We start from the raw sequence: 55,492 nt of genomic DNA on the forward strand, positions 1-55,492 counted from the left end.
GGCGCTCGCCACATCCAGATTGCCATCGATGATGGCGGCCACCGCTTCGGTAACCGGCATGTCGACAGCGTGACTTTCTCCGAGTCGGGCGGCGACGGCAGCCGCAAAAGCGCCCTCCACCAGCCCGCCGGACATGTCCTTGCCCTCCCCGCGGCCGAGCGCGATGCCGAACCGCAGGTTTCGCGACTGATGGCTTGTGGCGGTCAGCACCAGATCGCCGAGGCCCGAGAGGCCGCGCACCGTATCCGCCTTGCCGCCCATGGCGACGATGAGACGCGACATTTCAGCAAGCCCGCGCGAGATCAGCGCCGCCCGGGCGGAATCGCCAAGGCCCGCGCCTTCGACGATGCCGGCGGCAATGGCGAGAACATTCTTCAGCGCCCCCCCGAGCTGCACGCCGATGCGGTCGGTGGAGGCATAAAGCCGGAAGGTCCTGCCGGAAATCGTGGTTGCCAGCCGTTCGGCAATGGCAGCATCTTCCGCCGCAATCGCCATGGCCGTCGGCAAGCCACGGGCAATATCGGCCGCGAAGCCCGGACCGGACAGAACCGCAATCGGGTGATGTGGCAGTTCCGCTTCCAGAAGTTCCGTCAGCAGACGGCCGGAACTGCGGTCGATGCCCTTGGCGCAGGTGACAATGATAGAGTCATTAGCCAGATAAGGACCATAGTGACGGGCCGCATCGGCATGGGCCTGAGACGGCATGGCGAAGAGCACAATGCTGGCACCGGCAAGCACATCAGGCTCGGCAGAAAATTCAAGCGCATCCGGAAGGTCGACACCCGGCAGGGCCGCCTCGTGCACGCGATCGCTCCTGAGGTCAGCCATCAGAGACGGATCGCGGCCGAGCAGGGTCACATCATGCCGGTTTTCCAGCGCAATGACGACGGCTAGCGCGGTTCCGAAGGCGCCGGCGCCGATGACGACGATTTTTTCCCGCTGCATCAGGCCTTGGCTCCCCTCTTACCGAAACCGATCAATGTTTCCGCGCTGCCATCCAGCGGCCAGCGCGAGCGCGGCGGAATTTCAAGCGGATCGGCTTCCTTGCCATCGGCCATCCGCTCCAGTCCGGCCCAGGCGATCATCGCAGCATTGTCAGTGCAGAGCCGGTGCGGCGGCGCGACAAAGCGAAAGCCATTGATATCGCAAAGCGACTGCAGGGTCTGGCGGATTTCCTTGTTGGCGGCGACACCGCCAGCCACGACCAGCGCAGGCTGGGTCTCCAGCTGCGGAAACTCCTGGCGGAAACGCGCAAGGCCACGGCCGATGCGATCCTTGAGAGTGCGCGACACCGCATTCTGGAAGGAGGCGCAGATATCGGCAATATCTTGCTCCGAAAGCGGCGCGATGGCGGTCGCCGCCTGCCGCACCGCTGTCTTCAGGCCGGAAAAGGAAAAATCGAGCCGTGCTTCGCCGACCATCGGACGCGGCAGCGGAAAGCGGTTGGGATCCCCCTTCGCCGCCGCCTTCTCGACCGCAGGACCGCCGGGATAGGGCAGGCCCAGAAGTTTCGCGGTCTTGTCGAAGGCTTCACCCAGCGCGTCATCGATGGTGGTGCCCCAGCGCTCATAGTCGCCTACACCGCGCACCAACACCAGCTGGGTGTGGCCGCCGGAAACCAGCAGCATCAGATAGGGAAAAGACAAACCGTCTGTCAGCCGCGCCGTCAGCGCGTGGCCCTCCAGATGGTTGATCGCGTAGAGCGGCTTGCCCGCCGCCTTGGCGATGGCCTTGCCCGTCATCAGCCCCACCAGCAGACCGCCGATGAGGCCGGGACCGGAGGTGGCGGCGATGGCGTCGACATCGGCAAGGGTCACGCCTGCCTGCTCCAGCGCTTCTTCCACCAGCGTGTCCAGCGCCTCGACATGGGCGCGCGCGGCAATTTCCGGCACGACGCCGCCATAGGCGCTGTGTTCCTCCAGCTGCGACAAAACGACGTCGGAGACGATCTCGCCGCGCCCGTCCGCATGCCGAACCACAATGGATGCAGCGGTTTCGTCACAGCTTGTCTCTATGCCGAGGATACGAAGAAAGGGGGTCATCAAATCTGTTCGTTCATTGCGATCATGCGCTGAGTTGGTCTAAGACAACTCCGGTAACAATGGATAGACGCGGATGCAAACAAAACCTTTCCGAATCGGCACACGCGGCAGCCCGCTGGCGCTCGCGCAGGCTTACGAGACGCGCAACCGGCTGATGGCGGCGCATGGTCTGCCGGAAGACATGTTCGAAATCGTCGTGCTATCCACCAAGGGCGATCGGATAACCGACCGCGCCTTGTCGGAAATCGGCGGCAAGGGCCTCTTCACGGAGGAGCTGGAAAGCCAGCTTCTTTCCGGCGAACTCGATATGGCCGTGCATTCCTCCAAGGACATGCCGACCGTTTTACCCGAAGGCCTTTATCTGTCCGCCTTCCTGCCGCGGGAAGATGTGCGCGACGCCTTCATCGGCCGCACCGCGCCGAAGCTGCTGGAGCTGCCGCAGGGCGCCGTGGTCGGCTCCGCATCCCTGCGCCGCCAAGCGCTGATCCGCCGCCTGCGGCCGGATCTGAGCGTCATCATCTTTCGCGGTCAGGTCGATACGCGGCTGCGCAAGCTCGAAGAAGGCCAGGCGGATGCGACGCTGCTTGCCTTTGCCGGCCTGAAGCGGCTCGGCAAGGACAATGTTCCGACGGAAATTCTCGACCCGAAGGAATTCCCCCCTGCTCCGGCGCAGGGCGCAATCGGTGTGGAGAGCCGCATCGGTGACACCCGCATGGACGAGCTGCTTGCCCCCATAAACGACAGGCCCACTTATGATGCGGTGACCTGCGAGCGCGCCTTCCTGGCCGCACTCGACGGTTCCTGTCGCACGCCGATTGCCGGTTACGCCACCTGCGAGGGCGAGGAACTCTATTTTTCCGGCTTGATCCTCACCCCTGATGGCCAGACGAGCCACAACATCGAAATCTCCGGCAACCGCAAAGATGCGGCAAAGCTCGGCCGACAGGCCGGCGAAGAGGTGCGTGCCAAGGCGGGCAGCAATTTCTTCGAAGGCTGGAACTGAGCCTATGCGGATCGTCGTCACCCGGCCGCAACGTTCGGGCGAAAGGACGGCCGCAAAACTTGAAGCACTCGGCCACGAGCCGGTGCTTTTGCCGCTGTTTCATCCAGCCCATCATGGCGAGCGCGCCATCTCGGCGCTATCCGGCCCGCTGGCGGCGATTGCGGTGACCAGTGCCGAGGCATTGCGGGCACTGGAAACATCACGGGACCGGCTGGCCCCGCATCTGTCAAAACCGCTCTTCGCCGTCGGCGCAACAACGGCGGAAGCGGCGAAAAAAGCCGGCTTCACGCAAATATTCATCGCCTCCGGAGACGCCCTGGGTCTGATTGCTCTCGTAACGCAGCGCCGCGCACTTCTTTCCGAAGGACAGCCCCTGCTCTATCTCGCCGGCAGGCCCCGTGGCTCCGTCTTCGAGGAGGGCCTTGCCGCTGCGGGCATTCCCTTTAGAGTGATCGACTGTTACGAGATGCTGCCCTCGGATATCTCCGAGAGCATGCTCCAGACGGCGCTTGTCGAAAACGCTGCCGATGTGGTCCTGCTCTATTCCTCGGAAGCGGCGCGGGCCTTTTTCAACCATGTATCAACGGACAGATACGCGGCAGCACTGGCTGGGACACAATTCATCTGTATCAGCCACAACGTGCTTTCTCTGGTTCCGGAAATCTTTCGCGCAAACGCCATCGCCGCCAGAGAACCGAGCGAGGCAGCGATGTTCGAACTTCTGCACCATAACTCTGGAACCTAATTCGAGCTCGCCTCTTTCCTTTGCCGCCGTCACTGACTAGGTTTACATTACTGCAGGCAGAAATGAGGTTGTCATGGTATCGGGAAAGCCGCCACGCCACTCCAAGTCCAAAGCCGAACCGGTCACCATCGACCTGGACGCCAAAGACGTGAAAGCAATTTCCGCCGACGTGGACGCTGCCAAGACGGACGAAAAACCCGGTGACAAAACCCCTGCGGCCGCCGCAGCGCCGGGTGTTTCGGAAACAAAGCCTGAAGCAGCCGCAACGCGCAACCCCGCCCCCGTCTGGGACCAGCCTAAGAAAACCCCCATAGAGCCAGAACCCAATGTCGGCAAAACGGAATCCGTAGCTACGGCTCCGAAGGCTGAGAGCCCAGAAGACAAGCAGAAAGGCCCAGTCTCGCCTTCCCCTGTTCCGCCCAAGGCCGATGAAAAACCGATGATGGGCGCCTCCGGAACGAGCGCCACCGCGGCTGCCGCAGCTGCGGCAAAGCCGGCCTTTGGCTCCTCGACGTCCTCCAGCGCATCTGGCGGGGCCACCGCTGCAAAACCATCGGCCACGACCGCATCTTCAGGACCATCCAGGCCATCCGCACCACAGCAGGCGGAACGCAAACAGGCGGCGACCTCCGGCCTGATCGCGGCGGGTATCGTCGGCGGCCTTGTGGCGCTCGCCGCCGCCGGTAGCATGCAATATGCCGGTATCCTGCCCTCCGTTAATGCAGGCAGGGCCGGAGGCGAGGAGATCGCCGCACTAAAAACCGATCTGGGCAATCTTCGGCAGCAGCTTGCCAATGTTCCAGCGGCGGACACCTCGGCACTGGAACAGCGCATCGCAACCCTCGAAGGCGCAAAGGGTGAAGCCCCGCAGGTGGATGGGCTTTCTGAAAAAATCACCGCACTGGAATCTGCCGTGCAGGCGGAGCGATCCGCACAGGCCACGGCGACCGCCGAACTGACACGCCGTCTTGCGGATGCGGAAGCCAAGATCAACGAGCCACGCGACGATATCGAAGTCGCCCGCGCCATTGCCTCGGCCGCGCTGAAGGCCGCGATCGATCGCGGCGGGCCGTTCCTCACGGAACTCGATACGCTCTCCAGGGTCACATCAGATGATCCGGCGATTGCATCGTTGCAATCCTTCGCCGCCACCGGCGTACCGTCGCGTTCGGAGCTGATGCAGAAATTCCCCGATGTCGCCAATGCGATGCTGTCAGCCATCAACCAGCCTGACCCCAATCAGGGCATCATGGAGCGCTTGACCGAAAGCGCCTTTTCGCTGGTGAAGGTGCGCCCGGTCGGCAACATCGAGGGCGAGACCCCCGAGGCCATGATCGCGCGTATGGAAAACAAGCTGCGCAACGGCGACCTGCAGGGCGCAGCACTTGAGTGGAATGGTCTTCCCGATGCCGCCAGGACGGTATCCGCCGATTATAAAAAATCTCTGGATGCGCGCATCGAGGTCGAGAATCTGGTGGGCGGCACGTTGAACCGCGCCATCACCAGCACTGGCAGGCAGGGGTGAGCGCATGACCAGAATTCTGACTTTCGCCATTATCGTTCTGGCTCTCGGTTTCGGTTTCTCCTGGCTGGCCGACAGGCCGGGCGTGCTCTCCATCGTCTGGCAGGGCCAGTTGATCGAAATGAGCCTGATGGTCGCCGCCTCCATCATCGCCGCGCTGGTTGCCGCCATCATGCTGGTCTGGTGGGTCGTCAACGCCATCTGGACCTCGCCCAATGCCGCACGCCGGTATTTCCGCGCCCGGAAGCGCGACCGCGGCTATCAGGCTCTGTCCACCGGCCTCATTGCCGCCGGCGCTGGTAATGCCATCCTCGCCCGCAAGATGACGGCCCGCACGCAGGGGCTGCTCAGCGCCGATCAGGAACCGCTGATCCATCTGCTCGATGCGCAGGCCGACCTCATCGAAGGCAAATATGACGAGGCGCGCCGCAAGTTCGAGGCGATGGCCCGTGACCCTGAAACGCGCGAACTCGGCCTTCGCGGCCTTTATATCGAGGCGCGTCGGCAGGGCGCCTATGAAGCCGCCCAGCAATATGCCGAGGATGCAGCGGAAAAAGCCCCCTACCTGCCATGGGCGGCACAGGCGACGCTGGAAAACCGCTGCCGCAACGGACAATGGGACGATGCCATCCGCCTGCTCGACCAGCAGAAAGCGGCAAGCGTCATCGAACGCGGCGAGGCGGAGCGGCTGAAAGCCGTGCTTCTCACCGCCAAGGCCGGTGAAAAGCTGGAAAGCGACCCGGTGGGCGCGCGCGAGGATGCCAAGCACGCTCTCAAGCTCGCAAAAGGCCTCGTTCCGGCGGCACTGATTGCAGCGAAGTCCTATCTGCGCGAAGACAATCTGCGCAAGGCCGCCACGGTTCTGGAACCCGTCTGGAAGAACGATCCGCATCCGCAGATCGCCGAGCTTTATGTCCGCGCCCGCAGCGGCGATACCGCCATCGACCGGCTGAAACGGGCGGAGCGGCTTGAGAGCCTGAAGCCCAACAACATCGAATCCCTGTTTGCCGTGGCGCAGGCAGCGCTCGACGCCAAGGAATTCGCCAAGGCACGGGCCAAGGCCGAAGCCGCCGCCCGCATTGAGCCACGCGAAAGCATCTTCCTGCTGATGGCCGATATCGAAGAAGCGGAAACCGGCGATCAGGGCCGTGTGCGCTACTGGATGGCACAGGCGCTGCGCGCGCCGCGTGACCCGGCATGGGTGGCGGATGGTATCGTCTCGGAAAAATGGCTTCCGGTCTCCCCCATCACCGGCCGTCTCGACGCCTTCGAATGGAAAGCGCCCTTCGGTCAGCTCGAAGGCCCTGTTGAAGATCTGGCGATCGAAAATGCGATTGCCGCGGCACCCGCAAGAGCCGAACCGGTTGCGAAGACGATCGTTGTCGAAGCCGCGCCCGAGACCCTTGCGGAGCCAAAACCCGCCCCGGCCGCGCCGATCGAGGTAAAGCCGACTGTTTCAATCCCGAAGGAGAAAAAGCCGGTCACAATCGAAGCGCCGGTGGAAACCGAAGTGGCGGATGACAAGGCGGCGGAAGCCGTGCCCTTTTTTGGCGGCGCACCGGATGATCCGGGCGTCAAGAAGCCAGGCGCGGAAGCCGAACCCAAGACCCGGCTCAAACTCTTCTGACCAGCAGGCTATCGATGTTCCAGCAAATACAGTCGTTTATTCAGAACCTCGTTGGCCCGCAGGCGGGTGATTTCAGCCCTGATGATCTGAGGGTGGCGGTAGCCGCCCTCTGTTTCCAGGTGATGGAAGCGGATGGCACCGTCTCGAAAAGCGAGCGTGATCGCCTGCGCCAGATTCTTCACGAATATTACCATCTCGACGGTGGCAAGCTTGATGCCCTTCTTGCCGCCGGCCAGGAGGCCGGCAAGGAAGCCGTCGATTATTACCGCTTCACCACCGATATCCGCCGCCACCTCGATGAGGATCAGCGCGTGGAGCTTATTGGCATATTATGGGATATTGTTTACGCTGACGGCGAACGAAGCGAAATGGAAGACCATGTGATCTGGCGAGTCGCCGATCTCCTCGGTGTTTCCGTGCGCGACAGGGTTCTGCAACGTCAGCAGGCCGCCACGAGGTCCGGGCCCGCTGAAGAAAGCGAAAACGAAGACGATGCTGTTTGACCCTTCCAGGCAACAGGAACAACAACCTTCGCTGCTCATCGTCCTGCATCAGGAACGTTCCACGCCCGGCCGCGTCGGCCAGATCCTGGTGGAAAAGGGTTATCGCCTCGATATAAGGCGGCCCGCGCTCGGCGACGACCTGCCGCAAACGCTGGAAAAACATGCGGGCGCCATCATCTTCGGCGGCCCGATGAGCGCCAATGATCCACATGATTATGTCAAAGCCGAAATCGACTGGCTGAAGGTGCCGCTGAAGGAAAACAAGCCCTTTCTCGGCATCTGTCTCGGCGCGCAGATGCTATCCAAACATCTGGGCGGCAAGGTCGAGGCAGACAGGGACGGCAAGGTGGAAATCGGCTGGTATCCGCTACACGCCACCGAACACGGTCGGCTTCTGATGCCGCATTGGCCGAAGATGGTCTATCATTTCCACCGCGAAGGCTTCGAACTGCCGCGGGGAGCCGAGCTTCTGGCGGCAGGCGAGACCTATCCCAATCAGGCCTATCGTTATGGAAAAAATGCCTGGGGCCTGCAGTTTCACGCCGAACTGACCCGCGCCATGATGCATAGCTGGGTGGTGCGCGGCGCGCAGCGTTTCGGCATGCCGAATGCGCAGGTCGGCAGTCAGCATCTGGAAGGCCGCATGTTGTTCGACACGCCGCTCAGGGCATGGCTCAGCAATTTTCTCGATCTGGTTTTTGAGGGCAAGGCACAGCGCTGAGGCCCATCGCGGTTAGTGCGGCGCGTCGAGACTATCGATCTTGCGCAGCTTGGAAAAACCAAGCGCCCAGATGACCGCGACAGCAAGCGTGCCCGCCCCGCCGATGACAACGGCTGGCACGGCACCCACAACATGGGCCATGGTGCCGGCGCGGAATTCACCCAATTCGTTGGAGGCTCCAACGAAAACCATATTCACCGCATTCACACGCCCGCGCACCTCATCTGGTGTCCAGAGCGCGATCAGGGTCTCGCGCACATAAACCGACACCATGTCCGATGCTCCCATGACCACCAGCGCGGCAATGGACAGCCACGCGGTTTGCGAAAGCCCGAAGACCACGGTGGAAACGCCGAAGAGGCCGACGCCGACGAACATCAGCAGGCCGGCATGGTGGCGAATGGGCTTGAATGCCAGAATGACCGCAACGGTGATGGCCCCGATGCCGGGTGCGGCGCGCAGAAGCCCGAGACCCCATGGGCCAAGCGTCAGCACTTCCTTGGCAAAAATCGGCATCAACGCGACGGCACCGCCCAGCAGCACCGCGAAAAGATCGAGCGAAATGGCGCCAAGAACGATCTTCTCCTGCGAGATGAATTTGAAGCCGGCCAGCATTGTTTCGAGGGTGACGGCTTTTGCCGGACCACGCTGTTCCGGCTTGCGGATCGTCACCGCCAGCGTTGCTGAGAGGATGAAAAGCACAAGCGCCACGCTATAGGCGATGGAAGCACCGAGGCCATAGAGTAGGCCGCCGGCAACGGGGCCAAGAATGGACGCCATCTGCCAGGAAGAGGAATTCCAGGCGATGGCGTTCGGCAAATCCTCGACGGGCACGAGATTGGGCGCCAGCGACTGGACAGCCGGTCCCATGAAGGCCCGCTCTATGCCGAAGACAACGAGAATGGCGAAGACCGGCCAGGGAGAAAAGCTGTGTGTCAGCGTAAGACCCAGAAGAGCCACAGCACACAGCGCCGCGACCAGAAGACATATGGCCATGATACGCCGGCGATTGTGCCGGTCGGCGACCGTTCCGGTAACAAGGATCAAAAGCAGAGACGGCAGAAACTGGAAGAGACCGATCAGGCCGAGATAAAAGGCGTTGCCGGTAACCTCATACATCTGCCAGCCGACAGAGACGCTGACGATCTGAATGGCAAAGGCCGAGAAAAACCGAGCGCTGAAAAAACGGCGATAGGAACTATGCCGGAATGCACCGAAGCGGTTTTCGGCAGAAGGCAGGGACATCGGCTGGGTGCTCGCGAGACAATATGAGATGTCTGCAATAGAGCGATATGACAGGAATCGCCAGCCCTCCTCTTCAGCGGGACGACGAAAAGTGTGAGCGGTTTTCGTCTGAAATCCCGCTGCAAAGCCATGAACCAGCTCGCGATGACCGCAGACCGGTCAGACCAAAGATCATTACGATCCGGCGCAACACTTGCCGGTTCACGCGTCAATGTCTAAATGTCTTGCAACCAAGATACGGAGATATTGATGCTTGCCCTGTTTCAGACCATCGATCTGGCCTTGAACCTCTATACGTGGGTGCTGATCGCCAGCGCCATTTTTTCCTGGCTTTACGCCTTCAACGTCATCAATTCCCGCAACCAGTTCGTGAACGCCATCGGGAGTTTCCTGGTCAATGTCACGGAACCGGCCCTGCGCCCCATCCGCCGCATTCTGCCCAATCTCGGCGGGATCGACATTTCGCCGATCATCCTGCTGCTGATCATCTTCTTCATCCGCTCCTTCATGTGGAACACGCTTTATCCGATGACCGTTTGAGCAGTCTCTGGAAAAAGCACGATGATCATATCCGCCTGTCCGTTCGCCTCACACCGAATGGCGGGCGGGATGCGATTGACGGCGTGGAGCAGGATGCGGACGGAAACGCGCATCTGAAGGCCCGCGTCAGCGCCGTGCCGGAAGGCGGCAGGGCGAACAAGGCCCTGATTGTTTTGCTGGCGAAAAAACTCGGCCTGCCCAAATCCTCCATCACCTTCATTTCAGGCGAAACAGCGCGCAAAAAAATCCTCCGGATCGATACCGACCCGGAGGATTTCGAAAAGCTCTTTAAAAAGCTGGCGGGTTAGGCCTATCAGCCCTGCGCCTTGTAGCGCTCAATGGCTTCGACGATCAGCTTCTTGGCGACGTCTACGTCCTGCCAGCCGCCCATCTTCACCCACTTGCCGGGCTCCAGATCCTTGTAGTGCTCGAAGAAGTGCTCGATCTGCTTCAGCGTGATTTCCGGCAGGTCCGTGTAGTTGTGGACCTTGTCGTAACGGCGCGTCAGCTTCGGAACCGGCACGGCGAGGATCTTCTCGTCCTTGCCGCCATCATCTTCCATGATCATCACGCCGATGGGGCGAACGTTGATCACGCAGCCGGGAACCAGCGGGCGGGTGTTGCAGATGAGAACGTCGATCGGGTCGCCATCGTCGGACAGCGTGTGCGGCACGAAGCCATAGTTACCCGGATAGGTCATTGGCGTGTAGAGGAAGCGATCGACGATCAGCGCACCGGCGTCCTTGTCCATCTCGTACTTGATCGGCTGGCCGCCAACCGGCACTTCAACGATAACATTTACGTCTTCCGGCGGATTCTTGCCTATGGAAATTGCATCAATACGCATTCGCTTCCCTCATTCGGCGGGTTGGATTTGGTTTTCGATACTGGGAAAGTCGCCGCATTGCAACATGGCTTTGGCCGGATAAGGCAGAATGGGCGATTTGATGTCATCGCGACGAAGCATCGCCCTCTACAAAATGAAAACGGCGCGAACTCCCTCTATCAGTTCCAGACGAAACCGACCTTGCGAAGCGACTTGCCATCGAAATCTTCCATGCCTTCGGCAATATCCCGGCCGCCATGCGAGCGGAAAAAGCGATTGGCGACGTCGCTATCCTCGAGGCACCAGACAACGATGCCGTTGCAGCCAAGTGAAGTCAGCAATCTGCGCGCTTCCGTGAAAAGCAGCGAGCCGAGGCCAATACCCTGATATTCAGGCCGGAGATAAAGTTCGTAAATCTCGCCGTCCTGCGGCAGCCCACGCGCCCGGCTTAAGCCCAGCGTCGCATATCCGGCAACCACACCGGCCACTTCCACCACCAGCATGGTTGCGGAGCCCTTGGTCGCCTTTTTCCACCAGACTTCGCCACGGCGCTCCAGCATCTGCGTCAACGGCTTGTGCGGGATAAGCCCCGCATAGGCCTGTTGCCACGACAAACGGTGCGCCTCTGAGATGGCGCGCGCATCATGCGGTTCAGCACGGCGAACATCGATGGATAACGTTTTCATAACGCGATTCTGGCCCCGGCCACGGAAACTTACCAGTCATAAAGGTTAACGCCGGCAAGCTTACCCACAGCCTATTCATGTGGACGACCAGAAAAAATTAACGCATCCTTAACCTTTGGCAAAGCGCCTTTCGACTCATGCACACATAAAAAAGAATGCATAAAAAAACCCGGCGCGAGGCCGGGTTCTTTGAAATTCGTGGCGTAGAGCCAATCAGACAGCGAGCTTTGCCTTTTCGAAACGCTTGCGGTCGTTGGCGTCCAGGAACATCTTGCGCAGGCGGATGGACTTCGGCGTCACTTCCATCAGCTCGTCGTCCTGGATCCAGGAAAGCGCGCGGTCGAGCGTCATGCGGATCGGCGGCGTCAGCTTTACGGCTTCGTCCTTGCCGGCAGCGCGGATGTTGGTCAGCTGCTTGCCCTTCAGCACGTTCACTTCGAGATCGTTATCGCGCGAGTGAATGCCGATAATCATGCCGGCATAAACCTTCTCACCCGGCTCGATGATCATCGGGCCACGATCTTCCAGGTTGAACATGGCGTAGGCGACAGCTTCGCCCGAACCGTTCGACAAAAGAACGCCGTTAACGCGACCAGCAATCGCACCCTTGTACGGCTGATAGTCGTGGAACAGACGGTTCATGATCGCCGTGCCGCGCGTGTCGGTCAAAAGTTCCGACTGGTAGCCGATCAGGCCGCGGGTCGGAGCGTAGAACTTCAGACGAACGCGATTACCGCCGGAGGGACGGAGCTCAGCCATTTCAGCCTTGCGCTCGGACATCTTCTGAACGACGACGCCGGAATGCTCTTCATCGACGTCGATCACGACTTCTTCGATCGGCTCCATCATGGCGCCGTTCTCATCCTTGTGCATGACAACGCGCGGACGCGAAACTGCAAGCTCGAAGCCTTCACGACGCATCGTTTCGATGAGAACTGCCAGCTGCAATTCGCCACGCCCGGAAACGAAGAACGAATCCTTGCCTTCAGCCTCTTCAATCTTCAGCGCGACGTTGCCTTCGGCTTCCTTGAACAGACGGTCGCGGATGACGCGGCTCGTGACCTTGTCGCCTTCGGTGCCGGCAAGCGGGCTGTCGTTGACGATGAAGGACATGGTAACGGTCGGCGGATCGATCGGCTGTGCGGTCATCGCCTCGGTGACGGAAGGGTCACAGAAGGTATCGGCAACAGTGCCCTTGGAAAGACCAGCGATGGCGACGATGTCACCCGCATGGGCTTCATCGATGGATGTGCGCTCAATGCCGCGGAATGCGAGGATCTTGGAAATACGACCGGTTTCGATCGTCTTGCCGTCCTGGCCAAGTACCTTCACGGCCTGGTTCGGCTTGATCGAACCGGAAGCGATACGGCCGGTGATGATACGGCCGAGGAAGGGGTTGGCTTCGAGGATCGTACCGATCAGACGGAACGGACCTTCTTCAACCGTAGGCTCCGGAACATGCTCGAGAACCAGATCGAGCAACGGTGCAAGACCCTGATCCTTCGGACCTTCTGGGTTGACGTTCATCCAGCCGTCACGGCCGGAACCGTAAAGGATCGGGAAGTCGAGCTGCTCGTCGGTAGCATCGAGGTTTGCGAAAAGGTCGAAAACTTCGTTGATGACTTCTTCATGGCGGCCATCCGGACGGTCGATCTTGTTGATCGCCACGATCGGACGAAGACCAACCTTCAGTGCCTTGCTGACGACGAATTTCGTCTGCGGCATCGGGCCTTCGGAACTATCGACCAGAACGATCGCGCCATCCACCATCGACAGGATACGCTCAACTTCGCCGCCGAAATCGGCGTGGCCGGGGGTGTCGACGATGTTGATGCGAACACCCTTCCACTCCACCGAAGTCGCCTTGGCAAGAATGGTGATGCCGCGTTCCTTTTCGAGATCGTTGCTATCCATCACGCGTTCCGCAACGCGCTGGTTGTCGCGGAACGAGCCGGACTGCTTCAGAAGCTCGTCAACGAGCGTCGTTTTTCCATGGTCAACGTGCGCGATAATCGCGATGTTGCGAATTGCCATTGTTCAAAATCTCTGAGGTTGGGCGCCACTATCGTGAGATGCGCCAATTTAGTTTGGCGCGCTCATAACCTTTTTTTGCAAATGCGAAAGGGGGGGCCTTGTCATAAGCCCCCTGCGCTCCGGTTCTAGCTCAGAAATATGACAGTCTTTTATAACGTGCTCTTACACCAGGCCGCGCTTCAACAGCATGGCGTCCGGGCTCGGCATCTTGCCGCGAAACGCGAGATAGGCCTCCTCCGGATCGATGGAACCGCCGACAGAATAGATATTGTCCTTCAGCCTGCGCGCCATCTCGCCATCGAAGGGATTGCCGGTTTCCTCGAAGGCCGAAAACGCATCGGCATCCAGCACTTCCGACCACATGTAGGAATAATAGCCGGCGGAATAGCCATCGCCCGAGAAGACGTGCTGGAAATGCGGCGTCGCATGCCGCATGACGATGGACTTCGGCATGTTGAGGGCGGAGAGCACCTCGCCTTGGACGACCATGGGATCGCTCACGCTGCCCCGGGTGTGGAACGCCATGTCGACGATAGCCGAAGACGTGAACTCCACCGTGCTGAAACCGGCATTGAAAGTTTGAGCGGCCAGAACCTTGTCCAGCAGCGCTTTCGGCATCGGCGCGCCGGTCTCGTAGTGGAGCGCGTATTTTTCCAGAATTTCCGGCACCGTCAGCCAGTGTTCGTAAAGCTGCGACGGCAATTCGACGAAATCGCGCGAGACCCCCGTCCCGGAAACGGAAGGATAGGTCACATCAGATAACATGCCATGCAGCGCGTGGCCAAATTCATGAAACAGCGTGCGCGCATCATCAAGCGAAAGCAGCGCGGGCTTACCCTCAGCCGGTTTCGCGAAATTGCAGACATTGTAGATGATCGGAATTTCACCGACCGTTCCGCTCTTCAGCGGCAGCTTGTGCTGCGATTGGAACGAACTCATCCATGCGCCGGATCGCTTGGAGGGGCGAGCGAAATAATCACCGAGGAACATGGCCTTCAGATCGCCCCTGTCGTCGCGAATCTCGAAAACCCGCACATCCGGATGATAGGCGGCAACGCCCTTCACCTCGACGGCACGAATTCCAAACAGCCGCGCGGCGACATCGAAGCAGGCCTCAATGATCTTTTCGAGCTGCAGATAGGGCTTCAATTCCGTCTCGGAGAAGCTGAATTTCCGCGCGCGCAACTTTTCGGCATAGTGCCGCCAGTCCCAGGGCAGCACCTCGTGATTCCGGCCCTCCTCGGCGATGATGGCGGCAAGTTCGGTCTCTTCCTCGCCCGCGCGGCGCACGGCCTTTTCCCAGACCTGACCCAGAAGGCCGTTCACGGCATCCGGCGTCTTCGCCATCGTGTCATCAAGCTTGTAAGCGGCAAAATTCGCGTAACCGAGAAGCTTGGCTTTTTCCTCACGCAGTTCGAGCGTGCGGTGAACGGTCTCGCGATTGTCGGTCTCGCCACCGTTTTCGCCGCGCGCCACCCATGCCTTGAAGGCCTGCTCGCGCAGATCACGACGTTCGGAAAAGGTGAGGAAAGGCTCGATGATGGAACGGGAAAGGGTAACGGCAAATTTGCCGTCCTCGCCATGCTCACGGGCCGCACCCGCCATGGCGTCGCGCAGAAAGCCGGGAATGCCGGCAAGTTCCTCTTCGGTGGAAAGCAGGAGCTTCCAGTTCTTTTCATCCGCCAGCACATTCTGCCCGAACTTTGCACCGAGACCGGCAAGCTCCTCATTGATCGCCGCCAGCCGTTCCTGCCGGTCTTTCGGCAACTTCGCGCCGGAGCGTACGAAACCCTTCCAGTGCCGCTCGAGAACACGGCTTTCCTCGCCCGTCAGCCCCAGCGTCTCGCGCTTTTCCCACAATGTATCGATGCGCTTGAACAGCGCTTCGTTCATTCCGATCTTCGAATAGTGCCGCGACATTTTCGGCGCAATCTCCCGCTCCAGCGCCTGGATCACGCCATTGGTATTGGCGCCTGCCCTGTTCCAGAACAGCGCCGAAATGCGCGAAAGCTCATCGCCGGCGATTTCAAGCGCGGTCACGGTGTTTTCGAAACTCGGCGCCTGCGCATTGCCCGCAATCCCATCGATTTCCTGCTCATGGGAGAGAAGCGCTGCCTCGAAAGCCGGAGCGAAATCCTCATCCTTGACCGCATCAAATTTGGGCAAACCGTTGTGACCATCCCAGGTCACGAGGGCGGGATAAAGCGTCGTCTTGGATGGCATTTCGTCTTCCTTGTACAATTCCGGTTTAGGCCTATATGGGCACGCCTCCACCGCCAATTCAATATGCCCGGCGGAGATGACAGGCCGTGTGAAAAAAACGGGGAAGTCCGATCTTTTTTGCTTCAGCGTAACAATCGGCGACTATATTGCGGGCCGTCCGACAACCGAACTGACGCATACTTTACTCGATTTTCGACAATATGATTTGTGTACCATTGATTATCGCCCGGAATTTAGTAAGGCTGACTTACGAAAAGGCGAGACATGGGCACGAAACGCGAAAAAGATTCATTGGCATTCTTGCTGAACAGCAGCGCACGCCTGCTGAACAGTGCGTTTGAGCGCCGAATTTCTGAAGCTGGACTGGGTCTTACCCCCGGCGAAGCCCGCGCATTGCTCACGGTTGCCGTCGTTGATGGTAGCAAGCAGTCGGATATCGCCGCCCGGCTAGGCATCGAGCCGATGACGATCTGCGCCTATCTCGACAAGCTGCAGTCCCTCGATCTCATTGAGCGCCAGCAGGACCCGCAGGACAGGCGTTCCAAGCGCATCGTGCTGACAAAGAACTCCACCGAGATGCTGGAAGCCGTGCGTCAGGAAATCGATGAACTCGTCCGACATGCCACGCAGGGCCTGAACGAGGAGGAGGTCGCGCTTTTCCGCAGCTTCCTGCAGACGCTTCGCAACAATCTCCAACCGGAACAGCCCGGCCAGAGCTGCTGACCTCAATGTCACCAGAAACGATCATGTCCAGAAAGCGCACGGCCATGCTCGGTGCGCTGCTGACGGCGCTGGCGCCAATTTCCATGGCCATCTATACACCGGCCATGCCGGAGCTGACGCGGGTTTTCGCCACGACAGAGTCCGCCATAAAACTCAGCCTCTCACTTTATTTTGCGGGTTTCGCGATCGCGCAACTGCTCGCCGGCCCAGCCTCCGACGCCTTCGGGCGGCGCAAGGCAAGCCTCGTTTTCCTGTCCATCTTTCTGGGCGGCGGATTGCTTGCCATTTTTGCACCGACGATCGAAGTGCTCCTCCTTGCCCGGCTTATCCAGGGCATCGGGGCCTCCGTCGGTATGACGGTGGCGCGCGCCGTGGTGCGCGACCAGTTCACCGGCGCCGATGCTTCCAGCATCATGAACCTCATCGGTATCATGCTGGCCGTTGGCCCCGCCATGGGCCCGACAATCGGCGGGCTTTCACTTGCGGCTTTCGGCTGGCAATCGGTATTTTTCCTCATGGCCGGCCTCGGAGCTCTGGCCATATTCTCCGTCGTGGTTTTTCTGCGCGAGACGACGATCCCGGACAAGAGCCTGATCCGCCCGCACCGCCTCCTGTCGGCCTATGGGACCTTGCTGAGCACGCCGCGTTTTCTTCTGGCCGCACTGGTGCTCGGCGGGTCCATCGGCGCGCTTTATGCGCAGGCCACGATGCTGACCTTCATCCTCATCAACGAGGTCGGCATGACACCCATCGCTTTCGGTGTCGGCATGCTGATGCAGACCGGCGCTTATTTCTTCGGCTCCATTGCCCTGCGTTATATCGCACCGCGGCTGGGTGACCGTCGTTCGGTCGTCCTCGGTCTCTGTTTTTCGGCGGCAGGCGGTCTTCTCATTCTGCTGTCAGTGTTCCTGATACCCCCATCCTTTCTCTCGATCATGGGACCCGTGGCCGTCGCGACGATCGGCATTGCCTTGCTGACGCCTTCGATGGTAACGGCAGCCCTTGCCCCTTTTCCGCATATTGCCGGCTCGGCCTCGGCAATGATGGGCTTCATCCAGATGGGCTCTGGTTTTGCGGGCGGCGCTGCCGCCTCGGTCATCGGCTCGCCACTCACCGGCTTCGGCATCATCATTCCGGTGATGGAATTCACGGCCGTTGCCAGCTATATCGGCTTCCGCATCGTTTCCAGAAGAGAGACATAAAAAACCCGCCGGCGTCACCGCCCGCGGGTTTCATTATTTCCATTCCAGCAGAATTATTTGCTGAGGTTACGCTTGGCCAGTGTGCGCAGGCGCAGCGCATTGAGCTTGATGAAGCCCGCTGCATCCTTCTGATCGTAAGCCCCGTGGTCGTCCTCGAAGGTCACCAGCGCGTCGGAATAAAGCGACTTGGCGCTCTCGCGGCCGGTTACCATGACATTGCCCTTGTAGAGCTTCAGCGTCACTTCACCTTCGACATGTTCCTGGCTCTTGTCGATCAGTGCCTGCAGCATTTCACGCTCGGGCGAGAACCAGAAGCCGTAATAGATGAGCTCGGCATAACGCGGCATCAGCTCGTCCTTGAGGTGGGCCGCGCCCCGGTCGAGCGTGATCGATTCGATGGCGCGATGTGCGGCAAGCAGGATGGTGCCGCCGGGTGTCTCGTAAACGCCGCGCGACTTCATGCCGACGAAGCGGTTCTCGACCAGATCGAGACGACCGATGCCGTTTTCACGGCCATAATTGTTGAGCGTGGCGAGAAGCGTCGCGGGCGACATTTCAACACCGTTGATGGAGCAGGCATCGCCCTTGCGGAAACCGATCTTGATGACGGTTGCCTTGTCAGGAGCGGCTTCCGGAGAAATGGTGCGCATATGCACGTACTCAGGCGCTTCCTGTGCCGGGTCTTCCAGAACCTTGCCTTCGGAAGAGGAATGCAGGAGGTTGGCATCGACGGAGAAAGGCGCTTCGCCCTTCTTGTCCTTGGCGACCGGAATCTGGTGCTGTTCGGCGAAGTTCAGGAGGTCGGTACGGCTCTTGAACGTCCAGTCACGCCAGGGCGCAATGATCTTGATGTCAGGGTTCAGCGCATAGGCCGAAAGCTCGAAACGAACCTGGTCGTTGCCCTTGCCGGTGGCGCCATGGGCAATGGCGTCCGCGCCGGTCTTCTTGGCGATTTCAATCAGATGCTTGGAAATCAGCGGACGGGCAATCGAAGTGCCGAGCAGATAGACGCCTTCGTAGACGGCGTTGGCGCGGAACATCGGGAACACGAAATCACGCACGAACTCTTCGCGGACGTCCTCAACGAATATTTCCTTGATGCCCAGCATCTCGGCCTTCTTGCGCGCCGGCTCAAGCTCCTCGCCCTGACCGAGATCGGCAGTGAAGGTCACGACTTCAGCGCCGAGTTCCGTCTGAAGCCATTTCAGGATGATCGAGGTGTCGAGACCGCCGGAATAGGCGAGAACGACTTTCTTAACGTCTTTCGGGAGTGCCATAGTGATGTCCATCTGCATGATGACGGCATCAGGACACCGCCATTTCCTCGGGATTTCGGCACTTTTACAGTGCAACCCGAAATGTGTGAAGCGCTTTTCCGTGAGATAAGCGACAAAACAATTGATGGGCGCGTATGACGATGGGCGATGACCGGCCGCGCCGACGGGAACGAAGCAATTGTCACATGCATTTAGAAAATTCGCGCTTTATCATAAAGCGGCGCGATCGACTTGAAGACCGTGAATGAAGCCACTCAGGTTCAGGCAACGTTGCAAACCGCTGGAAACAGCAGAAACGACGCGAAGGAGAAACCTATGACGACCATCCACCCCGCATTCAAGGAAGATAATGTCGCTGTCATAACAGGTGCGGCATCCGGCATCGGACTTGCCGCCGCCCGCAAATTCGCCACCTTTGGCATGAGCGTCGTGCTCGTCGATCTTGATGGCGAAAAGCTCGCCGCAGCCCATGCGGATATTCTGACCGTCGCCAAGGACGGTGAAGCGCAGATCGTCGCCATCCCGACCGACGTATCGAAACTCGATGAGCTGGAGGCGCTCGAACGCGCGGTTATCCAGCGTTTCGGGCGTGTCCACGTCCTCATGAACAATGCCGGCATCCAGCCGGGCAGCGCCATCTTCGGACCGCAGTCCAACTGGGAAAAAATTATCGGCGTCAATCTGATGGGCGTCGTGAACGGTAGCCGCGTTTTTGGCCAGGGCATGATCGCCCACGGCGAGCCGGCGCTCATCATCAATACCGGCTCGAAACAGGGCATCACCACGCCTCCCGGTGATCCCGCCTATAATGTCTCGAAGTCCGGCGTCAAAACCTTCACGGAGGCGCTTCAGCACGAATTGCGCAATGTTCCGAACGGCGCGGTTTCCGCCCATCTCCTGATTCCCGGTTTCGTTTTCACCGGCCTCACCGCCCATGGCAGGACGGAAAAGCCTGAAGGCGCATGGACCGGCGAACAGACCGTCGATTTCATGCTTGAGAGCATCGGCCGCGGCGATTTCTACATTCTCTGCCCGGATGGCGAGGTAGACCGCCCGACGGATGAAAAGCGCATTCTCTGGGCAGCTTATGACATCGTCCAGAACCGCCCGCCGCTGTCGCGCTGGCACACGGAATATTCCGCCGCCTTCACCAGCTTTTTGAAAAACTGAACTTTCAGCCGCCGTGCCTGAAAGGTGCGGCGGCTATTCTCTCCCGCAGGCGCGTCGCCGTTCAAAAACATTGGCAGAAGCACGAAACCGCGTTAAGCAACGGCAATCTCCAGAATTTACGGGTGCCGCGATGGATTTCGTTCCAAGCCTGCCAACACTGATCGCCTTCACCATCGCCATTCTGCTTCTGGCGGTGACGCCGGGTCCTGATATGACGCTCTGGATCAGCCGCTCCCTGCGCGAAGGCCGGGCGGCGGGCTTCATGACGCTGGTGGGAACAAACATCGGCATCACCGTGCATACGATGCTGGTCGCTTTTGGCGTCGCCGCCCTCATCGTCGCCTCACCGACCGCCTTCATGATCCTGAAAACAGGCGGCGCCGCCTATCTGGTGTGGCTCGCCATCCAGGCGATCCGCAAGGGCTCGGATTTCGTGATGGTGAAAAGCACCGGCGAAAGGGCGCAGGCCTCCTTGAAATCGGCCTTGCTGAACGGCATCTGGGTCAATCTGCTCAACCCCAAGGTCATCATCTTTTTCATGACCTTCCTGCCGCAATTCGTCAGCGCCTCCGATCCGCATGTGACCGGCAAGCTGATCTTCCTCGGCATCTGGTCGATCATCGTCGCACTGCCGATCGGCATCGGCATCGTTGTCGCCGCCGATGTTCTCTCCGCGTGGCTGCAACGCAACCGGAAGGTTCTGCGTGGATTGGATTACACGATCGCCGGCGTCTTCTCGATTTTCGCGGTCAAGATTTTCTTCACGCAAACGCGCTGAGGGCAAACAAAAAAGGCGCCGGAAAGCGCCTTTTTGCGATCAACCGATGAGCAACTCGTCATCATCAAGCTTCTGGCCGCGTATCTTGCGGAACATGTCGATCAGGTCTTCGACCTCGAGATCCTTGCGGCTGTCACCGGAGACGTCGAGCACGATTTCACCGGCATGCAGCATGATCGTGCGGGTGCCGTAATCCAGCGCCTGACGCATGGAATGGGTGACCATCAGCGTCGTCAGCTTGCGCTCCGACACCACCTTGCGGGTCAGCTCCATCACGAATTCCGCCATGCCGGGATCAAGTGCGGCCGTGTGTTCATCGAGCAGCAACACGTCCGAGCCGGATAGCGTCGCCATGACAAGCGAGACGGCCTGCCTCTGGCCGCCCGACAGAAGATCCATGCGGTCCTTCAGGCGGTTTTCCAGACCGAGGTTGAGCGAGGCGATACGCTCCTTGAAGAAATCCCGCCGCCCGCGCCCAAGCGCCGGCAGAAGGCCGCGGCGTTCACCACGCGATGCCGCGAGCGCCAGATTTTCCTCGATGGTGAGCGCACCGCAGCTGCCCGCCAGCGGGTCCTGAAATACACGCGCCACCCGCCCCGCCCGGCTGGCGGTCGACTTGCGGGTAACATCGGCGCCGCCGATCATCACCTTGCCCGCCGTCGGCAGGACATCGCCCGCCAATACGCCGAGCAGCGTTGATTTACCTGCACCGTTGGAGCCGATGACGGTGACGAAGGAACCATCCTCGATGGTAAGGTCAATCTTGGACAGCGCCTGCTTTTGCAGCGGCGTGCCACGCCCGAAAACGACCTGAATATCGGAAAGGGAAATCACGATGTTGCTCCCCCGCGGCGCAGTCGGGGCAGGATCAATGCGATGGCCACCAATACCGCCGTTACGAAATTGAGATCGGATGCCTTGAGACCCAGCACATCGCTCGACAAAGCGAGCTGGATGGCGAGACGATAGGCGATGGAGCCGAAGACACAGCCGATAAGGGCAATCAGAATGCCGCGCGCACCGAACAACGTCTCACCGATGATGACGGCGGCAAGCCCGACGACGATGGTGCCGACACCGGAGGTCACATCGGCAAAACCATTGGTCTGCGCAAACAGCGCGCCGCCGAGGGCGACCAGAGCGTTTGAAAGCGCCATGCCGAGATAGATCTGGTTACCGGTCTTCACGCCCTGGGCACGCGCCATCCGCGCATTGGCACCGGTGGCCCGCATGGCAAGGCCGGCATCGCTTTCAAGAAAACGCCAGACGAGAATGACCGCGATCAGCACCAGCGCGCCGACAAAGAGCGGCCGCACCAGATATTCCGACAGGCCGAGGCCGTAAAACGGTGAGATCATCGTGTCCTGATTGAGCAGCGCCACATTCGGCTTCCCCATCACCCGCAGATTGACGGAAAAAAGCGCGATCATCGTCAGGATCGAGGCAAGCAGGTTGAGAATCTTGAAACGGACGTTGAGCGTTGCGGTCACGATCCCGGCGGCAGCACCGGCAACCATTGCAATCGCCGTCGCGACCCAGGCATTCAGACCGGCGATGATCAGCACGGCAGCCACAGCGGCGCCAAGCGGAAAAGAACCGTCCACGGTCAGGTCAGGAAAATCAAGCACGCGGAAAGCGAGGTAGACGCCGATCGCCACGAAAGCGAAGACCAGTCCCAGCTCCACGGCACCCCAGAAGGCGATTTGGCTCACGGTAATGTCCTTGTTATTGCCGCCATCAGGCGGATACGGGCACCGTCTCGTGCCACGTAAAACGGGCGGCGAAATGCCGCCGCCCGCAATTCAGTCTGGTTTCGGTTAGTCGATGACCTTGGTGGCGCGCTTCGTGACGCTTTCGGGGAAGGTAACGCCAGCCTTTTCAGCGGCCTTCTTGTTGATCACCAGATCAGTACCGACAGCAACGGTTGCCGGAATGTCGCCCGGCTTTTCACCCTTGAGGATGCGGACGACGACCGCGCCGGTCTGTTTGCCAACGTCGAAATAGTTGAAGCCGAGGGCCGCAACCGCACCGCGGGCAACGGAATCCGTATCGGCGGCGTAGAGCGGGATCTTGGCTTCGGAAGCAACGCCAGCTGCCGCTTCGAAAGCGGAAACGATGGTGTTGTCGGTCGGAACGTAGATCACGTCAGCCTTGCCGACCAGCGCGCGGGTTGCTCCCTGCACTTCGGCGGACTTGGTGGCGACGGATTCGACGATCTTGAGGCCAGCCTTTTCAGCTTCAGCCTTCAGCAAAGCGAGCGTCGAGGCGGAGTTGGCTTCGGCCGAGTTGTAGATGAAGCCGATGGACTTGGCGTTCGGCGAGATTTCCTTGATGAGCGCCAGATGTTCACCAACCGGCAGCATGTCGGAAAGGCCGGTCACGTTGCCGCCGGGCTTTTCCATGCTCTTGACGAGCTGCGCGCCGACCGGATCGGAAACTGCCGTGAAGACGATCGGAATGTCGCGCGTGGCGGCAACGACGGCCTGGGCGGACGGCGTGGAGATCGGCACGATGACATCAGGAGCATCGCCCACGAACTGGCGCGCGATCTGTGCTGCGGTGCCGGGGTTGCCCTGCGCGGACTCGTACAGGAACTTGAGGTTCTCGCCTTCCTTGTAACCGGCTTCGGCAAGGGCGGCCTTCACACCATCGCGAGCGGCATCGAGCGCCGGATGTTCAACAATGGCGGTGACGGCGACGGTGACGTTTTCGGCCTTGGCCGGCAGAACGAGGGCGCTCGCGGCAGCGAGAGCCAGAATGAATGCGCGCATGGATATCCTCCTGTTGGTTCCCTGTTTTCGTCTTCTTAGGAACAAGACAGTCTGAAATCAATCAGAGAACCGCAGCAAATCAAGCTTTATGGCGCAATTGCGGCTGATTCAGTCATCCGCACCGTGGTTTGCGATCATCATCGCCTCAAAAGCCAGCCTTTCGGTCTTGCGCATGCGCTCGGATTCCGACTTCAGCTGACCGCAGGCGGCGAGGATATCGCGGCCGCGCGGCGTGCGGATCGGCGAGGCATAACCCGCCTGATTGATGAAATCGGCGAACTTCTCGATCTGCGCCCATTCGGAGCACTGGTAGTTCGTGCCCGGCCATGGATTGAACGGAATGAGGTTGATCTTGGCCGGAACGCCCTTCAGAAGCTGCACCAGCATCTTGGCATCTTCCAAGCTGTCGTTGACATCCTTCAGCATCACATATTCGAAGGTAATGCGGCGAGCGTTGGAGAGACCCGGATAATTGCGGCAGGCCTCGATCAGCTCCTTCAGCGGATATTTCTTGTTGATCGGCACCAGCATGTCACGCAGGTCGTCGCGCACCGCATGCAGCGAAATCGCCAGCATGACGCCGATCTCATCGCCGGTGCGGAAGATTTCCGGCACGACGCCGGAGGTGGAGAGCGTGACGCGACGCTTGGAGAGCGACAGGCCATCGCCATCGGTCGCAATCAGGAGCGCGGTCTTCACATGCTCGAAATTATAGAGCGGCTCGCCCATGCCCATCATCACGATGTTGGAGACCTTGCGGCCCTCGCTCGGCACATAGGCGCCTACCGGGGTCGAACCATCGGGAAAATCGCCGAGCCGGTCACGAGCCAGCAGCAGCTGGGCGAGAATTTCCTCAGCCGTCAGGTTGCGCACCAGACGCTGGGTACCGGTGTGACAGAAGGAACAGGTCAGCGAACAGCCGACCTGGCTCGATATGCACAGCGTGCCGCGACCTTCTTCGGGAATATAGACCGTCTCGATCTCGACGGGGCGTCCCGCACCGCGCGGCGGAAAGCGCATCAGCCATTTGCGGGTGCCGTCATTGGAGATCTGCTCCTCGACGATTTCCGGGCGGGCAATAGTGAAGGCCGCCTTCAGCTTCTCGCGAAGCTCCTTGGCGACATTGGTCATATTGTCGAAATCGGAGACGCCGCGCACATAAAGCCAGTTCCACAACTGGCTGACGCGCATCTTCACCTGCTTCTGCGGCACGCCGATCTCGGCCAGCGCCTCGCCCATTTCCTCACGCGTCAGGCCAATCAGTGACGGCTTGCCGGACATCAGATCGCTATTGGCGATCAGCGGGGTTTTGACTGCCAGGCCGGCAGGGGCTTGCATTACGGACATCACGCTATCCCATCATTCCATGCATCGCACGACCGGCCTGTCGGATAGGCGGAAAATCGTCTGCATGTCGAGAAAATCAAAGGCGGAGCACTTTTCGCGCATCCGCCTGTCAATGTTGCCGCGCCTTTAGCATCAAACTGGCAAAAACGCAAATGGCCGGTCAATGACCGGCCATTATCAAATGCGATGAAGCGTCAGGGTTACTTGCAGCTCTCAATCTGCTTGAGAGCTGCCGAAATACCCGACAGCGAATAGGAATAGGAGGTCGCGGTGCCGCGGCCTGAGACTGCCTTGACGGTCATGGACTTGCCGCCCTTCATGGCAGCCACGAGAGCCGGTTCTTCAGCGGCGTTTTCAACCCAAGCGGCCTTGTCCTTGGTGAACATGACAAAGTTCTTGTTGTCGATCGTCACATTGACCTTGGAACCCTGCTTGAGCGAATAACCCACCATGGCCTGCGGCTCATAGGAGATATTCTGGCCCGGGCGCTGCGACACGATGAAGAAAATATCGCCGTGGTCGACGCTCGCCGGTTCCTTGGCGGTCGGAATGGAAAGAACGTAGCAGACGGTGCTGTTGCCCGATTTGTACGAATAGGCACCCCATGCATTGAACTGCTGGATGCGCGTGGGCGACTGTGCAGATGCTACGCCGACGCTGGTCAGCAAAATGGCCGCTGCGGTTGCTACACTTCTTACAAACATAGAATTTCCTGCCGGGTTATTGTCTTCCATTGGCCCGAAGCAGCGGCGAGCCCAGTTTCTGGATCGGCCACGTTCAGGTGCGGATCGTCTTTTCTCATTGTGGTCGGAAAGCGGTTACCAAACCGTCAACAACACGCATAAAATGCCGGAAACGTCTTGCGGTGTTACAGATTGGCGACTTCCCGACGCCCTGAGGAGAACGGCGTGGCACGCCCTTCCCTCGTGTGTAAGACACATAAATTCAGGCAAGAATTTGTCACCCGCCGGGCTCTGCCGGACGGACACATCACAGAGACGTTACCCGGCTTCCTGCTGTCGCTTCAGCATGGCGTCAGCGGCCTCGTAGTGCTCCATCTTGATATGAGCGCGGATCATGGCAAGCGCTGCCGTGATGACGGCAATATCATCGGTAAAACCGATGACGGCCAGCACGTCAGGCACGGCATCCATCGGCATGATGAAATAGGCAAGCGCCGCCAGGATGATACCCTTTGCGCGCAGCGGCGTGTCACGGTCGATCGCGCAATAATAGGCCGCCGCCGCATCGCGCGCGAAGGGCACTTTTGACATCACACGCTTCAGCTTGGGCCAGAATTTCGCCCGCACCGCATTTTCACGCTCCTGCTGCCTGTCGGTTTCACCCGGCAGAAGAATTTCACCGATTTTCACATCATCCATGATCGACGGTCCTCCGGTCACGGCTATTATATGGGATTTAAGGTCCGCCGTTCAATTGCTTCGGCCCGCAGCCGCCTTCTGCATGGCTTCGGCCAGAAGAAAATCCCGCTCCGTCACTCCCTGTGAATCATGCGTGGTGAGGCAAACCTTGACCCGCGAATAGACATTGGACCATTCCGGATGATGATTAAGCCTTTCCGCAACAAGTGCGGATTCGGCCATGAAACCGAAGGCTTCCGCAAAACTTGAAAACTTGAAGGAACGGACGATCGCCGCCCCGTCTTCTCGCAGGGACCAGCCCTCGAGTTTCGACAGGGCCTGCCGGATGGCGTCCGGCTCGAGTCTGGGATATTTCATGAACTTGCCTCCGCTTGAGACCCATTAACGCTTCAACGACCGGATCGACGCATATTCCATGAAACATACAGCTATTCTTTTTGTCTGCATGGGCAATATCTGCCGCTCACCGATTGCCGAAGGCGTTTTGAGACATCTTGCCGATGACGCGGCCGTGTCTGACCAGCTCGCTATCGATTCCGCCGGCACCGGCGGCTGGCACGCGGGTGATGCGCCTGATCCCCGGTCCATCGCCATGGCGCGACGACACGGCATCGATATTTCAAGTCAGCGGGCAAGACAGGTCACCCGGGCGGATTTCGAGACCTTCGACCTGATACTCGCCATGGACGAAAACAATCTGGCGAACCTGCTTCAATCGAGCCCGGAAAAACACCGGCACAAAATCCATCTCTTCATGGATTATGCCGTTGGCCGTCGTGAGAACGTCCCCGATCCCTATTACGGTGCCGAGGACGGGTTCCTTGGCGTCTACAACATGCTCTTGGCAGGATGCAGGTCGTTGCTCGAAAAGATGGAGCTGGACCGGGCCTCGTGAAGCGGGAACGCCTCTTCAACGATATAGGGCCCGCCGCCCACCGATTCCTTCGAAGACATCAGCACAAAACGTCCGACCGTGAAGGGCGAGGTGCGGAAGTTGCCGCGTCCGGAAAGATAATGAACGACATCGTCCAGCCGCGATGAGCGCAGCCGCGCCAGCGTGACATGCGGCATGAACTTGCGCGGATCGGGCGGGAGACCGATCCTCTGGCAGATTCTCTCGACTTCCGCCTGCAGCGCATGCATTTCCGGAGAGGGAGAAACCCCGGCCCAGATGGAATGCGGTTTCTTGGAACCGAAGGACCCCATACCGGTGAGATTGAGCTGGAATTCCGGCCTTTCGATCCGATCCAGCCTGTCCACGACCTCATCGGCGGTCCGCCCGTCGATGTCACCGATAAAACGCAGGGTTATGTGATAATTCTCCACATCGATCCACCGGGCTCCCGGCAGACCACCGCGCAACAATGAGAGGCTCATAGCCGCATTGCGCGGAATTTCGAGGGCGGTAAACAGTCTCGGCATGGCGAGCTCCCCGAATCTCTTGGCAGAACAAGCATAGCGAATCACGCAATGCAGATGGGCGCAAGTGCTTATTTTTTTTGCGCACCGATTGTCTTGATGAAGCTTTCAACAGCCGGCAAAGATTTTTCAACCATCATCGCCACACCCCTGGTATTGGGGTGCATCTTGTCATCCAACTTCAGCGCATCATCCGTCACCACGCCATCCAGAAAGAAGGGATAAAGCGGCAGGTTGTATTTTTCGGCAAGCTTCGGAAAGATCGGATTGAAGCGCTTGGCGTAATCTTCGCCCATATTCGGCGGCGCCATAATGCCGACCAGCAACACGGCTATGTTGCGCTTCTGGAAGCCGGAAATGATGGTGTCGAGGTTCTTTTCGGTCTGTTCGGGGGGAATTCCGCGCAGAGCGTCATTGGCGCCGAGTTCCAGAATGACCCCATCAGTACCATCGGGAACCGACCATTCCGCCCGCGCCAGGCCGCCGGAAGAGGTATCGCCGGACACACCGGCATTGGCGATGGCGACATTGACGCCCTTGCCCTTTAATGCAGCCTCAAGCTGTGCGGTGTAGCTGTCGGTTGGGGGCAACTGATAGCCAGCCATCAGGCTGTCGCCGAGGCCGACCAGTTGCCATGTCCGCTCCTGAGCCGTGACAACAGTGGCGGAAAAGGCGGTAGCGAAAATGACGATGAAGTGAAACAGGGCAGCTTTAAATCTCATCACGGCTTTCCTAACTTGGTTCCCATTGTCTGAAATACCGACCGCATCGACCGCCAGACCGTTTTCATCACCCTATATAGGAACGAGAATTGTGACGAAAAGCATCATAGAGCTGAAGAAAGCCGACCTCACGCTCGGCAATGCCGCCGCCTCCGTTCACGTTCTCAAGAACATCAATCTTTCAATCGGAGAGAGCGAGGCGGTTGGTATCGTAGGCCCCTCCGGCTCGGGAAAGTCGACGCTTCTGATGGTGCTTGCCGGTCTCGAGAGGCTCGATAGCGGTGAAATCATCATCGCGAATACGGAACTGCACAAGCTCGGCGAGGACGCGCTGGCGGATTTTCGCGGCCGGAATATCGGCATTATTTTCCAGTCCTTCCATCTCATCGCCAACATGACGGCACTGGAAAATGTCGCCGTTCCGCTCGAACTGGCAAACACCCCGAACCCCTTCGAGATCGCCAGGCGCGAACTCGTCGCCGTCGGTCTCGGTGAACGCCTGAACCATTATCCCGGCCAGCTCTCCGGCGGCGAACAGCAACGTGTCGCCATCGCCCGCGCGCTTGCCCCCTCACCGGCCGTACTGATTGCTGATGAACCGACCGGCAATCTCGATACCGATACCGGCAGGCAGATCGCTGATCTTCTTTTTGCCAAACAGGCCGAGCGCGGCATGACGATGATCCTCGTCACCCATGATCCGTCGCTTGCCGCCCGCTGCTCACGGCAGATCAAGGTGCGCTCCGGCGAGATAGAGGGCGACAGCGCGAAGCCCCAGATTGCGCGGGCGGTATCGGCATGACTGGATCTGTTCTCCCGTCTTTTGCCAATGTCAGAAACGCCGCGAGGCTCGCACGGCGAGAAATTCGCGGCGGCCTTCGAGGCTTTTACATTTTCCTTGCCTGTATTGCGCTTGGAACCGGCGCCATCGCCGCCGTCAATTCCGTCTCACGCGCGGTCACCAGCGCCATTGCCACGGAAGGTCAGTCCATACTGGCAGGCGACGTGCGTTTCGAACTGCGCAACAGGGAAGCAACGCAGGAAGAACGGGCCTATCTCGATGGGCTAGGCACCGTCGCGGTTTCCACCGGGCTGCGCTCCATGGCGCGCCTTGCCGACGGTTCCGAACAGACGTTGACTGAGGTGAAAGCCATAGACGGCTCCTATCCGCTCTTTGGCACCTTCGTTGCCGAACCCAACCGGCCGTTAAGCGAGCTTCTGGCTGGCACCGGCGACACCTATGGCGCCATCGCCGCACCGCTTCTGCTCGAACGGCTCGGCATCAAGGTCGGCGATGAAATCCTGCTCGGCAATGTGAAGCTGAAACTGACCGGCACCGTGGTCGACGAACCGGATGCGCTGTCTGACGGCTTCGGTTTTGCTCCGAGGCTGATGGTCAGCCGCGATGCCCTTTTTGCCTCCGGCCTCGTTCAGACCGGAAGCCTGGTGGAACACGCCTACAAGATCAAGCTGAACGACCCGGCGGCGCGGGTAACCATGACCGACGTGGCCAACAAGGCCTTTCCTGACGCTGGCTGGTCCATCCGCACCAGCGACCGGGCGGCACCCTCGCTCACCGAAAACGTCAACCGCTTCTCGCAATTCCTGACGTTGGTAGGCCTCACCGCCCTCATCGTCGGCGGTGTCGGCGTCGCAAATGCCGTCCGCGCGTTTCTGGATTCCAAACGCACCACGATCGCCTCGCTGAAATGCCTGGGCGCACCGGCCTCCGTGGTCACCATGACCTATCTCTTCCAGATCGCCTTCATTGCCGCCGTCGGCATCGTCATCGGCCTTGTGGTCGGCGCCGTCGCGCCACTCATCGCCATGCGGTTTCTGGAAGGCGTATTGCCTGTACCGGAAGAGCTCGCCTTTTACCCCGGCGCTCTCGGTCTCGCCGCCCTGTTCGGCCTCCTGACCACGTTCGCCTTCGCCATCGTTCCCCTTGGCCAGGCGCGTGAGGTTCCGGCAACCGCGCTTTTCCGCGAGCAGGGTTTCGAAGAAGGAAGCTGGCCATCCTGGCCCTATCTGGCCGCAACCGGCCTGCTGCTGGCGGCGCTTGCCGCCCTCGCCATCTTTTCGGCGGAAGACCGCTTCATCGCCTCGATCTTCCTTGCGGCCATCGCTTTTGCCTTCGTGGTGCTGCGACTGGTGGCTACGGGCGTAAAGGCCATCGCCAAGCGCAGCCCGCGCGTTCATTCGGCTGCGCTGAGGCTGGCGATCGGTAATATTCACCGGCCGGGCGCACTCACCCCCTCGGTCGTTCTTTCGCTCGGCCTCGGGCTGACCCTCCTCGTAACGCTCACCCTGATCGACGGCAATCTGCGTCGTGAACTGACGGACAGCCTGCCGGAAAAGGCACCGAATTTCTTCTTCGTGGATATTCAGGGCAGCGAAGTTCAGGGCTTCCGCGATCTTTTGAAGCAAGAAGCGCCGGAAGGAGCCCTGACCGAAGTACCGATGCTGCGCGGCCGCATTCTGGCGCTTAACGGCGAGGACGTGACAAAAATGGACGTGCCATCTTCCGGACGCTGGGTGCTGCGCGGTGACCGGGGCATCACCTATTCCCAGGAAATTCCTGAAAACGCGACGCTGACGGAGGGAACATGGTGGGGGCCGGACTATAGCGGCGAGCCGCTGGTCTCCTTCGCCGCGAAAGAGGCGGGGGATCTGGGCCTCAAGATCGGCGACACGGTCACCGTCAACGTGCTCGGACGCAGCATAACGGCCAAGATCGCCAATCTGCGCAACGTCGAATGGGAATCACTGTCGATCAATTTCGTCATGGTGTTTTCACCGAACACCTTCCGCGGCGCGCCGCATGCGTGGCTGGCAACACTCGCCGACCCTTCCGCAACCGCCGCCGACGAAGGCCGCATATTGCGCGCTGTCACCAACGCCTATCCGACGATCACCAGCGTGCGCGTGAAGGATGCGCTCGACGTCGTCAACCGCCTTGTCGGCCAGCTTGCCACCGCCATTCGCGCCGCTGCCGCCGTCGCGCTGATAGCCTCCGTCCTCGTTCTCGCCGGCGCTCTCGCTGCCGGCAACCGCGCGCGAACCCACGACGCGGTCATCCTGAAAACGCTGGGCGGCACACGAAACCTGCTCATCCGCGCCTTCTCCTACGAATATATGATGCTCGGTCTCGCCACCGCCGTCTTCGCGCTTTTCGCCGGCGGCGTCTCCGCATGGTTCGTGATCGCCCGCATCATGAAGCTGCCCTCCAGCTTCCTGCCGGATGTGGCGATCGGAACCCTCGTCGTCGCCCTCGTCATGACTGTCGGCATCGGGCTCATCGGCACATGGCGAATTCTCGGGCAGAAGGCAGCTCCGGTTCTGCGGCAGGCGGGAGAATGATCATCGGTTGTGCCCCGCTTAACTTTAGCGATTAATTCTTTGTAATGATCGCCAAAACGTGAGCGCTTTTCGCGCATATGGTGTCTTTTCAACTGGAAAAGGCCTTGTATCGGACACGTTCTGCCATCATATTCTTTGGCAGGCTTGCTGAAGCTCCGCAGCGGCGCCCGGGAGGTATCCCGACACCGTAGCAATTACGGAGCTCAAAAGAGGAAACAATGGCTGACTTCAATAACTACCAGAACCGCATGGCGCAGACCCGTGCACAGACTGGTGCGATGATCGATGAAGGTCTCCGCGCCTATATGCTGAAGGTTTACAACCTGATGGCGCTGGCTCTGGTCATCACCGGCGTTGCGGCTTTCGCAACCTATTCATTCGCTGCGTCCAACCCTGCCTTCCAGCAGCTGCTTTATGCATCTCCGCTGCGCTGGGTCATCATGCTCGCACCGCTGGCACTGGTTTTCTTCCTTAGCTTCCGTATTCAGAACATGAGCGTTTCCGCCGCGCAGACGACATTCTGGGTCTATGCCGCGCTGATGGGCGTGTCGCTGTCGTCGATCTTCATCGTCTTCACCGGCCAGAGCATCGTCCAGACGTTCTTCGTGACCGCCGCTTCGTTCGGTGCGCTCTCGCTTTACGGTTACACGACAAAAAAGAACCTTTCCGGTCTCGGTTCGTTCCTGATCATGGGTCTGTTCGGCCTGATCATCGCTTCCATCGTCAATATCTTCCTTGCATCCTCCGCACTGCAGTTTGCGATTTCCGCAATCGGCGTACTGATCTTCGCAGGCCTGACCGCCTACGACACCCAGAAGATCAAGGAAATGTACTTTGACGGCGACGATGTTGCCGTGGCTGGCCGCAAGGCCATCATGGGCGCGCTGACGCTCTATCTCGACTTCATCAACCTCTTCACCTTCCTCCTGCAGTTCCTCGGAAACCGCGACGACTAAGGTTAAGAGTTCTACTGACAGACATGCGAAAGGCGGCCCTTCGGCCGCCTTTTTATTTGCGAAGATTTCTTCACCTATATCCGTCAGGGCGTGCTGTTCCTGCGAATAGTCCGCTCCTGTTAAAGCTCATTCAATGAGCTTCAGAACCTTGTCGAAAACTTTCAGAACCTGCGGCAATTCATGGCCACGTTTGAGAATGCGGCCATCCGTATTCACCACGCAATAGGCACCCTGTTTTGCCCCCAGCTTGGGGTTTTTCTCGATCCTGAAAAGCGGCATTTCACCTGATCGCTTGAAGACGGAAAACACCGCCTTTTCCTTCAGGTGATCGATGGCGTAGTCACGCCACTCGCCCTCTCCCACCATGCGGCCATAGATGCGCAGAATCGCATCCAGCTCGCGCCGGTGAAAGGTGACCGGCAAAGGGTCCTTGTTCTTTTTATATTCCCGGAGATCGATAACGGTGGAATTGTCACGTGAAGCGGTCTGCACCTGCTGCACATCCGGTTGATCGGTCATCCAATACCTCCGATTCCACCCAAATCATCCATGCAGTGTGAGCCTGAGGGGGCGAAATTGCAAGTCTTTGCACTACCATGGCGCACAGGACCGGCAATTCCAGGAAAGGTTTGACAGGCCTCGAATTGCAGCCGATCCAGAAGGCGCCAGCACGGAATGGCGCCCCATCCATCCCTCTGGAGGGACTGCCGACAGCAAAGGCAGAGGTTAAAAATGGTAACCATTTAGGCAGCCATTTTCACATGGCCTGCCGTATTTCGGTCAAACCATGGCCCGAATTGGGTGGAATAGTCCTATTGTCAATTGATGCCTAGGCACCAAGATGACCCGGTCCGGTGCATTGACCCTTTACCCCCAGCCCCCAATGCCCGGACCGGATCTTCCATCGCCCACAGGCGATCAGGGGGTTTCATTTCCAAGCAGGATACTTGCGCCGACAATTGCCGCGGGATCGCCGCCGGCATTTGCCGTCTGCAAAAGCACCGCGCAGCCGCCCTTTTTCACCTTTGCCACCACGCTCGCCGGAAGCTTCACCGTCATCGGTGAACCATCCCACATGCCGACGGTTTGCACGTCATAGACGCTGTGCCAGTAGGACATTTTTTTCCCCTGGTTATCCCCCTTCTGCACATCAACCGTCTGTTCGCGCGTGAAATAGGCGACCACGACATCAGCCCTACCGCTGCCGGCACCAATATCGATCTCCACCTCGTTTCCGGAAAACTTCGACGAGACCGGGACATTCAGTCCCTTGCCTTCGCGCTTGAAAGCATCGAGCCTGTCGTAGATTCCACGGACATCCGCGCCCTTGACGTGGTCGCGACCATTCAGAATGGCCTGCGGCGTATAGACCCCGTTGCGGCCGAGTGCGCGCATATAGCCATATTGCCGATCGGTATTTTCCTTCGATGCCAGCGAATCCGTCCAGCCCAGATAGTTCCAGTAATCGACATGGTAGGAAAGACCGACGACATCGCCCTTCTGGATCATCTTGCGCAAGGCTTCATCCGCCGGCGGGCACGAGGCACATCCCTGCGATGTGAACAATTCGACGACGCCCTTCACAGCTTCCTGCGCCTGCGCGGAGGTGACGAGAAACGTGCCGAGAAGACATATCGACAGGGGGAATTTCAGCGGCATTACAAAAACCTTTGTCCGGAAGAGATCCAGACGAATTGATGCGATCAATCCTGCCGGGATGCAAACCGGAAAATAACGTCTATTGCCCTTCAATAGAAAGTCACGAAGGGGTGAGCGACAATCACAAAAAAAGAGACTTGAAACGGAAAGACGCCGGGATTCCGCCCGGCGCCTTAGATTTTCAAAGCTTTACGCGACCAGATCGCGAAGAACGGTTTGCAGAATGCCGCCATTGTTCATGTAGATCACTTCATCAAGCGTATCGATGCGGCAGAGAAGCGGAACTTCCTTCACCGTACCGTCGCTGTAGGTGATCTTGGCGATCTTCTTTTCACGCGGCTTGATTTCACCTTCGAGACCATCGATCTCGACGATTTCGTCGCCCTTGAGGTCGAGGCTCGCCCAGGTAGTGCCTTCCTCGAAAACGAAGGGAACGACACCCATGCCGACGAGGTTCGAACGGTGGATGCGTTCGAAGGACTGCGCGATGACGGCCTTGACGCCGAGCAGGTTGGTGCCCTTCGCCGCCCAGTCGCGGGACGAGCCGTTACCATATTCGACACCGGCGAAGATGACGAGCGGAACGCCTTCCGCCTTGTATTTCATCGCGGCGTCATAAATCGACATCTCTTCCTTCGACGGATAGTGGATGGTGTAGCCACCTTCCTTGCCGTTCGGGCCGAGCATGTGGTTGCGGATGCGGATATTGGCGAAGGTGCCGCGCATCATCACTTCATGGTTGCCACGGCGCGTGCCGTACTGGTTGAAGTCGGCCACGGCAACGCCGTGCTCCGTCAGATAGGCGCCAGCAGGCGAAGCAGCCTTGATCGAACCGGCCGGAGAAATATGGTCGGTGGTGATCTTGTCGCCGAAGAGACCGAGGACTCGCGCGCCCTTGATGTTCTTGAGGCCGGTGCCCTTTTTGCCCATGCCGACGAAATAGGGCGGGTTTTGAACATAGGTGGACTTGTCGTCCCAGGCATAAGTCTGGCCCGGCGGAACCTGAACGGCCTGCCAGTTCGCGTCACCCTTGAACACGTCAGCATACTTGGTTTCGTAGAGCTCACGGGTGACGTATTTCAGGATGAATTCCTGGATTTCCTTGGAGGTCGGCCAGATATCCTTGAGATAGACCGGGTTGCCGTTCTGGTCGTCGCCGATCGGCTCCTTGGTCAGATCCTTCTGGACCGTGCCGGCAAGCGCATAGGCCACGACGAGCGGCGGCGAGGCCAGATAGTTCGCCTGCACGTCAGGCGAGATGCGGCCTTCGAAGTTGCGGTTACCAGAGAGAACGCCTGATGTGATCAGGCCCTTGTCGTTGATCGTCTTGGAGATCGCAGGCGGCAGCGGACCGGAGTTACCGATGCAGGTCGTGCAGCCGAAGCCGACGAGGTTGAAGCCGATCGCATCGAGATCCTTCTGCAGACCGGACTTGTCGAGATATTCGGCAACAACCTGCGATCCCGGTGCCAGCGAGGTCTTCACCCACGGCTTGGACTTCAGCCCCTTGGCGACAGCGTTGCGGGCGAGAAGGCCGGCGGCGATGAGAACCGAGGGGTTGGAGGTGTTCGTGCAGGAGGTGATGGCGGCAATCGCCACATCGCCGTGACCGAGATCAAAAGCTTCGCCTTCGACAGCATAGCGGCTGTTGATCTGGCCGGGCTTCTTGTAGTCGTTCTCGAGAGCCGTCGCGAAATTCGGTGCGATGGTTTCGAGCGGCAGACGGCCTTCCGGGCGCTTCGGACCGGCCATGGAGGGCACGACGTCACCAAGATCGAGTTCCAGCGTGTCGGTGAAGACGAGGTCGGAACCATCGCCGGTGCGCCACATGTCCTGCGCCTTCGAATAGGCTTCGACGAGCGCGATACGGTCCTTGGCGCGGCCGGACATGGTCAGGTAGTTGATGGTTTCGCCGTCAACCGGGAAGAAGCCGCAGGTCGCGCCATATTCCGGACCCATATTGCCGATGGTCGCACGGTCGGCCAGAGACATCGAATCAAGGCCGGGGCCGAAGAATTCGACGAACTTCGATACCACGCCCTTCTTGCGCAGCATCTGCACGACCGTCAGAACGAGGTCCGTCGCGGTGACGCCTTCCTTCACCTTGCCGGTCAGCTTGAAGCCGATGACCTCGGGCAGAAGCATGGAGACCGGTTGGCCGAGCATGGCAGCTTCAGCCTCGATACCGCCGACACCCCAGCCGAGAACGCCGAGACCGTTGATCATGGTCGTATGCGAATCCGTGCCGACGCAGGTATCCGGATAAGCGATCGTCTCGCCGTCCTCTTCCTTCGTCCAGACGGTCTGGCCGAGATATTCGAGGTTGACCTGGTGACAGATGCCTGTGCCGGGCGGAACCACGCGGAAATTCTTGAACGCCTGCTGGCCCCACTTCAGGAAGCGGTAACGCTCGCCGTTGCGCTCATATTCCAGTTCGACGTTGCGGGCAAAGGCGCTCGGCGTGCCGAATTCATCGACGATAACAGAGTGGTCAATGACGAGATCGACGGGAACCAGCGGGTTGATCTTTTCCGGATCGCCGCCAAGAGCCTTGATACCGTCACGCATGGCGGCAAGATCAACCACGGCGGGAACACCGGTGAAGTCCTGCATGAGAACGCGGGCGGGGCGGTAGGCGATTTCGGTTTCGGTCAGGCCCTTGTTACCAAGCCATTCGGACACCGCAAGGATATGTTCCTTGGTGACGGACTGGCCGTCCTCGAAACGCAACAGGTTTTCCAGAAGAACCTTCATGGAATAGGGCAGCTTGGAAACGCCCTTCAGGCCATTTGCTTCAGCCTTGGGAAGGCTGAAATAGACGTAATCCTTACCGCCAACGGTAAGGACGGAACGACATTTGAAACTGTCGAGTGATTTGGGCATGGATAAAAACCCCGCTTACACTGATAGCCAACACGTTCGTGCGGACACCTATGCACTCATGCACATCAGGATGCGGGTACGACCATTTCCGCTGTCCGCACGTGAAAATTGCTCCTCGCAATCGTCAAGTCCGGCGCAAGATGATGTTCACGCCGGCCGCTGGCGTGTTGACACCCATATAGATAATTTCAGAGAAACGTGCCAGACCATTCAACCAAGCTAATCGATTTTTTTATCGAGACGACGAAATCTGAAACGGAACCGCAGCATGGATTTGACGGCGGAAAATCTTGGCGTGCGACGCGGCGAAGATTTCATATTCATGAATATTTCCTTCAAGTTAAGCGACGGAGAGGCGCTGGTGCTGACCGGGCGCAACGGCTCGGGAAAATCCACGCTGCTGCGCACGGTGGCGGGTCTTCTGCGGCCCGAGCAGGGACGGATTAAGATAGCCGGCGAAGGAATTGAGCCGGACATGCGCCCCTCGGAGGCCTGCCATTATCTCGGCCATCGCAATGCCATGAAAACCGAACTGACCGTTTCGGAAAACCTGCGCTTCTGGAAGGATTTCCTCGGCGACTTTCCCGGCGGCAGGGGCATGGCGATTGATGAGGCCGCGGAGATTGTCGGCCTTGCCGACATTACCCACCTGCCCTTCGGTTACCTCTCCGCCGGCCAGCAGCGGCGGTTTGCCATGGCGAAGCTTTTGATTGCCTGGCGACCGGTGTGGATTCTCGATGAGCCGACCGCGGCGCTTGATAAGGCTGCGGACGGAATGTTTACCGATCTTGTGAAAAACCACCTTGGAAGGGGCGGGATTGTACTTGCTGCGACCCATCAACCGCTGGGGTTGGAGAATACGCAGGAATTGCAGATGACGGGGTTTGCAGGGGTGGAGGCTTGGGCATGAGGGTGATGTGCGTGCGGCTTACCCCCCTCTGCCCTGCCGGGCATCTCCCCCTCAAGGGGGGAGATCGACTCGCGGTTAGGTCTCGACAATCTCAACGTTTGAGAATGAAGCGTCGGGAAAGCCTCCTGCTGATCTCCCCCCTTGAGGGGGAGATGCCCGGCAGGGCAGAGGGGGGTAACGCCGCGAACACGAGGACGCCCCAATGACCGCCCTCTTCCTCCGCGATATCAAACTCTCCATCCGCGCCGGCGGCGGCGCGCTGATCGGCGTGCTGTTCTTCATGACAGTTGTTGCTGTTATCCCCTTCGGTGTCGGTCCTGATCTCAACCTGCTCGCCCGCATCGGCCCGGCCATCGTCTGGATCGGTGCGCTTCTATCAGCCCTTCTCGGCCTCGACCGGCTGTTCCAGGCCGAACGGGATGACGGATCCCTCGATCTGATCCTGATGCAGGAAACCCCGCTCGTCCTGACCGTCTTCGTGAAATGCCTGGCGCACTGGGTCACGACCGGTCTGCCGCTGGTGCTTGCCTCGCCGCTGCTCGGCCTGTTCATGAACATGGACGAGGTGGCGATCGGCGCCGTCATGCTCACCCTTCTCGTCGGTTCACCCGCCATTACCTTCATCGGCGCGGTGGGCGCAGCGGTTGCCGTTGCCCTGCCGCGCGGCGGCCTTCTGGTCTCCATCCTCGTCCTGCCGCTCGCCATTCCCGTCTTGATCTTCGGCGTCAGCGCTTCCTACGCAGCCGTGCAGGACCCGGCGCCCTTCATGCCGCCATTCCTCATTCTCTGTGCGATCACGTTATTTTCAGCCGTGACCGGTCCTTTCTTTGCCGCTTTGGCACTGCGCAATGTTATGGATTGATGAAACTGCAATGGACGGTCCCCGATTGACAGGGATCAATTGCGGGGCAGCCATTCTCGGGTTACACAAACGGCATGAACCAGCAGACCTTCACCATCACCAAACTCAGTGATCTCGCCAATCCCACGCGGTTTCTGGCGCTGGCGGCACGCATTCTGCCCTGGCTCGCGGCTCTGACAGCACTGGTGCTGGCATCAGGTCTTTATCTGTCTTTCACCACTGAGGGCGATTACCAGCAGGGTTATACCGTGCGCATCATGTATGTGCATGTCCCCTCCGCCTGGCTTGCCATGATGTGTTATTCGGTCATGGCGATCTCTGCGATCGGCACCCTCGTCTGGCGTCACCCGCTCGCGGATGTCAGCCACAAGGCCGCCGCCCCCATCGGCGCAGCGTTCACGCTCATCGCACTCATCACCGGCTCGCTCTGGGGCAAGCCCATGTGGGGAACCTGGTGGGTATGGGACGCACGGCTGACCTCCGTTTTCGTGCTTTTCCTGATGTATCTCGGGCTCATCGCACTCAACCGGGCCATGGATGATCCGTCCAGGGCCGCCCGTGTCAGCGCCGTGCTGATCCTCGTCGGTTTCGTGAATATCCCCATCATCAAATTTTCGGTCGAGTGGTGGAATACGCTTCACCAGCCGGCAAGTGTCATCCGCATGGGCGGTTCCGCCATCGATGCAGAATTTCTCTGGCCGCTTCTGACGATGGCCATCGGGTTCACGCTGCTGTTCTTCACCTTGCATATCGCCGCCATGCGCAATGAAATCTGGCGTCGGCGTGTCGCAGCGCAACGGCGGCTTGCCGCCCGCATCGCGAACCGGGAGGGCTGAGAGGATGACACACGCCTTTTATATCGGCATGTCCTATGCGGCCACCGGCCTCGTCGTTCTCTGTCTCATCGCCTGGGTCGTCATGGACGGCCAGGCGCGCAAACGGGAACTGAAAGAACTGGAGGCCTCCGGTGTGCGCCGCAGGGCAAGAGCCGGTTCCACAGGTGACGCGCAATGACGCAGGCCAACCACGACGACACCAAAGCCAAAACGACGGGCCGTGCACGTTATGCGCTGGCGCTTCTCCCGTTGCTGCTGTTTGGCGGTTTCGCCCTCATCGCCGGCAAGATGCTCTACGATCAGGACGTGAACGGGCTCGACATCAGCGCCATTCCCTCGGCGCTTATCGGTACCAAGGCACCCGCCCTGTCGCTACCGCCGCTGGAGGGCTCGAACCTTCCGGCGCTGACCGATACCGCCATCAAAGGCAGGCTGACGCTGGTCAACGTCTTCGCCTCCTGGTGCATTCCCTGCCGGCAGGAGCACCCGCTGCTTCAGGAATTGGCGAAGGACGACCGCATCACCGTCGTCGGCATCAATTACAAGGACAAGCAGGATAATGCGCTGCGTTTCCTCGGCGAGCTCGGTAATCCCTTTGCGGCGATAGGCGTCGATCCGAACGGCAAGGCGGCGATTGACTGGGGTGTCTATGGTATTCCCGAAAGTTATCTGGTCGGCGCGGATGGCACGATCCTTTATAAAAAGGTCGGCCCCTTCGATGCCCGCAGCGTCGAACGGGACCTGCTGCCAGCCATCGCGGCCGCAGCCGGGAAATAACCCACTCCGCAAGGTATCACCCCTTGGTAACGACCCTCAGCGACGGGCCTTCAGCCGGCAGACGCATGCCTTCCAGCACGACTTGGTCGCGACCGCCACGTTTTGCGGCATAGAGACTATCATCGGCACGCTTGATGGCATCGTGGATTGAATGATCCCCCCTCGCGACGGCCGAGACACCGAAGCTTGCCGTGATCTGGCTGGTTACACCCCGGTTGCGCCAATCGAGCGACGAGAGACCTGTACGCATGCCATTGGCAAGTTGGCCGGCTGCGGCAGCCGTCTGGCCGGGCAGGAAGACAACGAATTCCTCACCGCCAAAGCGCGCCACCAGCGCATCCCCGGGCGCGTTTTTTCTGAGAAGATCGGAAAGGCCGATGAGAACGATATCTCCTGCCGCATGACCGTAGACGTCGTTGATGCGCTTGAAATGATCTATGTCGCAGACAATGACCGCGCCCTCAGGCGTATCGTTGCGAAAATCGGGAACACGGCGATCAAAGCCGCGGCGGTTCAGCACGTCAGTCAGAGGATCATGTTCCGCCGCATGCAGATGCCGGTCGACGGTGACGGAAATCTGGCTCGCAAGCACGGAAAGCGCAAGCAGGAAGCCGAAAATGCTCGCGGCGAGCTGCATGTAGAAGGCATAATCCGACTCGAAGAATTCGCTGAGCTCGATCATCGAGCCCCCGGGCGTCATCACCAGCAGCATGCCGATGCGCACCAGCGTTTCCATCACCACAAGACAGGCAATTCCCACCATCAGCCTGTCGGCGAGTGCGACGGGGCGCTTTCGCACGAGCCAGACCGGGATCACAAGCAAAAGGGCGCAGACGAAATCGCCAATGACGAGCTCGCGTTTCAGATCCGGCGTGATGAAAACATGGAAAGAGACCAGCAACACCGCAACCACGACGATCGACAGTCGGGCCGCGGTATGAAGCGGCCGGTCAAAATGGGTAAGCAGCGCATGGCCATAGAGGAAGAAGGCGGAGAAGAACAACAGGTTCGAAAGGATCGCCTGGACTTCGAAAGGCAGGCCACCGAGCACCAGAGGCGTCGCAAAACCAAAGGCCGCCGAAAGATATCCGATACCCCAATAGCGGGCGGAAGCGTGACCGATCCTCTGCAGGAACAGGAACACCACGCCGAATGTCAGCATGATGAAGGGGAGAAGATAGGCGAAATTATCTTGCAACGGGTTCTGCCAGGAAGAGACGGGTCTTTGAACCCGGACGATACCGCAATGCCCTTAAAAAAGCCTGCATGTCTCGCGTGGTTTCAGTCCATCCCGGCCAAAATCCTGGCGGCTGCGTTCACATTTGCGGGAGCGCGTTCTGCCATTCCTTGATCGCCTCCACGGGCCAGACCAGCATGACGACGTTCAGCGTCAGATTATCGCGGATCAGCCAGCCGGTGAAGATTTCGAAGAAGATGGCGATCACAACCGTCAGCCACACCGGCACGCGGGCGGCGAAGAGGAAACCCAGCACCATAAAAACCGTATCCATCGCCGAGTTCAGGATGCTGTCGCCGGTGTAACCCAGCGCCATGGTCGCCGTGCGGTAACGATCGATGATGAGAGGCGAGTTTTCAAGGATCTCCCATGCCGCTTCCACCAGAACCGCAAGTGACAGCCGCATGGAAAGCGGTTTGTTGCGGAAGAGCAGCCAGGCGAACCAGTAGAACAGGAAGCCGTGAATGATATGCGAGGGCGTATACCAGTCGGCCAGATGCTGGGAATTGCCCGGTGTGTTCACGCCCGGCTCGAACAGCTTCACATAACCGCATTCGCAGATCGGAATGCGGCCCATGGCATAGAGAATGACGATCTGCAGGAGAAGCAGCCCGGCGGCCACGCCGAACCATTTGAGCGAGCGCGAACGGGAAGCCGACATCTCTGCAATTGTCATTTTTCGTCCTTGTTGAGCGGTTCCAGCGAATGGCGCATGACGAGCGGCATTTGCGCCATGGTGAAGATGATGGTGATCGGCATCGTGCCCCACACCTTGAAGGCGACCCAGGTGTCGGTGGTGAACATGCGCCACACAACCTCGTTCATCACCGCGAGGAAGAGGAAAAACACGCCCCAGCGCAGCGTCAGCTTGCGCCAGCCCTCATCCGTCAGCCTGAAGGCCGAATTGAAGACATAGCCGAGCAGCGATTGCCCGAAAAACAGGCCGCCCAGCAGGATGACACCGAACAGCGTGTTGACGATGGTCGGCTTCATCTTGATGAAAGTGTCGTTCTGCAGCCACAAGGTCAGCGCGCCGAAGACGAACACCACGATGCCTGATATCAGCGGCATGATCGGCAGTTTCCGCGTCAGCACCCATGAAACCGAGAGAGCCAGCGCCGTTGCGATCATGAACAGGCCGGTGGCAATGAAGATCGGCCCGCCGAATTCCGTCAGCACGGGGAAGGTGGAGGCCAGCCATTCGCCGCGGGAATTGGCGAAGAAGAACACCATGAGCGGGCCAAGCTCGAGCACGAATTTCAGGAGCGGGCTGATTTCCGCCACCATCTTTTCGCTTTCCTTGGAATTGCTTTCAATATCCATACTCACACTCCCGCAATGGCCTTGGCGAAATCTTCCGCCTCGAAGGGCTCCAGATCATCAACACCTTCACCCACGCCGATGAAATAAACCGGCAGCTTGTGTTTGGCAGCGATGGCGACGAGGATACCGCCCCGCGCCGTGCCATCCAATTTTGTCATAATCAGGCCCGAAACGCCCGCGACATTGCGGAATATTTCCACCTGGTTCATCGCGTTCTGGCCGGTCGTCGCATCCAGCGTCTGCAGCACGGTGTGCGGCGCATCCGGATCGAGTTTGCCGAGCACGCGCACGATCTTTTCCAGCTCCGCCATCAGTTCCGTCTTGTTCTGCAGACGGCCGGCCGTATCGATGATGAGCACATCGCTTTTCTGCGCCCGCGCCTGCTCATAAGCGTCGTAGGCAAGCCCCGCCGCATCCGCGCCGAGCTTAGTGCCGATGAATTGCGAGCCGGTCCGATCGGCCCAGATCTTGAGCTGTTCGATCGCCGCCGCGCGGAAGGTATCGCCGGCCGCAAGCATGACCTGGAGGCCAGAGCCCGAGAGCTTGGCGGCAAGCTTACCGATAGTGGTCGTCTTGCCGGTACCGTTCACGCCGACGACGAGAATGACATGCGGCTTGTGCGAGAGATCGAGTTCCAGCGGCTTGGCGACAGGCTTCAGGACCTTGGTGATCTCGCCCGCCATGATGCGCGCCACATCTTCGCCGCTCACATCCTTGCCGTAACGCTCGGAAGACAGGGCGCCGGTGATGCGCATGGCGGTCTCGACACCCAGATCGGACTGGATGAGAAGATCTTCCAGCTCATCGAGCGTGTCCTCATCCAGCTTGCGCTTGGTGAAGAGCGCCGAAATCTGCGTCGTCAGCTGCGACGACGTGCGGGAAAGCCCGGCGCGCAGGCGCTGAAACCATGTCAGTTTTACCTGCGGTGCTACAGGCGCAGGCTCCTGCCGTTCACTTGCCGACGAAAAACCCTTGGGCAGAGCCGTGGGAACCGCAGGGGGTTCGACCGCGCTCGCGGCTTCCGCCTCGTCGAGCAGCGCATCCATCGCATCCGTATCCAGCACGACATCCGCTGCTTCCGGCAAAGCTTCGTCCTGCTCTTCAGCGGCTGCTTCCGCCTGTAGCAACGACAATGGCACCACGCCCATATCGCCGGAAAGCTCGGCACCGGGAAGAAGCGGCGCGTCCTCTTCCTCATCTTCTTCGGAGAGAACGACATCCGTCGCCTCGTCCGGGGCCGGGCCACCGGCCGTCTCCATCTCCAGTTCGGAAACCGGGTCCCTGTCGACAGGGTCATGCACTTGCGCGTCGCTCAGCGCCGCTTCGAAGGAGGCGTTTTCATTGCCGCGCTCAGACGCGGCGTCCTCTTGCGGCCGCTCTTCCGTTTCGGCCTTGTCCTTGCCGAACGAAAAGACTTTTTTGATGAAGCCGAGGGCCATGGTCGTTCCCGTGTCTTTTCTCTTTAGCCGCCTCAGGCCGCATTTGCCGCCAGAAGCTTCATGTTCAGATGTTTGCCGTTGTGGCCGGTAATCGCAACCTGCGCAAGAGTACGCGCAGGAAGATCAGGCGCCGCGACCAGCGTGAAATTATTGGTATGGGCAAAACCGTTGTTTTCGACGAGGATCGTCTGCATCGAACCGACCATACCTTGCAGATGCGTGAGCCGCAGCGCTTCTCCGCGTTCACGAAGCCTCGCCGCCCGCTCCTTCACCAGCGCGCGGTCGAGCTGCGGCATGCGAGCCGCCGGCGTGCCGGCACGCGGGCTGTAGGGAAATACATGCAGGCTGGAAATGCCGCATTCTTCCGCCAGCGTCGCGGCATTTTCAAACATCTCTTCCGTCTCGGTCGGAAAACCGGCGATCATATCCGCGCCGAAGGCGATCTCCGGCCGCAGCGCCCGCACTTCGTGACAGAAACGAACGGCATCGGCCCGTGAATGGCGGCGTTTCATGCGTTTCAGGATCATGTCGTCGCCATGCTGGAGGGACAGGTGCAGATGCGGCATGAAACGCGGCTCATCGGCAATCAGATCCATGAGATGATGATCGGCCTCGATACTATCGATGGAGGAAAGGCGCAGGCGCAGAATATCCGGCACCTGCTTCAGCAATGTCTTGGCGAGATAACCAAGCGACGGCTCGCCGGGCAGGTCAGCGCCATAGCTGGTCGCATCCACCCCGGTCAGCACGATTTCGCAATAGCCGCTTTCCGTCAGCCTGCGCGCCTGATCCACCACCGCACCCATGGGCACCGAGCGCGAATTGCCGCGCCCATAAGGAATGATGCAGAAGGTGCAGCGATGATCGCAGCCATTCTGTACCTGAATAAAGGCGCGCACATGCCCGTCTATGTGCTTGACCATCTGCGGCGCTGTCGCCTTGATGCTCATGATGTCGTTGACGCGCAGTTTTTCTTCCGCCGAGACGCCGAAATCCGGCAGCGCGCGATAGGAGGCGCTTTTCAGCTTTTCCTCATTGCCCAGCACCACATCCACCTCGGGCATTTCGGCAAAGGTCTGTTTTTCCGTCTGTGCGGCACAGCCGGTAACAATGATGCGTGCATGCGGATTGTCGCGCCGTGCGCGGCGGATGGCCTGGCGCGCCTGACGCACCGCTTCGCCCGTCACCGCACAGGTATTGACCAGCACGGCATTGTTGAGCCCGGCTTTTTCGGCCTCCGCCCGCATCACTTCCGATTCATAGGTGTTGAGACGGCAGCCGAAGGTTATGACCTCGACGCCACTCATACGGCCCCCTGTTCGGCCGCAGCATCACGCGACCAGACGCCGGTAACGGGATCGACCATGCCGGACCATTCCCATTCGGCCGGGCCGGTCATGATGACGTGATTGTCCTCACGCCAGTCGATGGTCAGCGGCACGCGGATGGGGCTGGAGGCGACATCGATGGTGACCTTCCGGCCGGTACGGCCGGTGCGGGCGGCGGAAACGGCTGATGCGCAGGCGGCCGAACCGCAGGCGAGTGTCAGCCCTGCGCCGCGTTCCCATGTGCGGGTGCGAAGCGCGCTGTCGGAAATCACCTGCGCCAGCGTGATATTGGCCTTCTCCGGAAACATCGGATGGTTTTCGAGCAGCGGCCCGAAACGTTCGAGATCGAACTCCATCGGATCACGATCCACCCAGAAGATCGCGTGCGGATTGCCCATGGACATGACGGCGGGCGAATGCAGGATCGGCGCATCGATCGGGCCAATCTGCAATTCGATGCGACTGGTATCGTGGAACTCCTCCGAAAGCGGAATGTCGCTCCAGCGGAACCGCGGCAGGCCCATATCGACTGATATCATGCCATCTTCATGTTCGACGGCGTTCAGGATGCCCGCCACCGTCTGAAAGGTGAAGCTGGTCTTGCCCGTTTCGGAAGACAGCGCCTGCACCACGCAGCGCGTGCCGTTACCGCAGGCCTGCGCCTTCGTGCCGTCGCAATTGAGAATGTCGATGAAGGCATCCGTGCCGCCAACACGCGGATCGTGGATCGCCATGATCTGGTCGAACTGGGTTGAGGAATCGGCATTGAGCGCGATTGCCGCTTCGGGCGTGACCATATCTTTACGGCCGCGCATATCGACAACGAGAATCTTGTTGCCAAGCCCGTTCATCTTCGCAAATTCGACCGTATCCGCCATCGCCTTAAACCTGAAAACTGTCTGAAAACCGGTTTGCATTCGGGATTTGCCCCGCGCTTTCGCCCTATATGGCGGAAAGACCGGCAAATTACCAGACTGTTGCGGCGCAAACGGGGCTGCGGTCAGACGGAAGGCACGTCGAAAACTTCACCGGGACGCATTGGCCGGAAACGGCTTTCGTCGACCCCCTGCTCCGTCAACGCAACCTTGAGGGCCGCAAGCGGCGCATCCACGGCCTCGTCCGTCAACTGTACTGTCCCCCAATGGTGCCCGCAAACATGCGCCGCGCCGCAAAGCTTCATTCCTTCCACGGCTTCCGCCGGGTTCTGGTGCTGGCCCTTCATGAACCAACGGGGCTCATAGGCACCGAAAGGCAGGTTGGCGAGACGGAACTCACCGTGCTTCTTGCGCGCGGCGTGATAATTGAGGCCCTCGTGGAAGCCGGTATCGCCTATATGGTAGATTTTACCGCCTGGCGTTTCGATGACGAAGGCGGCCCAGAGCGCCATGCGTCGGTCGTTAAGACCGCGGGCCGACCAGTGGTGGCACGGTTCGAAATGAATTTTCACCGAACCTGTCTCCACCACATCGCCCCAATCGCCCACCTTGATACGCGCCGCCTCGACACCGGTGCGAATAATCGCGTCATTGCCGAGCGGCGTGATGAAAAGCGGCTTGTGCGCCACATGCAGGCGCTTCAACGTTTCCATATCCAGATGGTCGTAGTGATTATGCGTCACCAGCACCAGATCGATGGGCGGCAAATCCTCGAAACGGATGCCGGGCGGATTGACCCGTTTGGGACCGGCAAAACTGAAAGGGCTGGTGCGCTGCGACCACACCGGATCGACGAGAATATTCAATCCCGCCGTCTGGATGAGAAACGAAGCATGGCCGATGAAGGTGACGCGCATGTCCCTGCCTTCGATGCGGGCTTCCGGTTTTGCGAAGGGAAAGGGGCTCGGATAGCTTTCCGGCCATGTGGCGCGCTCGCCATTGAAGCGCCATTTCAGCAGACCCATGAAATTGCCGGGCGGCGAACCGCCGGGGTTGAAGAAGCGCACCCCGTCGAAATGATCGGAGATCGGGCCGCTATAATAGGCGCTGGCGCTCGAACGGCGGGCATAAAGGCCGCCGCCTGCCAGAGCGAGCAGGCCAAGAGCGGAAAAACGAAAAAATTTTCGACGGTTCATGACAAATGTATAGGGAGCGAAAGAGGGCCGTTCAAGCACCGCCAATGGCGGCCGGCGACCAATCACGCAAAGATGAAATGCAGGCCTTCGCGCCTGAAACCCGGCACCGCCTTGACTTTTCCCGCGCTTTCCTGTTTATCGCCGCCAATCAGCTGGCAGTTTCACGACTCCAAGCCGCCGACCGGGACCCGCAAAGGTATAAAGAGATCCCGGAGGTCAACACCCGACAGCGCGATGCGCCCTCGGGTGCTTTTTGGCTTTGCGTCTTGTTTTTGCCAGCGAAAGCACCGACGTTTCGGAGACCCCGGAACGAAGAAGGAAGAAACGATGTTTGAAAACCTCCAGGACCGCCTTGGTTCCATTCTGAATGGACTGACCGGCCGTGGCGCACTGACGGAAGCCGATGTTGCCGCCGCCCTGCGCGAGGTTCGCCGTGCGCTTCTGGAAGCGGACGTGGCGCTGGAAGTCGTGCGTTCCTTCACCGACAGGGTGCGTGAAAAGGCTGTCGGCGCAGCTGTTCTCAAATCCATCAAGCCCGGCCAGATGGTCGTCAAGATCGTCCATGACGAACTTGTCGAAATGCTCGGCACCGAAGGCGTTTCCATCGACCTTCACGCCCCCGCCCCCGTCGTCATCATGATGGTGGGTCTGCAGGGTTCGGGCAAGACCACGACAACAGGCAAGATCGCCAAGCGCCTGACCGACCGTGACAAGAAGAAGGTGCTGATGGCATCTCTCGACACGCGTCGTCCGGCCGCACAGGAACAGCTTCGCCAGCTCGGCGTGCAGACCGGCGTCGACACGTTGCCGGTCATTGCCGGCCAGTCGCCGACAGATATCGCCGCGCGCGCCGTGCAGGCTGCAAAGCTCGGCGGCCATGACGTCGTCATTCTCGACACCGCCGGCCGTACCCACATCGACGAACCCTTGATGCTGGAAATGGCCGACATCAAGAAGAAGTCCAATCCGCACGAAATCCTGCTGGTCGCGGATTCGCTGACCGGTCAGGACGCCGTCAACCTCGCCCGCAATTTCGATGAGCGCGTCGGCATCACCGGTCTTGTGCTCACCCGTATGGACGGCGACGGACGCGGCGGTGCTGCCCTTTCCATGCGCGCCGTCACCGGCAAGCCGATCAAGCTGATCGGTATCGGCGAGCGCATGAACGAACTCGACGAGTTCCATCCGCGCCGTATCGCTGACCGCATTCTCGGCATGGGCGACATCGTCTCGCTGGTCGAGAAGGCCGCCGAGAACATCGATGCGGAAAAAGCCCGCGCCATGGCCGAGAAGATGGCCAAGGGCAAGTTCGATCTCAACGATCTCTCCGACCAGCTTGCCCAGATGAAGAAGATGGGCGGCATGGGCGGCATCATGGGGCTGATGCCCGGCATGGCCGGCATGAAGGACAAGATGGCTTCCGCTGGCCTCAACGACAAGATGTTCGACCGCCAGATCGCCATCATCTCGTCGATGACCAAGGCGGAACGCGCCAATCCCGATATTCTGAAGCACAGCCGAAAGAAGCGCATCGCCGCCGGTTCCGGCACCGATGCCGCTGAAATCAACAAGCTTCTGAAGATGCATCGCGGCATGGCCGACATGATGAAGGCCATGGGCGGCAAGGGCAAAGGCGGCATCATGAAGCAGATGATGGGCGGCCTTGCCGGCAAGATGGGCCTCGGTGGTCTTGGCGGCGGCATGCCTGATCTGTCGAACATCGATCCGAAGCAGCTTGAAGCGCTCCAGAAGCAGGCAGAAGCTGCCGGTCTCGGTAAACCGGGCGCGATGCCCGGCCTTGGCGGCATGCCGGGCGGATTGCCGGGTCTCGGCGGGGCCAAGCTACCGGGTCTTGGCGGCATGCCGGGCCTGCCCGGCTTTCCGAAAAAGAAGTGAGGGGGACACCAGTGAACAATACAGAGGTGAAAGCCCAGCTTTCCGAATACCGCCAGTCGATCGACAATATCGATGCCGCACTGGTTCACATTCTTGCCGAACGTTTCCGCTGTACCAAGGCGGTGGGCGTGCTGAAGGCAAAGTATAATTTGCCGCCGGCAGACCCGGCGCGCGAGGAATACCAGATTGAACGCCTTCGCCATCTGGCGAAGGATGCCAATCTGGATCCGGATTTCGCCGAGAAGTTCCTGAACTTCATCATCAAGGAAGTCATCCGGCATCATGAAGCAATCGCCGCCGAACATGGCGGCACCGAAAAGACCGCCTGAAAGGCGGACAAGCCATCCTAAGGAGTAAATAACATGGCACTGAAAATTCGTCTCGCACGCGGTGGTTCCAAGAAGCGCCCGTACTACCAGATCGTCGTTGCTGACGCCCGTTCGCCCCGCGACGGCCGTTTCCTCGAGAAGGTCGGTTCCTGGAACCCGATGCTTGCCAAGGACAATCCGCAGCGCATCGAGCTGAAGGCTGACCTCATCAAGGAATGGATCGCCAAGGGCGCACAGCCGACCGACCGCGTTCTGCGTTTCCTCGCAGAAGCCGGCCTTGCCGAGCGCGCCGCTCGCAGCAACCCGGAAAAGGCAAAGCCGGGCAAGCGCGCTCTGGAACGCGTTGCCGAAAAGAAGCAGAAGGCTGAAGATGCAGCCGCTGCTGCTGCGGAAGCCTCTGCCGCAGAATAATCTGCGCAGAATCTTTTGAAGAACGGGTGGCGTGGTTTTCCATGCCGCCCGTTTTTTGTTTATTTTGGCGTCAACAAACCTTAAAGCTGACGCAACCACCACCAGAAGACGGACGGCCCGATGGCAAAGCTGGAAAACCCGGTACTCATGGCAAAGATCGGCGGCGCGCAGGGCCTGCGCGGTGAGGTCCGTGTCAGCACCTATACGGCCGATCCGATGGCGCTCGGCGATTATGGTAATCTGGTCACCGCCGATGGCCGCATCTTCGAAATTCTTGAGGTGCGCGAGGGCAAGAACGTTGTCGTCGTTCGTTTCAGGGGCATCAACGACCGTAATGCGGCCGAAAGCCTGAACGGGCTGGAACTGTTCATCGACCGGGACAACCTTCCTGACGACGAGCTTGACGACGACGAGTTTTATTATGCCGATCTCGAAGGGCTGGAAGCCGTTGATGCCGAAGGCAAAAGCTATGGCGCCGTCAGCGCCGTCTACGATTTCGGTGCAGGTGATCTGCTGGAACTGAAAGGTGCGGGCCGTCGCCCTGCCCTCATACCCTTTTCGGAAGCAGCCGTGCTTGAAATCGATCTCGAAGGCGGCCGCATTCTCATCGACCCGATGGCCGCCGGACTGATCGACAATCCCGACGACAAAGACGAAACCGGCGCATCGCCTTTCGGCAAGAAATAAAGCAATGACTTTCAAGGCCACCGTTCTGACGCTCTACCCGGAAATGTTTCCGGGACATTTGGGATATTCGCTGGCGGGCAAGGCGCTGGAACGCGAACAATGGTCGCTTGAGGCCGTGCAGATTCGCGAATTCGCGACGGACAAGCACAGAAGCGTCGATGACACCCCGGCAGGCGGCGGTGCCGGCATGGTACTAAAACCCGACATTCTTGCTGCAGCCATCGACCATGTTTCGGATGGCGATACGCGACCGCGCCTGCTGATGAGCCCACGCGGCAAACCACTATCGCAGGACCGTGTGCGCGAACTGGCGGCGGGCGACGGTGCGATCATCGTCTGCGGCCGTTTCGAAGGCGTCGATCAGCGGGTCATAGAGGCGCGCGGGCTGGAGGAAGTGTCGATCGGCGACTACATCCTCTCAGGCGGCGAGCCGGCCGCACTGACGCTTCTGGACGCCATCGTCCGCGTCCTGCCGGGCGTCATGGGCAACGATCTTTCCGGTGTGCATGAAAGCTTCGAGGGCGGGCTGCTGGAACATCCGCATTATACCCGCCCGCAGGTATGGGAGGGCCGCGATATTCCCGCCGTCCTCACGTCAGGCAACCACGCCGCCATCAACAAATGGCGGCACGAACAGGCGCTGGCGCTGACGAAGGAAAGACGGCCAGACCTTCTTAAAAAGGCTCAGGCCGAGACGAAATAATAGGCCGTCAGCACCAGGCCGACCGCAATGACCAGCCAGCGAATGATCCATTGCGGCACGCGCCTTGCCGTGTGCACGCCCGCATAGCCGCCAAGTGCCGCCGCCGGGAACATGATGAGCGCCGCCCACCAGGATACGACGCCGCCGCTGACGAAGATCGTAATCGCGATGATGGCGATCACCACCGACAGCAGGTTCTTCAGCGCGTTCAGATGATGATAGCTGCCGCCCGAGGTGATCCCGAGGATGGCGAGCATCATGATACCCATGCCGGCACCGAAAAAACCGCCATAGATGGAGGCGAGCCCCTGAAAGACGAGGCTCGGAAGATTGCCGGGAGACCGCTCCGTACTGACCTTCGGACGCAGCCACGGGCCGGCGGCGAAAACGGCGGTGGCGGCAAGAAGCAGCCATGGAACCAGCTGGCGGAAGGAAGGATTGTCGAGCGACAGCAGAAGCAGCGAGCCGGCCAGCCCGCCGACGACGGAAACGGCTGACAGCAGGATCGCCTCGCGCCAATGCGCACGGATTTCCGGCCCATAGGCGATGACCGAGGTGATATAACCCGGAAACTGTACAATAGCCGAAGTGGCATTGGCAACGATGGGCGGCAGGCCGGCCAGCGTCATCGCCCCGAAGGTCAGGAAAGTGCCGCCGCCGGCAATGGCATTGACTACACCCGACAGAAAGCCGGTCGCAAACAGCATGAGAACGATGAATATGGACATGGCCCCTCCCAAGGTTTTCATGCCATATCCGGCAGAAAGCCGCTTCGCAACTGCAGGAACGCGGTGCGCAATTGATAAAATATTGTCATGAAAGGGATGACAAACGGCGCTGCCTCGTGTATGTGCCCGCGTGGAATTGGGGTTTACCCCTTTAACCGCAAGCAAAGAATGGCGAACCCGCTCCTGCCGCAAGGCATGATCCCAAGGCTTTGACCGAAGGACGAACCGTTGAGCGCTCTGGCTGTTTCAGAAGAAATCAGAGGTTAACATGACCAATATCATTCAGCAGCTGGAAGCCGAACAGGCCGCCAAGATCGAAGCAAAGCGCACCCTGCCCGAGTTTTCTCCGGGCGACACCCTGCGCGTCAACGTTCGCGTTACCGAAGGTAACCGTACCCGCGTTCAGGCTTACGAAGGCGTTTGCATCGCCCGTTCCGGCGGTGGCCTTTCCGAAAGCTTCACCGTTCGCAAGATCTCCTACGGCGAAGGCGTCGAGCGCGTATTCCCGATCTACTCCCCTCTGGTCGAAGGCGTTGAAATCGTTCGCCGCGGTAAGGTTCGCCGCGCGAAGCTCTACTACCTGCGCGACCGTCGCGGCAAGGCTGCCCGTATCGTTGAAAACACCGGTACGCGCGCCCGCAAGCTGAACGAATCCGAGCGCCAGGCAGCAGCCGAAGAAAAGGCACGTCTGGAAGCCGAAAAGGTAGCAGCAGCACAGGCTCTCGCCGCCGAGAAGGCAGCAGCCGAAGCCGCAGAAGCCAAGGCAGCAGAAGAAGCAGCAAAGGCTGCTGAAACCGCAGCCGAATAAGATTTCCATTTCGATGGATTAAAGAAAAGGCGGCCTTCGGGCCGCCTTTTTTGTGGTGTCTCGCTGCAAACCTAAAGCCGCAGACTGAGAATTGGCAAGCGGCCTGGAACTATGTTGCACGAGCGGTTTTATGCAGCTTGGAAAATCGAAAGAAAACTCGCCTTACTGCCCGCCTGCCGCGCGACCTTTCAGTCATTTCTCATGAAAGGATGCAGAAAGATTCCAATCAACTACAGATACTTACTTAATTTTTTCGTGTGGGTGTTTTAGCCCATCCTCGAATAGCATTGCCTAATTCCCTTTATTGTGCAATTTTCTTGCTGTTTTAGGTGTTATTATGTTTTTATTTAATTCTTTTTTAACAAGAAATAAGTCCGCTTTCCTGGCAGTTGGCCTCGCCAGCGCGTTGATGAACATCCTTAATCTTTCCGGCTCACTTTTCATGCTGGAAGTTTACGACCGCATTCTGCCCAGCAAGAGCATTCCCTCTCTTGTGGCGCTGGTCGTTCTGCTGATCGTTCTCTACGCGTTTCTCATGGGGTTCGACGCGCTGCGAGGCCGTATATTGGCGCGCATCTCGGACAATATGGACGACGCGCTCAATCAGAAGCTTTTCAGGGCGTCGATCAGCGCCCCGCTCCTTGCTTCCGGGAAGATCGATGGGCTGCAGATCGTCGGTGATCTCGATCAGATCCGCCAGTTTCTCTCAGGGCCGGGGCCTGCGGCCTTTTTCGATATTCCCTGGCTGCCCATCTATCTCCTGATCTGTTTTGCCCTGCATCCGTGGATCGGGTTCGCTGTGCTCGGCGGAGCCGTGGTTCTCATCGTGCTGACGCTTCTGACCAATTGGCTGACCGAAAGGGCGACAAAGCAGGCTTATACTGCGCGAGGGCAGAGAAACGTCCTCGTCGGCAGCAGTCAGCGCAACATTGAATCCATCAAGACCATGGGCATGATGGATGCAGTGACGTCCATGTGGGACGAGTTGCACTCCAGATATCGCTCCGTCACCCTGTCGACTTCAGATACGGCCGGCATGCTCGGCGCCATGTCGAGAACCTTCCGCCTGTTGCTGCAATCCGGCGTCATGGCCATCGGCGCCGTGCTTGTCATCGACGGCCATGCATCGGCGGGCAGCATCATCGCAGGTTCGATTCTCTCTGCGAAGGCGCTCGGTCCTGTCGAACATGCAATCGCGAACTGGCGCAGCTTCATGACCGCAAGACAGGGCTGGAAACGCGTCAACGAGTTCCTGGAGCTGGTGCCGGAACCCACACCGCCGCTCTCCCTGCCGCGCCCGCAATTTACCGTCGCAGTCGATCGTGTAACGGGTGGGCCGCCCAATGGCGCACGCGATACGGTCGCCGATATTTCCTTCACGCTGAACGCAGGCGACGGGCTCGGCATCATTGGCCCAAGCGCGTCCGGCAAGTCCACGCTGGCACGCCTGATGACCGGCATCTGGCCCTATGAACGTGGCTCCGTCCGCTTTGATGGGGCCGCACTCAACCAGTGGGATTTCGAGTTTCTCGGCAAATCCATCGGTTACATGCCCCAGCAGGTGGAACTGATGCCGGGGACGGTGGCGCAGAACATTGCGCGCTTCGACCGCAATGCGACTGCGGAAGCAATCGTCGCCGCAGCCAAGGCTGCGCAGGTGCATGAGCTGATCCTGAACCTGCCCAACGGTTACGATACCTATATTGGCGACCGCGGCGAGGCTTTGTCGGGCGGGCAGAAGCAGCGCATCGGCCTTGCCCGTGCCCTGTTTGGCGAACCCT

The 55,492-nt window shown here is 59.6% G+C and carries 56 protein-coding genes (2 of these 56 cut by a window edge); 28 read left to right on the top strand and 28 right to left on the bottom strand.

What is annotated here, in order from left to right; translation table 11 throughout:
* Together MRBLRC7O_RS11505 and tsaD are read right to left on the bottom strand one after the other, a co-directional pair.
* Positions 1–945: the 5' portion of an NAD(P)H-dependent glycerol-3-phosphate dehydrogenase gene (locus MRBLRC7O_RS11505; RefSeq protein ID WP_003504996.1), read on the bottom strand. The gene continues 39 nt to the left of window position 1, outside the view; only the first 945 of its 984 coding nucleotides appear in the window; the start codon lies at positions 943–945; the stop codon falls past the left edge of the window.
* The gene (tsaD, locus tag MRBLRC7O_RS11510) at positions 945–2,042 is read right to left on the bottom strand and encodes a tRNA (adenosine(37)-N6)-threonylcarbamoyltransferase complex transferase subunit TsaD (protein WP_080866472.1); all 1,098 of its coding nucleotides are present in this window, start codon (positions 2,040–2,042) and stop codon (positions 945–947) included. The genes MRBLRC7O_RS11505 and tsaD overlap by 1 nt, the downstream gene beginning before the upstream one ends.
* A 73-nt stretch (positions 2,043–2,115) precedes the next feature.
* On the opposite strand from tsaD, the gene hemC reads away from it, so the two are divergent.
* The 6 genes from hemC (at position 2,116) to MRBLRC7O_RS11540 (ending at position 8,163) form a co-directional block, all read left to right on the top strand.
* Complete coding sequence (gene hemC / locus MRBLRC7O_RS11515; protein ID WP_003504999.1) at positions 2,116–3,045, top strand: hydroxymethylbilane synthase; 930 nt, start codon at positions 2,116–2,118, stop codon at positions 3,043–3,045.
* A 4-nt stretch (positions 3,046–3,049) separates the two neighbouring features.
* Positions 3,050–3,790, top strand: coding sequence for a uroporphyrinogen-III synthase (locus MRBLRC7O_RS11520; RefSeq protein WP_003505002.1), 741 nt, complete (start codon positions 3,050–3,052; stop codon positions 3,788–3,790).
* Between the two features lie 73 nt (positions 3,791–3,863).
* Positions 3,864–5,315: a COG4223 family protein gene (locus MRBLRC7O_RS11525; protein ID WP_080866473.1), complete on the top strand. Its 1,452-nt coding sequence runs from the start codon at positions 3,864–3,866 to the stop codon at positions 5,313–5,315.
* A gap of 4 nt (positions 5,316–5,319) precedes the next feature.
* The gene (locus tag MRBLRC7O_RS11530) at positions 5,320–6,939 is read left to right on the top strand and encodes a heme biosynthesis protein HemY (protein ID WP_080866474.1); all 1,620 of its coding nucleotides are present in this window, start codon (positions 5,320–5,322) and stop codon (positions 6,937–6,939) included.
* Between the two features lie 14 nt (positions 6,940–6,953).
* Positions 6,954–7,442 carry a tellurite resistance TerB family protein gene (locus MRBLRC7O_RS11535; RefSeq protein WP_020813315.1) on the top strand — a complete coding sequence of 163 codons (489 nt, stop codon included), beginning with the start codon at positions 6,954–6,956 and terminating at the stop codon, positions 7,440–7,442.
* Entirely contained in the window at positions 7,432–8,163 is a 732-nt protein-coding gene (locus MRBLRC7O_RS11540; protein WP_020813316.1) for a glutamine amidotransferase, read from the top strand. Before MRBLRC7O_RS11535 ends, MRBLRC7O_RS11540 begins: the two co-directional genes overlap by 11 nt.
* 12 nt (positions 8,164–8,175) lie before the next feature.
* On the opposite strand, the gene MRBLRC7O_RS11545 is transcribed toward MRBLRC7O_RS11540, so the two are convergent.
* Positions 8,176–9,408 (bottom strand): MFS transporter, encoded by a 1,233-nt coding sequence (locus tag MRBLRC7O_RS11545; protein ID WP_003505017.1) that lies wholly within the window; start codon positions 9,406–9,408, stop codon positions 8,176–8,178.
* Between the two features lie 249 nt (positions 9,409–9,657).
* Here MRBLRC7O_RS11545 and MRBLRC7O_RS11550 point away from each other — a divergent pair, with 249 nt between their 5' ends.
* A complete protein-coding gene (locus tag MRBLRC7O_RS11550; RefSeq protein WP_003492418.1) occupies positions 9,658–9,948 on the top strand; it encodes a YggT family protein in 291 nt (96 codons plus the stop codon).
* Complete coding sequence (locus MRBLRC7O_RS11555) at positions 9,945–10,256, top strand: DUF167 domain-containing protein (RefSeq protein WP_162690739.1); 312 nt, start codon at positions 9,945–9,947, stop codon at positions 10,254–10,256. The genes MRBLRC7O_RS11550 and MRBLRC7O_RS11555 overlap by 4 nt, the downstream gene beginning before the upstream one ends.
* 5 nt (positions 10,257–10,261) lie before the next feature.
* Here MRBLRC7O_RS11555 and ppa read toward each other — a convergent pair whose 3' ends face one another.
* The 4 genes from ppa to MRBLRC7O_RS11575 form a co-directional block, all read right to left on the bottom strand.
* A complete protein-coding gene (gene ppa, locus MRBLRC7O_RS11560; protein WP_003505020.1) occupies positions 10,262–10,795 on the bottom strand; it encodes an inorganic diphosphatase in 534 nt (177 codons plus the stop codon).
* Positions 10,796–10,953: 158 nt separating this feature from the next.
* Entirely contained in the window at positions 10,954–11,460 is a 507-nt protein-coding gene (locus MRBLRC7O_RS11565) for a GNAT family N-acetyltransferase (RefSeq protein ID WP_020813320.1), read from the bottom strand.
* Positions 11,461–11,673: 213 nt separating this feature from the next.
* Entirely contained in the window at positions 11,674–13,494 is a 1,821-nt protein-coding gene (gene typA, locus MRBLRC7O_RS11570; protein WP_003516684.1) for a translational GTPase TypA, read from the bottom strand.
* A 162-nt stretch (positions 13,495–13,656) separates the two neighbouring features.
* Entirely contained in the window at positions 13,657–15,717 is a 2,061-nt protein-coding gene (locus MRBLRC7O_RS11575) for a M3 family metallopeptidase (RefSeq protein WP_003505024.1), read from the bottom strand.
* 264 nt (positions 15,718–15,981) lie between these two features.
* On the opposite strand from MRBLRC7O_RS11575, the gene MRBLRC7O_RS11580 reads away from it, so the two are divergent.
* A complete protein-coding gene (locus tag MRBLRC7O_RS11580) occupies positions 15,982–16,440 on the top strand; it encodes a MarR family winged helix-turn-helix transcriptional regulator (RefSeq protein ID WP_003505026.1) in 459 nt (152 codons plus the stop codon).
* A gap of 5 nt (positions 16,441–16,445) precedes the next feature.
* Positions 16,446–17,642 (top strand): multidrug effflux MFS transporter, encoded by a 1,197-nt coding sequence (locus tag MRBLRC7O_RS11585; RefSeq protein ID WP_174041814.1) that lies wholly within the window; start codon positions 16,446–16,448, stop codon positions 17,640–17,642.
* A gap of 53 nt (positions 17,643–17,695) precedes the next feature.
* Here MRBLRC7O_RS11585 and MRBLRC7O_RS11590 read toward each other — a convergent pair whose 3' ends face one another.
* Positions 17,696–18,919, bottom strand: a complete 1,224-nt coding sequence (locus MRBLRC7O_RS11590) for an argininosuccinate synthase (protein WP_003505030.1) — start codon at positions 18,917–18,919, stop codon at positions 17,696–17,698.
* A gap of 315 nt (positions 18,920–19,234) precedes the next feature.
* On the opposite strand from MRBLRC7O_RS11590, the gene MRBLRC7O_RS11595 reads away from it, so the two are divergent.
* A complete protein-coding gene (locus MRBLRC7O_RS11595; RefSeq protein ID WP_003505031.1) occupies positions 19,235–20,089 on the top strand; it encodes an SDR family NAD(P)-dependent oxidoreductase in 855 nt (284 codons plus the stop codon).
* Positions 20,090–20,219: 130 nt separating this feature from the next.
* Positions 20,220–20,867, top strand: a complete 648-nt coding sequence (locus tag MRBLRC7O_RS11600; protein WP_003505033.1) for a LysE family translocator — start codon at positions 20,220–20,222, stop codon at positions 20,865–20,867.
* A gap of 39 nt (positions 20,868–20,906) precedes the next feature.
* On the opposite strand, the gene MRBLRC7O_RS11605 is transcribed toward MRBLRC7O_RS11600, so the two are convergent.
* The 7 genes from MRBLRC7O_RS11605 to MRBLRC7O_RS11635 form a co-directional block, all read right to left on the bottom strand.
* Positions 20,907–21,701, bottom strand: a complete 795-nt coding sequence (locus MRBLRC7O_RS11605; protein WP_003505035.1) for an ABC transporter ATP-binding protein — start codon at positions 21,699–21,701, stop codon at positions 20,907–20,909.
* Complete coding sequence (locus MRBLRC7O_RS11610) at positions 21,698–22,579, bottom strand: ABC transporter permease (RefSeq protein ID WP_003505036.1); 882 nt, start codon at positions 22,577–22,579, stop codon at positions 21,698–21,700. Before MRBLRC7O_RS11610 ends, MRBLRC7O_RS11605 begins: the two co-directional genes overlap by 4 nt.
* A gap of 105 nt (positions 22,580–22,684) precedes the next feature.
* Complete coding sequence (locus MRBLRC7O_RS11615) at positions 22,685–23,638, bottom strand: ABC transporter substrate-binding protein (RefSeq protein ID WP_003505038.1); 954 nt, start codon at positions 23,636–23,638, stop codon at positions 22,685–22,687.
* 108 nt (positions 23,639–23,746) lie between these two features.
* A complete protein-coding gene (gene rlmN / locus MRBLRC7O_RS11620) occupies positions 23,747–24,919 on the bottom strand; it encodes a dual-specificity RNA methyltransferase RlmN (protein ID WP_077998729.1) in 1,173 nt (390 codons plus the stop codon).
* A 266-nt stretch (positions 24,920–25,185) separates the two neighbouring features.
* Positions 25,186–25,689 (bottom strand): invasion associated locus B family protein, encoded by a 504-nt coding sequence (locus MRBLRC7O_RS11625; RefSeq protein ID WP_003505042.1) that lies wholly within the window; start codon positions 25,687–25,689, stop codon positions 25,186–25,188.
* Positions 25,690–25,986: 297 nt separating this feature from the next.
* Positions 25,987–26,367 carry a YkvA family protein gene (locus tag MRBLRC7O_RS11630; protein WP_003505043.1) on the bottom strand — a complete coding sequence of 127 codons (381 nt, stop codon included), beginning with the start codon at positions 26,365–26,367 and terminating at the stop codon, positions 25,987–25,989.
* A gap of 51 nt (positions 26,368–26,418) precedes the next feature.
* Positions 26,419–26,724 carry a 4a-hydroxytetrahydrobiopterin dehydratase gene (locus tag MRBLRC7O_RS11635; RefSeq protein WP_003505045.1) on the bottom strand — a complete coding sequence of 102 codons (306 nt, stop codon included), beginning with the start codon at positions 26,722–26,724 and terminating at the stop codon, positions 26,419–26,421.
* A gap of 58 nt (positions 26,725–26,782) precedes the next feature.
* Between MRBLRC7O_RS11635 and MRBLRC7O_RS11640 the strand changes: the two genes are divergently transcribed.
* Entirely contained in the window at positions 26,783–27,262 is a 480-nt protein-coding gene (locus MRBLRC7O_RS11640) for a low molecular weight protein-tyrosine-phosphatase (protein ID WP_003505047.1), read from the top strand.
* Here the strand turns inward: MRBLRC7O_RS11640 and thpR are convergent.
* Together thpR and MRBLRC7O_RS11650 are read right to left on the bottom strand one after the other, a co-directional pair.
* Positions 27,196–27,789 carry an RNA 2',3'-cyclic phosphodiesterase gene (thpR, locus tag MRBLRC7O_RS11645; protein WP_003505049.1) on the bottom strand — a complete coding sequence of 198 codons (594 nt, stop codon included), beginning with the start codon at positions 27,787–27,789 and terminating at the stop codon, positions 27,196–27,198. The two genes, MRBLRC7O_RS11640 and thpR, sit on opposite strands and share 67 nt — an antisense overlap.
* A 68-nt stretch (positions 27,790–27,857) precedes the next feature.
* Entirely contained in the window at positions 27,858–28,508 is a 651-nt protein-coding gene (locus MRBLRC7O_RS11650; RefSeq protein ID WP_003505051.1) for an arylesterase, read from the bottom strand.
* Between the two features lie 91 nt (positions 28,509–28,599).
* Here MRBLRC7O_RS11650 and MRBLRC7O_RS11655 point away from each other — a divergent pair, with 91 nt between their 5' ends.
* The 3 genes from MRBLRC7O_RS11655 to MRBLRC7O_RS11665 all read left to right on the top strand — a co-directional run bounded on the left by MRBLRC7O_RS11655 (position 28,600) and on the right by MRBLRC7O_RS11665 (position 32,824).
* Complete coding sequence (locus MRBLRC7O_RS11655) at positions 28,600–29,310, top strand: ABC transporter ATP-binding protein (protein WP_003505053.1); 711 nt, start codon at positions 28,600–28,602, stop codon at positions 29,308–29,310.
* Positions 29,307–31,868 (top strand): ABC transporter permease, encoded by a 2,562-nt coding sequence (locus tag MRBLRC7O_RS11660; protein WP_080866476.1) that lies wholly within the window; start codon positions 29,307–29,309, stop codon positions 31,866–31,868. Before MRBLRC7O_RS11655 ends, MRBLRC7O_RS11660 begins: the two co-directional genes overlap by 4 nt.
* A 218-nt stretch (positions 31,869–32,086) precedes the next feature.
* Positions 32,087–32,824 carry a Bax inhibitor-1/YccA family protein gene (locus tag MRBLRC7O_RS11665; RefSeq protein WP_003505056.1) on the top strand — a complete coding sequence of 246 codons (738 nt, stop codon included), beginning with the start codon at positions 32,087–32,089 and terminating at the stop codon, positions 32,822–32,824.
* Between the two features lie 126 nt (positions 32,825–32,950).
* Here MRBLRC7O_RS11665 and MRBLRC7O_RS11670 read toward each other — a convergent pair whose 3' ends face one another.
* The 3 genes from MRBLRC7O_RS11670 to acnA all read right to left on the bottom strand — a co-directional run bounded on the left by MRBLRC7O_RS11670 (position 32,951) and on the right by acnA (position 37,366).
* Positions 32,951–33,343 carry a DUF2794 domain-containing protein gene (locus MRBLRC7O_RS11670; RefSeq protein ID WP_003505057.1) on the bottom strand — a complete coding sequence of 131 codons (393 nt, stop codon included), beginning with the start codon at positions 33,341–33,343 and terminating at the stop codon, positions 32,951–32,953.
* 399 nt (positions 33,344–33,742) lie between these two features.
* A complete protein-coding gene (locus MRBLRC7O_RS11675; RefSeq protein ID WP_003505058.1) occupies positions 33,743–34,483 on the bottom strand; it encodes a DUF1223 domain-containing protein in 741 nt (246 codons plus the stop codon).
* Positions 34,484–34,672: 189 nt separating this feature from the next.
* A complete protein-coding gene (acnA, locus tag MRBLRC7O_RS11680; protein WP_003505059.1) occupies positions 34,673–37,366 on the bottom strand; it encodes an aconitate hydratase AcnA in 2,694 nt (897 codons plus the stop codon).
* Between the two features lie 268 nt (positions 37,367–37,634).
* On the opposite strand from acnA, the gene ccmA reads away from it, so the two are divergent.
* The 5 genes from ccmA (at position 37,635) to MRBLRC7O_RS11705 (ending at position 40,751) form a co-directional block, all read left to right on the top strand.
* Positions 37,635–38,276 carry a heme ABC exporter ATP-binding protein CcmA gene (gene ccmA / locus MRBLRC7O_RS11685; RefSeq protein WP_003505061.1) on the top strand — a complete coding sequence of 214 codons (642 nt, stop codon included), beginning with the start codon at positions 37,635–37,637 and terminating at the stop codon, positions 38,274–38,276.
* Between the two features lie 202 nt (positions 38,277–38,478).
* Positions 38,479–39,138: a heme exporter protein CcmB gene (gene ccmB / locus MRBLRC7O_RS11690; RefSeq protein WP_003505065.1), complete on the top strand. Its 660-nt coding sequence runs from the start codon at positions 38,479–38,481 to the stop codon at positions 39,136–39,138.
* Between the two features lie 74 nt (positions 39,139–39,212).
* The gene (locus MRBLRC7O_RS11695) at positions 39,213–39,974 is read left to right on the top strand and encodes a heme ABC transporter permease (RefSeq protein WP_003505067.1); all 762 of its coding nucleotides are present in this window, start codon (positions 39,213–39,215) and stop codon (positions 39,972–39,974) included.
* 4 nt (positions 39,975–39,978) lie between these two features.
* Positions 39,979–40,152, top strand: a complete 174-nt coding sequence (gene ccmD / locus MRBLRC7O_RS11700; RefSeq protein ID WP_003505069.1) for a heme exporter protein CcmD — start codon at positions 39,979–39,981, stop codon at positions 40,150–40,152.
* Entirely contained in the window at positions 40,149–40,751 is a 603-nt protein-coding gene (locus MRBLRC7O_RS11705) for a DsbE family thiol:disulfide interchange protein (RefSeq protein ID WP_003505071.1), read from the top strand. Before ccmD ends, MRBLRC7O_RS11705 begins: the two co-directional genes overlap by 4 nt.
* A gap of 16 nt (positions 40,752–40,767) precedes the next feature.
* Here the strand turns inward: MRBLRC7O_RS11705 and MRBLRC7O_RS11710 are convergent, their stop codons facing one another.
* The 7 genes from MRBLRC7O_RS11710 to MRBLRC7O_RS11740 form a co-directional block, all read right to left on the bottom strand.
* Positions 40,768–41,949 carry a GGDEF domain-containing protein gene (locus MRBLRC7O_RS11710; protein WP_003505073.1) on the bottom strand — a complete coding sequence of 394 codons (1,182 nt, stop codon included), beginning with the start codon at positions 41,947–41,949 and terminating at the stop codon, positions 40,768–40,770.
* A 118-nt stretch (positions 41,950–42,067) separates the two neighbouring features.
* Positions 42,068–42,664: a DUF2585 domain-containing protein gene (locus MRBLRC7O_RS11715; protein ID WP_035212820.1), complete on the bottom strand. Its 597-nt coding sequence runs from the start codon at positions 42,662–42,664 to the stop codon at positions 42,068–42,070.
* Complete coding sequence (locus MRBLRC7O_RS11720; protein ID WP_003505077.1) at positions 42,661–43,311, bottom strand: septation protein A; 651 nt, start codon at positions 43,309–43,311, stop codon at positions 42,661–42,663. Before MRBLRC7O_RS11720 ends, MRBLRC7O_RS11715 begins: the two co-directional genes overlap by 4 nt.
* Positions 43,312–43,313: 2 nt before the next feature.
* A complete protein-coding gene (gene ftsY, locus MRBLRC7O_RS11725; RefSeq protein ID WP_003505079.1) occupies positions 43,314–44,750 on the bottom strand; it encodes a signal recognition particle-docking protein FtsY in 1,437 nt (478 codons plus the stop codon).
* Positions 44,751–44,782: 32 nt separating this feature from the next.
* The gene (gene mtaB / locus MRBLRC7O_RS11730) at positions 44,783–46,057 is read right to left on the bottom strand and encodes a tRNA (N(6)-L-threonylcarbamoyladenosine(37)-C(2))-methylthiotransferase MtaB (RefSeq protein ID WP_080866477.1); all 1,275 of its coding nucleotides are present in this window, start codon (positions 46,055–46,057) and stop codon (positions 44,783–44,785) included.
* The gene (gene dapF / locus MRBLRC7O_RS11735) at positions 46,054–46,956 is read right to left on the bottom strand and encodes a diaminopimelate epimerase (protein ID WP_003505083.1); all 903 of its coding nucleotides are present in this window, start codon (positions 46,954–46,956) and stop codon (positions 46,054–46,056) included. Before dapF ends, mtaB begins: the two co-directional genes overlap by 4 nt.
* 122 nt (positions 46,957–47,078) lie before the next feature.
* On the bottom strand, positions 47,079–48,149 hold the full coding sequence (locus tag MRBLRC7O_RS11740; RefSeq protein WP_080570256.1) for an MBL fold metallo-hydrolase: 1,071 nt from the start codon (positions 48,147–48,149) through the stop codon (positions 47,079–47,081).
* Between the two features lie 327 nt (positions 48,150–48,476).
* Between MRBLRC7O_RS11740 and ffh the strand changes: the two genes are divergently transcribed.
* The 5 genes from ffh to trmD all read left to right on the top strand — a co-directional run bounded on the left by ffh (position 48,477) and on the right by trmD (position 52,175).
* Positions 48,477–50,045 (top strand): signal recognition particle protein, encoded by a 1,569-nt coding sequence (gene ffh / locus MRBLRC7O_RS11745; RefSeq protein ID WP_003505089.1) that lies wholly within the window; start codon positions 48,477–48,479, stop codon positions 50,043–50,045.
* A gap of 11 nt (positions 50,046–50,056) precedes the next feature.
* Complete coding sequence (locus MRBLRC7O_RS11750; protein ID WP_003505091.1) at positions 50,057–50,374, top strand: chorismate mutase; 318 nt, start codon at positions 50,057–50,059, stop codon at positions 50,372–50,374.
* A gap of 33 nt (positions 50,375–50,407) precedes the next feature.
* Entirely contained in the window at positions 50,408–50,785 is a 378-nt protein-coding gene (gene rpsP / locus MRBLRC7O_RS11755; RefSeq protein ID WP_003505093.1) for a 30S ribosomal protein S16, read from the top strand.
* 120 nt (positions 50,786–50,905) lie between these two features.
* Positions 50,906–51,472, top strand: a complete 567-nt coding sequence (gene rimM / locus MRBLRC7O_RS11760; protein WP_003505095.1) for a ribosome maturation factor RimM — start codon at positions 50,906–50,908, stop codon at positions 51,470–51,472.
* A gap of 4 nt (positions 51,473–51,476) precedes the next feature.
* A complete protein-coding gene (gene trmD / locus MRBLRC7O_RS11765; RefSeq protein ID WP_003505099.1) occupies positions 51,477–52,175 on the top strand; it encodes a tRNA (guanosine(37)-N1)-methyltransferase TrmD in 699 nt (232 codons plus the stop codon).
* Here trmD and MRBLRC7O_RS11770 read toward each other — a convergent pair.
* Positions 52,157–52,903: a sulfite exporter TauE/SafE family protein gene (locus MRBLRC7O_RS11770; protein ID WP_003505100.1), complete on the bottom strand. Its 747-nt coding sequence runs from the start codon at positions 52,901–52,903 to the stop codon at positions 52,157–52,159. The genes trmD and MRBLRC7O_RS11770 overlap by 19 nt on opposite strands.
* 268 nt (positions 52,904–53,171) lie before the next feature.
* Between MRBLRC7O_RS11770 and rplS the strand changes: the two genes are divergently transcribed.
* Together rplS and MRBLRC7O_RS11780 are read left to right on the top strand one after the other, a co-directional pair.
* A complete protein-coding gene (gene rplS, locus MRBLRC7O_RS11775) occupies positions 53,172–53,711 on the top strand; it encodes a 50S ribosomal protein L19 (RefSeq protein WP_003505101.1) in 540 nt (179 codons plus the stop codon).
* 337 nt (positions 53,712–54,048) lie between these two features.
* On the top strand, positions 54,049–55,492 hold the 5' portion of the coding sequence (locus MRBLRC7O_RS11780; RefSeq protein WP_080866478.1) for a type I secretion system permease/ATPase. 290 nt of this gene lie beyond the right edge of the window; 1,444 of the gene's 1,734 nt are visible here — the first part of the coding sequence; its start codon is at positions 54,049–54,051; its stop codon lies off the right edge, out of view.

This window comes from Agrobacterium radiobacter (assembly GCF_040801995.1).
In the GTDB taxonomy this organism is placed as follows: Bacteria; Pseudomonadota; Alphaproteobacteria; order Rhizobiales; family Rhizobiaceae; genus Agrobacterium; species Agrobacterium radiobacter.

Coding starts and splice junctions, on each gene's coding strand:
- MRBLRC7O_RS11520 (WP_003505002.1), top strand. CDS start 3,050: ATGCGGATCGTCGTCACCCGGCCGCAACGTTCGGGCGAAAGGACGGCC.
- rlmN (WP_077998729.1), bottom strand. CDS start 24,919: ATGTCCGGCAAGCCGTCACTGATTGGCCTGACGCGTGAGGAAATGGGC.
- ccmD (WP_003505069.1), top strand. CDS start 39,979: ATGACACACGCCTTTTATATCGGCATGTCCTATGCGGCCACCGGCCTC.
- MRBLRC7O_RS11670 (WP_003505057.1), bottom strand. CDS start 33,343: ATGACCGATCAACCGGATGTGCAGCAGGTGCAGACCGCTTCACGTGAC.
- MRBLRC7O_RS11575 (WP_003505024.1), bottom strand. CDS start 15,717: ATGCCATCCAAGACGACGCTTTATCCCGCCCTCGTGACCTGGGATGGT.
- MRBLRC7O_RS11635 (WP_003505045.1), bottom strand. CDS start 26,724: ATGAAATATCCCAGACTCGAGCCGGACGCCATCCGGCAGGCCCTGTCG.
- MRBLRC7O_RS11705 (WP_003505071.1), top strand. CDS start 40,149: ATGACGCAGGCCAACCACGACGACACCAAAGCCAAAACGACGGGCCGT.
- trmD (WP_003505099.1), top strand. CDS start 51,477: ATGACTTTCAAGGCCACCGTTCTGACGCTCTACCCGGAAATGTTTCCG.
- rimM (WP_003505095.1), top strand. CDS start 50,906: ATGGCAAAGCTGGAAAACCCGGTACTCATGGCAAAGATCGGCGGCGCG.
- MRBLRC7O_RS11595 (WP_003505031.1), top strand. CDS start 19,235: ATGACGACCATCCACCCCGCATTCAAGGAAGATAATGTCGCTGTCATA.
- MRBLRC7O_RS11590 (WP_003505030.1), bottom strand. CDS start 18,919: ATGGCACTCCCGAAAGACGTTAAGAAAGTCGTTCTCGCCTATTCCGGC.
- MRBLRC7O_RS11625 (WP_003505042.1), bottom strand. CDS start 25,689: ATGTTTGTAAGAAGTGTAGCAACCGCAGCGGCCATTTTGCTGACCAGC.
- rpsP (WP_003505093.1), top strand. CDS start 50,408: ATGGCACTGAAAATTCGTCTCGCACGCGGTGGTTCCAAGAAGCGCCCG.
- MRBLRC7O_RS11675 (WP_003505058.1), bottom strand. CDS start 34,483: ATGCCGCTGAAATTCCCCCTGTCGATATGTCTTCTCGGCACGTTTCTC.
- MRBLRC7O_RS11640 (WP_003505047.1), top strand. CDS start 26,783: ATGAAACATACAGCTATTCTTTTTGTCTGCATGGGCAATATCTGCCGC.
- MRBLRC7O_RS11715 (WP_035212820.1), bottom strand. CDS start 42,664: ATGACAATTGCAGAGATGTCGGCTTCCCGTTCGCGCTCGCTCAAATGG.
- MRBLRC7O_RS11550 (WP_003492418.1), top strand. CDS start 9,658: ATGCTTGCCCTGTTTCAGACCATCGATCTGGCCTTGAACCTCTATACG.
- dapF (WP_003505083.1), bottom strand. CDS start 46,956: ATGGCGGATACGGTCGAATTTGCGAAGATGAACGGGCTTGGCAACAAG.
- MRBLRC7O_RS11695 (WP_003505067.1), top strand. CDS start 39,213: ATGAACCAGCAGACCTTCACCATCACCAAACTCAGTGATCTCGCCAAT.
- MRBLRC7O_RS11740 (WP_080570256.1), bottom strand. CDS start 48,149: ATGAACCGTCGAAAATTTTTTCGTTTTTCCGCTCTTGGCCTGCTCGCT.
- ccmA (WP_003505061.1), top strand. CDS start 37,635: ATGGATTTGACGGCGGAAAATCTTGGCGTGCGACGCGGCGAAGATTTC.
- MRBLRC7O_RS11525 (WP_080866473.1), top strand. CDS start 3,864: ATGGTATCGGGAAAGCCGCCACGCCACTCCAAGTCCAAAGCCGAACCG.
- ccmB (WP_003505065.1), top strand. CDS start 38,479: ATGACCGCCCTCTTCCTCCGCGATATCAAACTCTCCATCCGCGCCGGC.
- rplS (WP_003505101.1), top strand. CDS start 53,172: ATGACCAATATCATTCAGCAGCTGGAAGCCGAACAGGCCGCCAAGATC.
- MRBLRC7O_RS11540 (WP_020813316.1), top strand. CDS start 7,432: ATGCTGTTTGACCCTTCCAGGCAACAGGAACAACAACCTTCGCTGCTC.
- MRBLRC7O_RS11720 (WP_003505077.1), bottom strand. CDS start 43,311: ATGGATATTGAAAGCAATTCCAAGGAAAGCGAAAAGATGGTGGCGGAA.
- MRBLRC7O_RS11770 (WP_003505100.1), bottom strand. CDS start 52,903: ATGTCCATATTCATCGTTCTCATGCTGTTTGCGACCGGCTTTCTGTCG.
- MRBLRC7O_RS11600 (WP_003505033.1), top strand. CDS start 20,220: ATGGATTTCGTTCCAAGCCTGCCAACACTGATCGCCTTCACCATCGCC.
- acnA (WP_003505059.1), bottom strand. CDS start 37,366: ATGCCCAAATCACTCGACAGTTTCAAATGTCGTTCCGTCCTTACCGTT.
- mtaB (WP_080866477.1), bottom strand. CDS start 46,057: ATGAGTGGCGTCGAGGTCATAACCTTCGGCTGCCGTCTCAACACCTAT.
- tsaD (WP_080866472.1), bottom strand. CDS start 2,042: ATGACCCCCTTTCTTCGTATCCTCGGCATAGAGACAAGCTGTGACGAA.
- MRBLRC7O_RS11580 (WP_003505026.1), top strand. CDS start 15,982: ATGGGCACGAAACGCGAAAAAGATTCATTGGCATTCTTGCTGAACAGC.
- ftsY (WP_003505079.1), bottom strand. CDS start 44,750: ATGGCCCTCGGCTTCATCAAAAAAGTCTTTTCGTTCGGCAAGGACAAG.
- MRBLRC7O_RS11665 (WP_003505056.1), top strand. CDS start 32,087: ATGGCTGACTTCAATAACTACCAGAACCGCATGGCGCAGACCCGTGCA.
- ppa (WP_003505020.1), bottom strand. CDS start 10,795: ATGCGTATTGATGCAATTTCCATAGGCAAGAATCCGCCGGAAGACGTA.
- MRBLRC7O_RS11585 (WP_174041814.1), top strand. CDS start 16,446: ATGTCACCAGAAACGATCATGTCCAGAAAGCGCACGGCCATGCTCGGT.
- typA (WP_003516684.1), bottom strand. CDS start 13,494: ATGGCAATTCGCAACATCGCGATTATCGCGCACGTTGACCATGGAAAA.
- MRBLRC7O_RS11660 (WP_080866476.1), top strand. CDS start 29,307: ATGACTGGATCTGTTCTCCCGTCTTTTGCCAATGTCAGAAACGCCGCG.
- MRBLRC7O_RS11650 (WP_003505051.1), bottom strand. CDS start 28,508: ATGAGATTTAAAGCTGCCCTGTTTCACTTCATCGTCATTTTCGCTACC.
- thpR (WP_003505049.1), bottom strand. CDS start 27,789: ATGCCGAGACTGTTTACCGCCCTCGAAATTCCGCGCAATGCGGCTATG.
- MRBLRC7O_RS11545 (WP_003505017.1), bottom strand. CDS start 9,408: ATGTCCCTGCCTTCTGCCGAAAACCGCTTCGGTGCATTCCGGCATAGT.
- ffh (WP_003505089.1), top strand. CDS start 48,477: ATGTTTGAAAACCTCCAGGACCGCCTTGGTTCCATTCTGAATGGACTG.
- MRBLRC7O_RS11530 (WP_080866474.1), top strand. CDS start 5,320: ATGACCAGAATTCTGACTTTCGCCATTATCGTTCTGGCTCTCGGTTTC.
- MRBLRC7O_RS11615 (WP_003505038.1), bottom strand. CDS start 23,638: ATGCGCGCATTCATTCTGGCTCTCGCTGCCGCGAGCGCCCTCGTTCTG.
- MRBLRC7O_RS11630 (WP_003505043.1), bottom strand. CDS start 26,367: ATGGATGATGTGAAAATCGGTGAAATTCTTCTGCCGGGTGAAACCGAC.
- hemC (WP_003504999.1), top strand. CDS start 2,116: ATGCAAACAAAACCTTTCCGAATCGGCACACGCGGCAGCCCGCTGGCG.
- MRBLRC7O_RS11565 (WP_020813320.1), bottom strand. CDS start 11,460: ATGAAAACGTTATCCATCGATGTTCGCCGTGCTGAACCGCATGATGCG.
- MRBLRC7O_RS11535 (WP_020813315.1), top strand. CDS start 6,954: ATGTTCCAGCAAATACAGTCGTTTATTCAGAACCTCGTTGGCCCGCAG.